General features: G+C 71.2%; 54 protein-coding genes and 1 tRNA gene. 38 read left to right on the top strand and 17 right to left on the bottom strand.

Annotation, left to right across the window (positions count from 1 at the left end):
• The first annotated feature begins 152 nt into the window (after positions 1-152).
• On the top strand, positions 153-1,436 hold the full coding sequence (locus AOM09_RS12000; RefSeq protein WP_062388783.1) for an ABC transporter substrate-binding protein: 1,284 nt from the start codon (positions 153-155) through the stop codon (positions 1,434-1,436).
• Positions 1,437-1,732: 296 nt separating this feature from the next.
• Here AOM09_RS12000 and AOM09_RS11995 read toward each other — a convergent pair whose 3' ends face one another.
• The 5 genes from AOM09_RS11995 to AOM09_RS11975 form a co-directional block, all read right to left on the bottom strand.
• Positions 1,733-2,461, bottom strand: coding sequence for an ABC transporter ATP-binding protein (locus AOM09_RS11995; RefSeq protein WP_062388780.1), 729 nt, complete (start codon positions 2,459-2,461; stop codon positions 1,733-1,735).
• Positions 2,458-3,300: an ABC transporter ATP-binding protein gene (locus tag AOM09_RS11990; RefSeq protein WP_062388777.1), complete on the bottom strand. Its 843-nt coding sequence runs from the start codon at positions 3,298-3,300 to the stop codon at positions 2,458-2,460. The genes AOM09_RS11995 and AOM09_RS11990 overlap by 4 nt, the downstream gene beginning before the upstream one ends.
• Positions 3,293-4,267: a branched-chain amino acid ABC transporter permease gene (locus tag AOM09_RS11985; RefSeq protein WP_062388775.1), complete on the bottom strand. Its 975-nt coding sequence runs from the start codon at positions 4,265-4,267 to the stop codon at positions 3,293-3,295. The genes AOM09_RS11990 and AOM09_RS11985 overlap by 8 nt, the downstream gene beginning before the upstream one ends.
• Positions 4,268-4,269: 2 nt before the next feature.
• A complete protein-coding gene (locus tag AOM09_RS11980) occupies positions 4,270-5,301 on the bottom strand; it encodes a branched-chain amino acid ABC transporter permease (protein WP_062388772.1) in 1,032 nt (343 codons plus the stop codon).
• 78 nt (positions 5,302-5,379) lie between these two features.
• Positions 5,380-5,799, bottom strand: coding sequence for a PaaI family thioesterase (locus tag AOM09_RS11975; protein WP_062388769.1), 420 nt, complete (start codon positions 5,797-5,799; stop codon positions 5,380-5,382).
• Between the two features lie 18 nt (positions 5,800-5,817).
• Between AOM09_RS11975 and polA the strand changes: the two genes are divergently transcribed.
• The 6 genes from polA to AOM09_RS11945 all read left to right on the top strand — a co-directional run bounded on the left by polA (position 5,818) and on the right by AOM09_RS11945 (position 15,007).
• On the top strand, positions 5,818-8,475 hold the full coding sequence (gene polA / locus AOM09_RS11970) for a DNA polymerase I (RefSeq protein WP_228375135.1): 2,658 nt from the start codon (positions 5,818-5,820) through the stop codon (positions 8,473-8,475).
• A 10-nt stretch (positions 8,476-8,485) separates the two neighbouring features.
• The gene (locus AOM09_RS11965) at positions 8,486-9,508 is read left to right on the top strand and encodes a 6-phosphofructokinase (RefSeq protein ID WP_062388765.1); all 1,023 of its coding nucleotides are present in this window, start codon (positions 8,486-8,488) and stop codon (positions 9,506-9,508) included.
• 132 nt (positions 9,509-9,640) lie between these two features.
• Complete coding sequence (gene rpsA, locus AOM09_RS11960; protein WP_062388761.1) at positions 9,641-11,128, top strand: 30S ribosomal protein S1; 1,488 nt, start codon at positions 9,641-9,643, stop codon at positions 11,126-11,128.
• A 97-nt stretch (positions 11,129-11,225) separates the two neighbouring features.
• Complete coding sequence (gene coaE, locus AOM09_RS11955) at positions 11,226-11,819, top strand: dephospho-CoA kinase (RefSeq protein WP_062388758.1); 594 nt, start codon at positions 11,226-11,228, stop codon at positions 11,817-11,819.
• Positions 11,820-11,880: 61 nt separating this feature from the next.
• Positions 11,881-13,944: an excinuclease ABC subunit UvrB gene (uvrB, locus tag AOM09_RS11950; RefSeq protein ID WP_062388756.1), complete on the top strand. Its 2,064-nt coding sequence runs from the start codon at positions 11,881-11,883 to the stop codon at positions 13,942-13,944.
• A 37-nt stretch (positions 13,945-13,981) separates the two neighbouring features.
• A complete protein-coding gene (locus tag AOM09_RS11945; protein WP_062388753.1) occupies positions 13,982-15,007 on the top strand; it encodes a TerC/Alx family metal homeostasis membrane protein in 1,026 nt (341 codons plus the stop codon).
• Between the two features lie 16 nt (positions 15,008-15,023).
• Here the strand turns inward: AOM09_RS11945 and AOM09_RS11940 are convergent, their stop codons facing one another.
• Positions 15,024-15,308 carry a YciI family protein gene (locus tag AOM09_RS11940; RefSeq protein WP_062388750.1) on the bottom strand — a complete coding sequence of 95 codons (285 nt, stop codon included), beginning with the start codon at positions 15,306-15,308 and terminating at the stop codon, positions 15,024-15,026.
• A 94-nt stretch (positions 15,309-15,402) separates the two neighbouring features.
• Here AOM09_RS11940 and uvrA point away from each other — a divergent pair, with 94 nt between their 5' ends.
• From uvrA to AOM09_RS11885, 11 genes are all read left to right on the top strand, one after another.
• Positions 15,403-18,243: an excinuclease ABC subunit UvrA gene (gene uvrA, locus AOM09_RS11935; RefSeq protein WP_062388747.1), complete on the top strand. Its 2,841-nt coding sequence runs from the start codon at positions 15,403-15,405 to the stop codon at positions 18,241-18,243.
• A 16-nt stretch (positions 18,244-18,259) separates the two neighbouring features.
• Positions 18,260-20,143 carry an excinuclease ABC subunit UvrC gene (gene uvrC, locus AOM09_RS11930; RefSeq protein ID WP_062388744.1) on the top strand — a complete coding sequence of 628 codons (1,884 nt, stop codon included), beginning with the start codon at positions 18,260-18,262 and terminating at the stop codon, positions 20,141-20,143.
• Complete coding sequence (gene rapZ, locus AOM09_RS11925) at positions 20,140-21,060, top strand: RNase adapter RapZ (protein WP_062388742.1); 921 nt, start codon at positions 20,140-20,142, stop codon at positions 21,058-21,060. The genes uvrC and rapZ overlap by 4 nt, the downstream gene beginning before the upstream one ends.
• Entirely contained in the window at positions 21,057-22,004 is a 948-nt protein-coding gene (locus AOM09_RS11920; protein WP_062388737.1) for a gluconeogenesis factor YvcK family protein, read from the top strand. Before rapZ ends, AOM09_RS11920 begins: the two co-directional genes overlap by 4 nt.
• 20 nt (positions 22,005-22,024) lie before the next feature.
• Positions 22,025-23,008, top strand: a complete 984-nt coding sequence (gene whiA / locus AOM09_RS11915; protein WP_062388734.1) for a DNA-binding protein WhiA — start codon at positions 22,025-22,027, stop codon at positions 23,006-23,008.
• A 172-nt stretch (positions 23,009-23,180) separates the two neighbouring features.
• A complete protein-coding gene (gene gap / locus AOM09_RS11910; RefSeq protein WP_062388731.1) occupies positions 23,181-24,185 on the top strand; it encodes a type I glyceraldehyde-3-phosphate dehydrogenase in 1,005 nt (334 codons plus the stop codon).
• 106 nt (positions 24,186-24,291) lie between these two features.
• Positions 24,292-25,482 carry a phosphoglycerate kinase gene (locus tag AOM09_RS11905; RefSeq protein WP_062388728.1) on the top strand — a complete coding sequence of 397 codons (1,191 nt, stop codon included), beginning with the start codon at positions 24,292-24,294 and terminating at the stop codon, positions 25,480-25,482.
• 5 nt (positions 25,483-25,487) lie between these two features.
• Positions 25,488-26,276 carry a triose-phosphate isomerase gene (gene tpiA, locus AOM09_RS11900; RefSeq protein ID WP_062388727.1) on the top strand — a complete coding sequence of 263 codons (789 nt, stop codon included), beginning with the start codon at positions 25,488-25,490 and terminating at the stop codon, positions 26,274-26,276.
• Positions 26,277-26,375: 99 nt separating this feature from the next.
• On the top strand, positions 26,376-26,621 hold the full coding sequence (secG, locus tag AOM09_RS11895) for a preprotein translocase subunit SecG (RefSeq protein WP_062388724.1): 246 nt from the start codon (positions 26,376-26,378) through the stop codon (positions 26,619-26,621).
• A gap of 18 nt (positions 26,622-26,639) precedes the next feature.
• Positions 26,640-27,002, top strand: a complete 363-nt coding sequence (locus AOM09_RS11890; protein ID WP_062388722.1) for an RNA polymerase-binding protein RbpA — start codon at positions 26,640-26,642, stop codon at positions 27,000-27,002.
• 128 nt (positions 27,003-27,130) lie between these two features.
• Positions 27,131-27,412 carry a SelT/SelW/SelH family protein gene (locus tag AOM09_RS11885; RefSeq protein ID WP_062388720.1) on the top strand — a complete coding sequence of 94 codons (282 nt, stop codon included), beginning with the start codon at positions 27,131-27,133 and terminating at the stop codon, positions 27,410-27,412.
• 127 nt (positions 27,413-27,539) lie between these two features.
• Here the strand turns inward: AOM09_RS11885 and pgl are convergent, their stop codons facing one another.
• The 4 genes from pgl to tkt form a co-directional block, all read right to left on the bottom strand.
• Positions 27,540-28,262 (bottom strand): 6-phosphogluconolactonase, encoded by a 723-nt coding sequence (gene pgl / locus AOM09_RS11880; RefSeq protein WP_062388717.1) that lies wholly within the window; start codon positions 28,260-28,262, stop codon positions 27,540-27,542.
• A complete protein-coding gene (locus tag AOM09_RS11875; RefSeq protein ID WP_062388716.1) occupies positions 28,259-29,179 on the bottom strand; it encodes a glucose-6-phosphate dehydrogenase assembly protein OpcA in 921 nt (306 codons plus the stop codon). The genes pgl and AOM09_RS11875 overlap by 4 nt, the downstream gene beginning before the upstream one ends.
• Positions 29,176-30,747 carry a glucose-6-phosphate dehydrogenase gene (zwf, locus tag AOM09_RS11870; protein WP_062388714.1) on the bottom strand — a complete coding sequence of 524 codons (1,572 nt, stop codon included), beginning with the start codon at positions 30,745-30,747 and terminating at the stop codon, positions 29,176-29,178. The genes AOM09_RS11875 and zwf overlap by 4 nt, the downstream gene beginning before the upstream one ends.
• 227 nt (positions 30,748-30,974) lie before the next feature.
• Positions 30,975-33,038 carry a transketolase gene (tkt, locus tag AOM09_RS11865; protein ID WP_062388711.1) on the bottom strand — a complete coding sequence of 688 codons (2,064 nt, stop codon included), beginning with the start codon at positions 33,036-33,038 and terminating at the stop codon, positions 30,975-30,977.
• Between the two features lie 174 nt (positions 33,039-33,212).
• Between tkt and AOM09_RS11860 the strand changes: the two genes are divergently transcribed.
• Genes AOM09_RS11860 through der form a run of 14 tightly spaced genes read left to right on the top strand, consistent with a single transcriptional unit; the run spans position 33,213 to position 45,274 of the window.
• A complete protein-coding gene (locus AOM09_RS11860) occupies positions 33,213-34,535 on the top strand; it encodes a glycosyltransferase family 2 protein (protein WP_062388709.1) in 1,323 nt (440 codons plus the stop codon).
• Positions 34,532-35,041, top strand: coding sequence for a hypothetical protein (locus AOM09_RS11855; RefSeq protein ID WP_228375134.1), 510 nt, complete (start codon positions 34,532-34,534; stop codon positions 35,039-35,041). The genes AOM09_RS11860 and AOM09_RS11855 overlap by 4 nt, the downstream gene beginning before the upstream one ends.
• Positions 35,041-35,982, top strand: coding sequence for a hypothetical protein (locus AOM09_RS11850; protein ID WP_062388707.1), 942 nt, complete (start codon positions 35,041-35,043; stop codon positions 35,980-35,982). The genes AOM09_RS11855 and AOM09_RS11850 overlap by 1 nt, the downstream gene beginning before the upstream one ends.
• A gap of 53 nt (positions 35,983-36,035) precedes the next feature.
• Positions 36,036-36,989 carry a heme o synthase gene (locus AOM09_RS11845; protein ID WP_082099110.1) on the top strand — a complete coding sequence of 318 codons (954 nt, stop codon included), beginning with the start codon at positions 36,036-36,038 and terminating at the stop codon, positions 36,987-36,989.
• A 2-nt stretch (positions 36,990-36,991) separates the two neighbouring features.
• Complete coding sequence (gene xerD / locus AOM09_RS11840; protein WP_062388704.1) at positions 36,992-37,909, top strand: site-specific tyrosine recombinase XerD; 918 nt, start codon at positions 36,992-36,994, stop codon at positions 37,907-37,909.
• 32 nt (positions 37,910-37,941) lie between these two features.
• On the top strand, positions 37,942-38,757 hold the full coding sequence (locus AOM09_RS11835; protein WP_062388701.1) for a ParA family protein: 816 nt from the start codon (positions 37,942-37,944) through the stop codon (positions 38,755-38,757).
• Position 38,758: 1 nt separating this feature from the next.
• Positions 38,759-39,616 carry a segregation and condensation protein A gene (locus tag AOM09_RS11830; protein ID WP_062388699.1) on the top strand — a complete coding sequence of 286 codons (858 nt, stop codon included), beginning with the start codon at positions 38,759-38,761 and terminating at the stop codon, positions 39,614-39,616.
• A complete protein-coding gene (scpB, locus tag AOM09_RS11825) occupies positions 39,613-40,158 on the top strand; it encodes an SMC-Scp complex subunit ScpB (protein WP_062388697.1) in 546 nt (181 codons plus the stop codon). The genes AOM09_RS11830 and scpB overlap by 4 nt, the downstream gene beginning before the upstream one ends.
• Entirely contained in the window at positions 40,158-40,907 is a 750-nt protein-coding gene (locus AOM09_RS11820) for a pseudouridine synthase (RefSeq protein ID WP_062388695.1), read from the top strand. Before scpB ends, AOM09_RS11820 begins: the two co-directional genes overlap by 1 nt.
• A gap of 49 nt (positions 40,908-40,956) precedes the next feature.
• Entirely contained in the window at positions 40,957-41,319 is a 363-nt protein-coding gene (gene aroH / locus AOM09_RS11815; protein WP_062389036.1) for a chorismate mutase, read from the top strand.
• Positions 41,320-41,326: 7 nt separating this feature from the next.
• The gene (locus AOM09_RS11810; protein ID WP_062388692.1) at positions 41,327-42,373 is read left to right on the top strand and encodes a prephenate dehydrogenase; all 1,047 of its coding nucleotides are present in this window, start codon (positions 41,327-41,329) and stop codon (positions 42,371-42,373) included.
• Positions 42,370-43,101 (top strand): (d)CMP kinase, encoded by a 732-nt coding sequence (cmk, locus tag AOM09_RS11805; protein WP_062388690.1) that lies wholly within the window; start codon positions 42,370-42,372, stop codon positions 43,099-43,101. Before AOM09_RS11810 ends, cmk begins: the two co-directional genes overlap by 4 nt.
• A complete protein-coding gene (locus AOM09_RS11800) occupies positions 43,098-43,796 on the top strand; it encodes a lysophospholipid acyltransferase family protein (RefSeq protein WP_082099108.1) in 699 nt (232 codons plus the stop codon). The genes cmk and AOM09_RS11800 overlap by 4 nt, the downstream gene beginning before the upstream one ends.
• Positions 43,793-45,274: a ribosome biogenesis GTPase Der gene (gene der / locus AOM09_RS11795; RefSeq protein WP_062388687.1), complete on the top strand. Its 1,482-nt coding sequence runs from the start codon at positions 43,793-43,795 to the stop codon at positions 45,272-45,274. Before AOM09_RS11800 ends, der begins: the two co-directional genes overlap by 4 nt.
• 146 nt (positions 45,275-45,420) lie before the next feature.
• Here der and AOM09_RS11790 read toward each other — a convergent pair whose 3' ends face one another.
• Genes AOM09_RS11790 through AOM09_RS11780 form a run of 3 tightly spaced genes read right to left on the bottom strand, consistent with a single transcriptional unit; the run spans position 45,421 to position 47,524 of the window.
• Positions 45,421-45,834, bottom strand: a complete 414-nt coding sequence (locus AOM09_RS11790; RefSeq protein WP_062389033.1) for a DUF1801 domain-containing protein — start codon at positions 45,832-45,834, stop codon at positions 45,421-45,423.
• Positions 45,831-46,601 carry a glycerophosphodiester phosphodiesterase family protein gene (locus AOM09_RS11785; RefSeq protein ID WP_062388684.1) on the bottom strand — a complete coding sequence of 257 codons (771 nt, stop codon included), beginning with the start codon at positions 46,599-46,601 and terminating at the stop codon, positions 45,831-45,833. Before AOM09_RS11785 ends, AOM09_RS11790 begins: the two co-directional genes overlap by 4 nt.
• A complete protein-coding gene (locus AOM09_RS11780) occupies positions 46,598-47,524 on the bottom strand; it encodes an alpha/beta hydrolase (protein WP_062388681.1) in 927 nt (308 codons plus the stop codon). Before AOM09_RS11780 ends, AOM09_RS11785 begins: the two co-directional genes overlap by 4 nt.
• A 91-nt stretch (positions 47,525-47,615) precedes the next feature.
• On the opposite strand from AOM09_RS11780, the gene AOM09_RS11775 reads away from it, so the two are divergent.
• A complete protein-coding gene (locus AOM09_RS11775; RefSeq protein ID WP_062388680.1) occupies positions 47,616-48,965 on the top strand; it encodes an MFS transporter in 1,350 nt (449 codons plus the stop codon).
• A gap of 9 nt (positions 48,966-48,974) precedes the next feature.
• Here the strand turns inward: AOM09_RS11775 and AOM09_RS11770 are convergent, their stop codons facing one another.
• Positions 48,975-49,583 carry a nucleoside deaminase gene (locus AOM09_RS11770; protein ID WP_062388677.1) on the bottom strand — a complete coding sequence of 203 codons (609 nt, stop codon included), beginning with the start codon at positions 49,581-49,583 and terminating at the stop codon, positions 48,975-48,977.
• Between the two features lie 19 nt (positions 49,584-49,602).
• On the bottom strand, positions 49,603-50,598 hold the full coding sequence (locus AOM09_RS11765; protein WP_062388675.1) for a pyroglutamyl-peptidase I family protein: 996 nt from the start codon (positions 50,596-50,598) through the stop codon (positions 49,603-49,605).
• 132 nt (positions 50,599-50,730) lie between these two features.
• Here AOM09_RS11765 and AOM09_RS11760 point away from each other — a divergent pair, with 132 nt between their 5' ends.
• Positions 50,731-51,927, top strand: coding sequence for a GGDEF domain-containing protein (locus AOM09_RS11760; protein WP_062388672.1), 1,197 nt, complete (start codon positions 50,731-50,733; stop codon positions 51,925-51,927).
• Positions 51,924-53,084: a GGDEF domain-containing protein gene (locus AOM09_RS11755; RefSeq protein ID WP_062388670.1), complete on the top strand. Its 1,161-nt coding sequence runs from the start codon at positions 51,924-51,926 to the stop codon at positions 53,082-53,084. Before AOM09_RS11760 ends, AOM09_RS11755 begins: the two co-directional genes overlap by 4 nt.
• 7 nt (positions 53,085-53,091) lie before the next feature.
• Here the strand turns inward: AOM09_RS11755 and AOM09_RS11750 are convergent, their stop codons facing one another.
• Positions 53,092-53,979: an SDR family NAD(P)-dependent oxidoreductase gene (locus tag AOM09_RS11750; protein WP_062388667.1), complete on the bottom strand. Its 888-nt coding sequence runs from the start codon at positions 53,977-53,979 to the stop codon at positions 53,092-53,094.
• Positions 53,976-55,256, bottom strand: a complete 1,281-nt coding sequence (locus AOM09_RS11745) for a flavin-containing monooxygenase (protein ID WP_228375133.1) — start codon at positions 55,254-55,256, stop codon at positions 53,976-53,978. The genes AOM09_RS11750 and AOM09_RS11745 overlap by 4 nt, the downstream gene beginning before the upstream one ends.
• A 178-nt stretch (positions 55,257-55,434) precedes the next feature.
• Here AOM09_RS11745 and AOM09_RS11740 point away from each other — a divergent pair.
• From AOM09_RS11740 to AOM09_RS11730, 3 genes are all read left to right on the top strand, one after another.
• Positions 55,435-55,508 (top strand) — tRNA-Pro (locus tag AOM09_RS11740).
• Positions 55,509-55,700: 192 nt separating this feature from the next.
• Positions 55,701-55,931 carry a helix-turn-helix domain-containing protein gene (locus AOM09_RS11735; RefSeq protein ID WP_062388664.1) on the top strand — a complete coding sequence of 77 codons (231 nt, stop codon included), beginning with the start codon at positions 55,701-55,703 and terminating at the stop codon, positions 55,929-55,931.
• Between the two features lie 4 nt (positions 55,932-55,935).
• Positions 55,936-56,979, top strand: a 1,044-nt coding sequence (locus AOM09_RS11730; protein ID WP_228375132.1) for a tyrosine-type recombinase/integrase, incomplete at its 3' end; no start/stop codon positions are given.

Below are 56,979 nucleotides of genomic sequence, written 5' to 3'. Positions count from 1 at the left end.
TTGTGCGCGCCGTGTTGTGTCACGAAATTGTGATGGACACGACGCGAACAAGAAATCTTCCTTCGCTAGCGTGACGGTTACCGCCGGAGGGATTCCCTCTCCGGTGCTGTGACCGAGGCGGGATCATCCCCGCCGAAGTGGGAGGAAGAAACATGGCACGATGGAACTCCATCGCCCGTGGTGCGGCTTTCGCGGCCGTCGCGACCCTGTCGCTCGCGGCCTGCGCGACCGACGGCGGCGACGAGGGCTCGAGCAGCGACGCGACGACGGGTGGCTCCGGCTCGGGTGACGGTCTCAAGATCGGTTCGCTCCTGCCGCTGACCGGCACGCTTGCATTCCTCGGCCCGCCCGAGGTCGCCGGTGTCGATCTGGCGATCCAGGAGATCAACGAGGCCGGCGGCGTGCTCGGCTCCGAGGTCACCGTCTCGCACACCGACTCGTCCGACACGGCGAACGCCAACATCGCGGCGGCGTCGATCGACCAGCTCATCGGCGAGGGCGTCTCCGTGGTCATCGGTGCCGCGTCCTCGTCCGTCAGCCTCAACGTGGTCGACGACCTCACGGCCGCCGGCATCGTGCAGATCTCCGGCGCGAACACCTCGACCGCGCTGTCCGGCTACTCGGACTTCTACTTCCGCACCGCTCCGCCGGACACCGTCCAGGGCAACGCGCTGGGCAACCTCATCCTCGCGGACGGCTACAAGAACGTCGGCGTCCTCGTCTTCAACGACGACTACGGCACCTCGCTCCGCGACGTGGTCCAGGGCACCCTGGAGGCCGAGGGCGGCTCGCTCACCTACGGCACCACCGGTCAGGAGTTCGACCCCGACGCCTCGAGCTTCGCCTCGGACGTCCAGGCGCTGCTCGCGACCGACCCCGAGGCCGTCGTCGTGATCGCGTTCGACCAGACCGTGGGCATCATCCCCGAGCTCGTCGGCGCCGGCTACGACGCGTCGAAGATCTACTTCGTCGACGGCAACCTGTCGGACTACTCGGCCGACTTCGACCCGGGCACCCTCGCGGGCGCCAAGGGCACCCTGCCGGGCGCCTTCCCGGACGAGGAGTTCCAGGGCCGTCTCGCCTCGGTCGCCGAGGGCGGCGAGCTGGACGACTTCTCGTACGGCGCCGAGTCCTACGACGCCGTGATCCTCGCGGCCCTCGCGGCCGTCAAGGGCGGCGCCGTCGACGGCACCACCATCTCCGAGAACCTCGCGGCGGTCTCCGGCGCGAACGGCGGCACCGAGTGCACCGGCTTCGCCGACTGCGTCGCGCTGCTCGAGGATGGCGAGGAGATCAACTACCAGGCGGTCTCCGGCGTCGGCCCGTTCAACGACAAGAACGACCCGTCGAGCGCGTACATCGGCGTCTACCAGTACGGTGACGACAACACGTACTCGCTCCTCGACACCGTCTTCGGCGAGGTCCCGGCCGAGTAAGGTCGCCTCTCTCACGAGGGACAATCCACAGAAGGACCCCGGCTGCGGCCGGGGTCCTTCTGCGTGTCGAGCCGCGGCTCGGCGCCCCGACGGCCCCCGCGCACCCCGGTGACCGTGCGCGATTCCCAAGGACGCAGGTGACGCGTGGGCCACCGCGCGACCGATGGGGCTGCCCCAAGCGACGCATCGTCCCCGCCTGTCCCACGCGTCATCGGGAATCGCCCACCTCCCCGAGACGCAGTTCGGCCCCGGCCCCCTCGAGGGGAGCCGGGGCCGAGAGCCGGAGAGCAGCGGCGCTACGCGCCGAGCGTGCCGAGGTACAGCTCGATGACCTTGGGGTCCTTGAGCAGCTCCTGGCCCGTCGCCGTGTAGGCGGACGTGCCCTGATCGAGGACGTAGCCGCGGTCGCAGATCTGCAGGCAGCGGCGGGCGTTCTGCTCGACCATGATGACCGTGACACCCGTGCGGTTGATCTCGCGGGTCCGGAGGAACGTCTCGTCCTGTCGGACGGGGGAGAGCCCGGCGCTCGGCTCGTCGAGCAGCAGCACCTTCGGATCCATCATGAGCGCGCGCGCCATCGCGACCATCTGCCGCTCGCCGCCGGAGAGCGAGCCCGCCCGCTGGGAGCGGCGGTCCATGAGCACCGGGAACAGGTCGCCGACCCGCTCGAGCTGCTTCTTGAACGCCTTGGGCGCGAGGTAGGCGCCCATCTCGAGGTTCTCCTCGATGGTGAGCGAGGGGAAGACGTTGTTGGTCTGCGGGACGAACCCCACGCCACGCTTCACCAGCTGGTCCGCGCGCATGTTGGTGATGTCCTCACCGGCCAGCGTGACGGTGCCGGCGCTGATGGGGACGAGCCCGAACAGCGCCTTGAGGAACGTGGACTTGCCGGCGCCGTTGGGGCCGATGATGCCGATGAGCTCGCCCTCCTTCACCTGCATCGTGCACCCGTTGAGGATGCTGATGCCGGGAAGGTAGCCGGCGATGAGGTCGTCGGCATCGACGATGACGGGCTTGTCGCTCACGCGTCACGCTCCTCGAACAGGTCGGTGTCGTGGTGCGAGCCCAGGTAGGCGTCCTGGACACGCGGGTTGGACATCACGGTGCCCGCGGGCCCCTCGGCGATGATCTGGCCCTCGGCCATCACCACCACCCAGTCGGAGATGCGGCGCACCATGTGCATGTCGTGCTCGACGAAGAGCACGGTCATGCCGTCCTCCTTGAGCTCGACGATGTGGTCGAGGAGCGACTCGGTGAGCGCCGGGTTGACGCCCGCCATCGGCTCGTCGAGCATCACCATCGTGGGCTTCGACATGAGCGCACGCGCCATCTCGAGCAGCTTCCGCTGGCCGCCCGAGAGGGAGCCCGCGTAGTCGTCGCGCTTCTCGTAGAGCTTGAACCGGTGGAGCAGATCGTGCGCCTGCTCCGTGATCTCGCGCTCCCGTGCGCGCCATAGCGGCGGCGCGAACGCCCGTGCGAGGTTCTCGCCGGGCTGCTCCTGGGCGCCGAGCCGCATGTTCTCGATCACCGTCATGCCGCTGAGCGCCTTGGTGAGCTGGAACGTGCGGACCATGCCCGCCCGCGCGACCTTCGCCGCCGGCATGCCGCGCAGCGGCTTGCCGTTGAACACGCCCGAGCCCTCCTGCGCCATGTCGAAGCCGGTGAGCAGGTTGAAGAACGTCGACTTGCCGGCGCCGTTGGGGCCGATGAGCGCCGTGATGGTGTTGCGCTGGACCTCGAAGTGGTCCACGTTGACGGCCGTGAGGCCGCCGAAGCGCCGTACCACGCCGTCCGCGACGAGGATCGCGTCGGGCTTCGCCGCGCCGGGTTCGTGCGCGACGGTCTCGAATGCCGTGTCAGCCATTGAACGCCAGCTCCTTCTTGTTGCCGAGGACGCCCTGCGGGCGGAACACCACGAGGAACATGAGCGCGACGCCGACGAGCACGAGCGAGAACGGCTCGAGCGACGTCGGGGCGAGCACGTCCGAGGGGATGAACGCCGAGGCGAGCGCCTTGATGAGCGTGAGGCCGGACCAGAACAGGATCGCACCGAGCACCGGCCCGAACACGGTCGCGGCGCCGCCGAGCAGCAGCAGCGTCCAGATCCAGAACGTGGTGGGGCGCCCCATCGCGTCCGGCTGGACGGAGTTGCCGATCGCCCACAGCATGCCGGCGAGGGCGCCGATGACGCCGCCGATGACCAGCGCCTGCATCTTGTACGAGTAGACGTTCTTGCCGAGCGAGCGGACGGCGTCCTCGTCCTCGCGGATGCCCTTGAGGACGCGACCCCACGGGGACTTCGACAGGCGCCAGAACACGAGGGCGAACACGCCCACCAGGCCCCAGGTGACGAGCGTGAGCCACCACGACGACGAGCGGGTGCCGTGCATCGCGAACGGTCCGATCTCGACCATCGAGTCCGCGAAGGGCGAGAGCTCCTCGAAGGGGGCCTTGAAGTCGGAGCCGCGGATGCCGGTGGACGCGCCCGTGAGCTCCGCAAGGCTCTGCGAGCGTCCGAGGAAGCGGACCATCTCCGCCGCGGCGATCGTCACGATCGCGAGGTAGTCGCCGCGCAGCTTGAGCGTCGGCCAGCCGAGCAGCAGCGCGAACAGCGCGGCCGCGGCGAGCCCGACGAGCACGGCGAGCCAGATCGGCCAGCCCTCGCGCAGCGAGATCGCGAAGCCGTACATGCCCAGGAGCATGAAGCCGGCGTGGCCCATGTTGAGCAGACCCGTGAGGCCGAAGTGGAAGTTGAGGCCGATCGCGGCGAGCGCGAAGGCGGCGGTCGACGGCGCGATCGCCGTCGTGAGCACCTGGATGAGGATGTCCATGGTCAGCCCACCCTTTCCGCGCGGCCGAGGATGCCCTGCGGGCGCACCAGCAGGACGATGATGAGGATGAAGAGCGCGGTCGCGAACTTGAGGTCGGGCGCGAGCCACACGGTGGAGACCTCGGCGACGATGCCGATGATCAGCGAGCCGACGAGCGCGCCGTACGGGTGGCCGAGGCCTCCCAGCGTCACGGCGGCGAACATCATCATGAGCAGCTTGGTGCCGTCGTCGAAGCCGATGCCCTGCTGGTACAGCGCGAGCAGGATGCCGCCGAGCGCCGCGAGGCCGGCCGCCATCATCCACACGATGCGGATGATGCTGTCGACCTTGATGCCGGAGGCGGAGGCGAGGGCGGGGTTGTCGGACACCGCGCGGGTCGCGCGGCCCAGGCGGGTGCGCTGCAGGAAGAACGCGACCCCGATGAGCGCGATGATCGCGATCGCCATGGAGATCAGCGTGACGTTGCCGACCGAGATGGGCCCGTACTGGTGGCGCGGGTCGATCGACGTGGTGAGGCGCACCGGGCGACCGCCCATCCACCATTGGATGAAGTTCACCAGGGCGAGCGAGAGCCCGATCGAGACGATCATCTGCTGCACCATGCCCACGCGGCGGCGGCGCAGCTGGCTCCAGATCATCTTGTCCTGGACCCAGCCGAAGAACACCGCGATCGCGATGCCGACGAGCACCGCGGGCAGGAACGGCATGTTGATCTTGAACTCGAACGGCAGCAGCGGGAAGGTCACCGCCTGCGGCGTCGCGAGGAAGTACGTGATCATCGCGCCGAACGTCACCATCTCGCCATGCGCGAAGTTGCTCAGCGCCGTGGTGCCGTAGATGAGCGACAGGCCCACCGACGCGAGCGCGAGCAGCAGGCCGAAGACGATGCCGTTGAAGAGGTTCTGCAGCAGGAGGCTGCTCCCGCCGCCGGAGGCGGCCGAGCCGGTCGCCGCATCGGCCGACCCTCCTGTGCTCAACGCCACGGTGATCGCCACCGCGACGACGAGGAAGACGGCGACCGCTCGAAGCAGCACCCGCCTGTCAAGTTTTCCCAACACGTAGCCCCTCCATCGTTTCTGGTTGGCGGTCAAACTACCCGAGCCATGTTTCGACTATGTGGCAGGCGCCACGCGCAAGGCGCAGGTCAGCCGGGCCTCCGCCAGGTTCTGTCCCTTTTGGTCGGCGATGACGATGCGGTAGCTCGCGACGGAGCGGCCGAGGTGGATCGCGGTCGCGGTGCCGGTGACGTGCCCGTCGCGGGTCCCCTTGACGTGCGTGATGTTGAGATCGACGCCCACGGCCACCCCGTCCGGGTCGAGCGTGAGCACGTGCGCCATGGCCGCGAGCGACCCCAGCGTCTCCGCCAGCACGGCGGACGCGCCGCCATGGAGGAGGCCGTAGGGTTGCGTGTTCCCGTGCACCGGCATCGTCCCTACGGCGATGTCAGGGGTGACCTTCACAATGGAGATGCCCATCCGGGCGATGAGCCCGTCGGTGGGCACGTGCGGGACCGGGACCTCGACGTCGGACATGGAAGTAGGTTGGCACCTGTGAGCGAATCCACCAAGGGAACACTCCTGCTCGTCGACGGATTGTCGATGGCCTTCCGGGCGTTCTTCGGGCTTCCGGTCGAGAACTTCGCCACGTCGACGGGCGTCCCCACCAACGCCGTGTACGGCTTCACCACGATGCTCGCGACGCTGATGAAGGACCATCAGCCCACGCACGTCGCGGTCGCGTTCGACCTGCCCGGCGGCACCTTCCGCACGGAGCGCCTGCCGTCGTACAAGGGCACGCGCGACGCGACGCCGCCCGAGTTCGAGCCGCAGGTGCCGCTCATCCGGGAGGTGCTCGGAGCGCTGCGCGTGACCGCGGTCGACAAGGCCAACTACGAGGCGGACGACCTGCTCGCGACGTACGCCCGGCTCGGCAGGGAGGCCGGGCTGCGCGTGCTGGTCGTGTCGGGCGACCGCGACACCATCCAGCTGGTCAACGACGACGTCACGCTGCTCTATCCGCGCAAGGGCGTGTCGGACCTCGTGCACTTCACGCCCGCGTCGGTGGAGGAGAAGTACGGGGTGAGGCCCGAGCAGTACCCCGACATGGCGGCGCTGGTCGGCGAGACCAGCGACAACCTCCCGGGTGTGCCGGGCGTCGGGCCCAAGACCGCCGCGAAGTGGATCGTCACCTACGGCGGCCTTCCGGGCATCCTCGACAGCGCGGACGACGTCCCGGGCAAGGCCGGCCAGAGCCTGCGGGTCCACGTGGACCAGGTCCGCCTCAATCGCGAGCTCAACCACCTCCTTCCCGACCTCGAGGTGGCCGTGCCCCTCGGCGATCTCGAGTACGCGGGCGCGGACGCCACCGCGATCCACGAGGTCTGCGACGCGCTCCAGTTCCGGACGCTGCGCGACAGGCTGCTCCCGTTCGTCGCCGATGCGGGGGCCGCGGACCCCGTCGACACCCCCGCGGTCGTCGTGCGCGTCGAGGGCGCGGTCGCCGCGATCACCGCGATGGCGGGTCCCGTCGCGCTCCACGTGGAGGGCAAGGGGGGAGCGGAGGCCGATGCGTGGGCGCTGGGCGTCGCCGCGGCCGCTGACGTCGCGTGGGGGGTCGACCTCGCGCAGCTGAGCGCCGTTGAGGAGCGCGCGCTCGCCGCCTGGCTCGCGGACCCGGACGTCCCCAAGGTGCTGCATGCGGCGAAGGACGGATGGCATGCGCTCCAGGCGCGGGGATGGGAGCTCGCGGGCATCGTCGGCGACACCCAGATCGCCGCATTCCTGGTCAACCCCGATCAGCGCGGCTTCGAGCTCGAGCAGATCCTCCAGCGTCACCTGGGGCTCTCGCTCGACGCGGGGGCGGCGGCGGACGAGCTCGACCTGGGCCTCGGCGGCTCGGCGGCGGAGGCGGCGGGTGAGCGCGCCGCGCACGTGCGCGCGCTGGCGGCGGTCCTCGACCCCATGGTCGACGAGCGCGGCATGACGCGCCTCTACGCCGAGCTCGAGATCCCGCTGCTGACCGTGCTCGCGCGCATGGAGCATGCGGGCATGGCGGTGGACGCCGCCCATCTCCGCACGCTCGCCGACGAGGCGCGCGGTCGTGCCGATCGCGCCGCGGAGGAGGCGTACGGCGCGCTGGGCGGCGACCGTGTCAACCTCGGCTCGCCCAAGCAGCTGCAGGAGGTGCTGTTCGACCGCCTCGGCATGCCCAAGACCAAGAAGATCAAGACGGGCTACTCGACCGACGCATCGTCCCTTCACGACCTCAACGAGAAGGCGCCGCACCCGTTCCTCACCGCGCTGCTCGCGCATCGGGACGCGACCAAGCTCTCGCAGATCATCGAGACGCTTGCGCAGTCGGTGCGCGCCGACGGCCGCATCCACACCACGTTCTCGCAGGTGGTCGCCGCGACGGGCCGTCTGAGCTCGAAGGACCCGAACCTGCAGAACATCCCGATCCGCACGCCCGAGGGGCACCGGATCAGGGAGGCCTTCGTGGTGGGCGAGGGGTTCGGGACGCTGGTCACGGCCGACTACTCGCAGATCGAGATGCGCATCATGGCGCACCTGTCAGGCGACGCGGGGCTCATCGAGGCGTTCGTGGCGGGGGAGGACCTTCACCGCTTCGTGGGCTCGCGGGTGTACGGCGTGGCGCCCGCGGACGTCACGCCCGAGATGCGGTCGCACGTCAAGGCGATGTCCTACGGGCTCGCGTACGGGCTGTCGACCTTCGGGCTGTCGCGCCAGCTCGGCATCTCCGTGAACGCGGCGCAGGCGCTCGTGGACGACTACTACGCGCGGTTCCGCGGGGTGCGCGAGTATCTCGACGCGGTGGTGGACCAGGCCCGGCAGGACGGGTACACCGAGACCATCTTCGGTCGCCGGCGCTACATCCCCGATCTCACCTCGACCAACCGCCAGCGGCGCGACATCGCCGAGCGGGTCGCGCTCAACGCCCCGATCCAGGGCTCCGCGGCGGACCTCATCAAGCGGGCGATGCTCGGGGTGGAGCGCCGCCTGAGGGACGAAGGTCTGGCATCCCGGCAGGTACTTCAGGTGCATGATGAGCTCGTGGTCGAGACAGCCCCCGAGGAGAGCGCGGCGGTCGAGGCCATTCTCAGGGAGGAGATGCACGCCGCAGGCGATCTCAGCGTTCCTCTCGATGTCAACGTCGGAACGGGCGGTGACTGGCGCACCGCCGGACACTAGGGTTGGTGCCATGCGAATCGGACTTCTCACGGGCGGCGGAGACTGCCCCGGCCTGAACGCTGCGATCAGGGCGGTGGTGAAGAGGGGGACCTCGGAGCTCGGCTGCTCGATCGTCGGGTTCAACAACGGCTGGCAGGGGGTGATCGACGGCGATGCGCGTCCCATGACGCGTGACGACGTCTCGGGCATCCTGGTGCACGGCGGCACGATGCTCGGCACGGCCCGCTGCCACCCCCACAAGGTCGAGGGCGGCATGGAGGCCGTCCAGGAGACGTTCGAGAACGAGAAGCTCGACGGCTTCATCTGCATCGGCGGCGACGGCACCCTCAAGGCGGCCGGCAAGGTGTCGAAGGCGCTGGGTGTGCCCGTGATCGGCATCCCCAAGACGATCGACAACGACGTGGTGGGCACGGACATGGCGATCGGCTTCGACACCGCGGTGTCGATCGCGACCGAGGCGATCGACCGCCTCCACTCGACCGCGGAGTCGCACAACCGCGTCATGGTGGTCGAGCTGATGGGCCGCCACAGCGGCTGGATCGCCGTGACGGCCGGCATCGCGGGCGGAGCGGACATCATCCTCGCGCCCGAGGAGCCGTTCGACATCGACGTCATCGCGAAGCGCATCAAGCACCGTCACCGCTACAAGAACTTCTCGATCGTGGCCGTCGCCGAGGGCGCCGTGCCTGCCGAGGGCTCGCACTGGACGGGCAAGCAGACGATCGACGAGAAGGGCAACCCGATCGCCGGCTCGATCGGCCACGAGGTCACCAAGGCGATCGAGGCCGCCACGGGCTTCACCACGCGCCTCACGGTGCTCGGCTACACCCAGCGCGGCGGCGTCCCGACCGCGGCCGACCGCCTGCTCGGCACCCGCATGGGCGTCGCGGCCATCGACGGCATCGTCGCGGGCGAGTCGCACAAGTTCACCGCGCTGCAGGGCGACCACATCGTGCTCGAGCCCTTCGACACCATGATGGGCAAGACCAAGTGGGTGCCCGAGGAGCTGCTCAGCGCCGCCCGCGGCCTCTGACCCGGCACGCCTCGCGGCGCGCCGCATTGCCTCGATCAGGGGCGACGAGGTAGCATGTTCGTTGGTCTGGCGCGCCCGCGTGCCCGGCCGCACATATCCATTCGATTCCCTGTCCACCGGAGCCATTCCTTAATGTCCGTTTCCACCCCCGAGTCCAGCATCGCCGTCAACGACATCGGAACCGCTGAGGACTTCCTCGCGGCCGTCGACGCGACCATCAAGAACTTCGACGACGGTGACCTTGTTGAGGGCACCATCGTCAAGGTCGACCGTGACGAGGTCCTCCTCGACATCGGTTACAAGACCGAGGGTGTGATCCCCTCGCGCGAGCTCTCCATCCGCCACGACGCCAACCCGGATGAGGTCGTCAACGTCGGCGACACCATCGAGGCGCTCGTCCTCACCAAGGAGGACAAGGAGGGTCGCCTGATCCTCTCGAAGAAGCGTGCGCAGTACGAGCGCGCGTGGGGCTCGATCGAGAAGATCAAGGAAGAGGACGGCGTCGTCTCCGGCACCGTCATCGAGGTCGTCAAGGGTGGCCTCATCGTGGACATCGGTCTGCGCGGCTTCCTTCCCGCCTCGCTCGTCGAGATGCGCCGTGTGCGCGACCTCGCGCCCTACATCGGCCAGTCGATCGAGGCGAAGATCATCGAGCTCGACAAGAACCGCAACAACGTGGTCCTGTCGCGCCGTGCGTTCCTCGAGCAGACCCAGTCCGAGGTGCGCTCGTCGTTCCTCACCGCTCTCGCCCCCGGCCAGCAGCGCAAGGGTGTCGTCTCGTCGATCGTCAACTTCGGTGCGTTCGTCGACCTCGGCGGCGTGGACGGCCTCGTGCACGTCTCCGAGCTGTCGTGGAAGCACATCGACCACCCGTCCGAGGTCGTCTCGGTCGGCCAGGAGGTCGAGGTCGAGGTCCTCACCGTCGAGATGGACCGCGAGCGCGTCTCGCTGTCGCTCAAGGCGACCCAGGAGGACCCGTGGGCGGTCTACGCCCGCACCCACGCGATCGGCCAGATCGTCCCGGGCAAGGTCACCAAGCTCGTCCCGTTCGGCGCGTTCGTGCGCGTCTTCGAGGGCATCGAGGGCCTCGTGCACATCTCGGAGCTGGCGACCCGCCACGTCGAGCTGCCCGAGCAGGTCGTGTCGGCCGACGAGGACGTCTTCGTCAAGATCATCGACATCGACCTCGAGCGTCGCCGCATCTCGCTGTCCATCAAGCAGGCCAACGAGGGTGTCGACCCGCAGGGCGAGGACTTCGACCCCGCGCTGTACGGCATGACCGCCGAGTACGACGCCAAGGGCAACTACGTCTACCCCGAGGGCTTCGACCCGGAGACGCAGGAGTGGCGCGAGGGCTTCGAGGAGAAGCGCGAGGCCTGGGAGGCCGAGTACGCCAAGGCGCACGAGCGCTGGGAGGCGCACAAGGCGTTCGTCGCCAAGCAGGACGCCGCGGCCGTCGAGGCCGAGACGGCCGCTCCGGCCGCGTCCGCGCCGCGCAAGGGCGGCCGCAAGGGCGACGCCCCCGCGTCGTACTCGTCGCACGACGAGTCGGCCGACATGGGCACGCTCGCCTCGGACGAGCGTCTCGCCGCGCTTCGCGAGAAGCTCACCGGCAACTAAGCGGTTCCCGTACGAAGGCCGTCACCCCTCGGGGTGGCGGCCTTCGTCGCGTCCGGGCTGGTTGGCGGCGCGCGCCCGGGCGTGTGAGACTTCACCCGTGCTACGCATCGGCCTCACGGGCGGCATCGCCTCGGGCAAATCCACCGCCTCCGCGCGCTTCGGCGCGCTCGGGGCCCACGTCATCGATCACGATGTGCTGGCACGCCGGGCGGTCGAGCCCGGGTCCGCGGCGCTGGTCGACATCGTCTCCGAGTTCGGCGACCGCGTGATCGCCGACGGCGCGCTGGACCGGCCCGCGCTCGCGCGCATCGTGTTCCAGGACCCTCACGCGCGGGAGCGTCTCAACGCGATCGTCCACCCGTACGTCATCGCGATGGGTGCCGCGGCCGACCGTCAGGCGCGACGCGACGGCGCGAGCGTGGTGGTGCACGACATCCCGCTGCTGGTCGAGAGCGGTCAGGGGCGGGACTTCGACCTCGTGGTGACCGTCGCGGCGCCCGAGGAGCTCCGGGTGCGGCGCATGGTGGAGTCGCGGGGCATGACGGCGGCCGATGCGGCGGCCCGGATCCGCGCGCAGGCGTCGGACCTCGAGCGCGAGGCCATCGCCGACGTGGTGCTCGACGGCTCGGGCCGCGTGGACGACCTGGACGCCCAGGTCGACGCGTTCTGGGCGTTGCACGTGCCGCGCTGACCCGCGCCGAGGGCGGCATCGCTCGCGACCCGCTGTCGGAGCCCCGGCGTACCGTAGTCGCATGAGCAGCCCCGACCTCCGCCGCAGCGAGGCACCGTTCCAGGTGATCTCCGAGTACCAGCCCTCGGGCGACCAGCCGAAGGCGATCGACGAGCTCGCGAGGCGGATCCAGGCGGGCGAGCAGGACGTGGTGCTGCTGGGCGCCACGGGCACGGGCAAGTCCGCCACCACGGCGTGGCTCGTCGAGCGTCTCCAGCGACCCACGCTCGTGATGGCGCACAACAAGACGCTCGCCGCGCAGCTGGCCAACGAGTTCCGCGACCTGCTGCCGAACAACGCCGTCGAGTACTTCGTCTCGTACTACGACTACTACCAGCCCGAGGCGTACGTGCCGCAGACGGACACCTTCATCGAGAAGGACTCGTCCATCAACGAGGAGGTCGAGCGCCTGCGCTACTCGGCCACCAACTCGCTGCTCACGCGACGCGACGTGATCGTGGTGTCGTCGGTCTCATGCATCTACGGCCTGGGCACCCCCGAGGAGTACATCCAGGGGATGGTCACGCTCGCGGTGGGCGACGTGGTGGACCGCGACTCGCTGCTGCGGGAGTTCGTGCAGATGCAGTACTCCCGCAACGACCTCGCCTTCACGCGCGGAACCTTCCGGGTCCGCGGCGACACCATCGAGATCATCCCGGTGTACGAGGAGCTGGCGATCCGCATCGAGATGTTCGGGGACGAGGTCGAGGCGCTCTACACCTTGCACCCCCTCACCGGGCAGGTGGTGGAGAAGCGCACCCAGGTGCATCTGTTCCCCGCGTCCCACTACGTCGCGAGCGAGCAGCGCATGAACGCCGCGGTCCGGACCATCGAGCTCGAGCTGGGGGAGCGGCTGCAGGAGCTCGAGAGGCAGAACAAGCTGCTCGAGGCGCAGCGGCTGAAGATGCGCACCACCTTCGACCTGGAGATGATGCGCTCGGTCGGCACGTGCTCGGGGATCGAGAACTACTCGCGGCACATCGAGCAGCGCGAGGCCGGCACGCCGCCGCACACGCTGCTCGACTACTTCCCGGACGACTTCCTGCTGGTGATCGACGAGTCGCACGTGACGGTGCCGCAGATCGGCGCGATGTTCGAGGGGGACACGTCGCGCAAGCGCACCCTGGTCGAGCACGGCTTCCGTCTGCCCTCGGCGATGGACAACCGCCCGCTCAAGTGGGGCGAGTTCCAGCAGCGCGTGGGTCAGACGGTGTATCTCTCGGCGACGCCGGGCAAGTACGAGCTCGAGCGGGCCGACGGCGTGGTGGAGCAGATCATCCGTCCCACGGGCCTCGTGGATCCGAAGGTGGTGGTGAAGCCCACGGAGGGTCAGATCGACGACCTCCTCGAGTGCATCCGGCAGCGCGTCGACAAGGACGAGCGCGTCCTGGTCACCACCCTCACCAAGAAGATGGCCGAGGACCTCACCGAGTACCTGGGCGATCGCGGCGTGCGGGTCGAGTACCTGCACTCGGACGTCGACACCCTGCGCCGCGTCGAGCTGCTCCGCGAGCTGCGCATGGGCCGCTACGACGTCCTCGTGGGCATCAACCTGCTGCGCGAGGGCCTCGACCTGCCCGAGGTGTCGCTCGTGTCGATCCTGGACGCCGACAAGGAGGGCTTCCTGCGCTCGGGGACGTCGCTCATCCAGACCATCGGCCGCGCCGCGCGCAACGTGTCGGGCGAGGTCCACATGTACGCGGACTCGATCACGGACTCGATGGCCTCCGCGATCGACGAGACCAACCGGCGTCGCGAGATGCAGGTCGCGTACAACGAGGCGAACGGGATCGATCCGCAGCCGCTGCGCAAGCGCATCGGCGACATCACCGAGATGCTGGCGCGCGAGGAGGCCGACACCGCCGATGCGCTCGAGCAGGCGAAGAAGGCTCCGACACCGGGCGGTAGCGGCAAGCACGCGCTGCTGGCCCAGCGCCCCGCGGAGGAGCTGTCGCAGCTGATCGAGGATCTGTCGGCCCAGATGAAGGAGGCGGCGGCCGAGCTCAAATTCGAGATCGCGGCGCGGCTGCGCGACGAGATCGGGGAGCTCAAGAAGGAGCTCCGGCAGATGATCAACGCCGGCTGAGGCGGGTGGCGCGCGCCCGCGCCACTACGATGATCCGGTGGAATCGACGACCGTCTGGCTGGTGACCATCCTTGGCGTCCTCGCGGTCGTCGCCTTCGACTTCCTCGTGGTGGTGCGCCGCCCGCACGAGCCTTCGTTCAAGGAGTCCGTGCGCTGGACCCTGTTCTACGTGGGCCTCGCGGTGGTGTTCGGCGTCACGATGATCGGGTGGGCCGGCGCGGACAAGGGCGTCGAGTTCTTCGCGGGCTACGTCACCGAGTGGTCGTTGTCCGTCGACAACCTCTTCGTGTTCCTGGTGATCCTCGCGCGCTTCCAGGTGCCGCCGCGATATCGCCAGCGCGTGCTCCTGTTCGGGGTGGTGCTCGCGCTCGTGCTGCGCGGCCTCTTCATCGCCGCGGGCGCCGCCGCGCTCCATGCGTTCTCGTGGGTCTTCTACCTGTTCGGCTTCTTCCTGCTGTGGACCGCCGTGAGCGTCGCGCGCGAGGGCGGTGCCGAGGAGGGCGAGGTCGAGTACAAGGAGACCGCACTCGTGGCCCTCGCGCGGCGGTTCCTGCCCGCGACCGATGGATACCGCGGCGGCGCCGTCGTGGTGAAGGAGCACGGCAGGCGTCTGGTGACGCCGCTGCTCATGGTGATGATCGCGATCGGCACCACCGACGTGCTCTTCGCGCTCGACTCGATCCCGGCGATCTTCGGCCTGACCGACGACCCGTACATCGTGTTCACCGCGAACGCCTTCGCCCTCATGGGCCTGCGCCAGCTGTTCTTCGTGGTCGAGGGGTTGCTGCGCCGGCTCGTCTACCTGTCCTACGGGCTCTCGGTGGTGCTCGCGTTCATCGGGATCAAGCTGGTGCTGAGCGCGCTGCACGAGAACTCGCTGCCGTTCATCAACGGCGGGGAGCCGGTCGCGTGGGCGCCGGAGATCCCCACGTGGATGTCGCTCGCCGTCATCGTCGTCGCCATCGGCGGTGCCGCGCTGGTGTCGGTCGTCGTGTCGGCGCGGACGGGCGAGGAGCTGCCGCGCGACCACCATCAGCGGCACGAGGACGCGCCCGAGCGCTGACGCGGCGGCGCGACGCTCAGGCGGTCCAGGGGCCGGCCGCGGGCCAGACGCGCACCGAGCAGCCGGTGACCAGCCCGGCGTCCTGGTAGGGGTCCTGCGCGAGCAGGCTCTCGACGGCCTCGGCGCTCTCGGCCTCGAACACGAGCAGGGCGCCCGGCTGGCCGGCGTCCTCATAGCGGCCGAACACCTTGGCGACGCCTTGCTCGGCGAGGCCGAGCAGCCAGGCGCGGTGCTCCGGGCGCAGCTCGTCGCGCTCGGCGGCGCGGTGGTCGTAGGCGTAGTGGATCGCGTAGAGGCTCATGCGGCCATCCTGCCCGATCGGGGCGGCGCGGGGCGCGAGCACGACACGCGGCTTCGAACGTGTGTTCGAAGCGATTTCCGCGTAGCATGGCCGGGTGAACGACCGTCTCCTCGTCCGCGGTGCGCGTGAGCACAACCTCAAGGGTGTCGACCTCGACCTCCCGCGCGACGCCCTCATCGTCTTCTCCGGGCTCTCCGGGTCCGGCAAGTCCTCGCTCGCGTTCGACACGATCTTCGCCGAGGGCCAGCGTCGCTACGTCGAATCGCTGAGCGCGTACGCGCGCCAGTTCCTGGGCCAGATGGACAAGCCCGACGTCGACTTCATCGAGGGCCTCAGCCCGGCGGTGTCGATCGATCAGAAGTCGACCAACCGCAACCCGCGCTCGACCGTGGGCACCATCACGGAGGTCTACGACTACCTCCGCCTGCTGTTCGCGCGCGTCGGCACGCCGCACTGCCCGGTGTGCGGCGAGGTCATCCAGGCGCAGACGCCGCAGCAGATCGTCGACTCGGTGCTCGCGCTGCCCGAGGGCACGCGCTACCAGGTGCTCGCGCCGGTGATCCGCGGACGCAAGGGCGAGTACCAGGACCTGTTCGAGGACCTGCAGCAGCAGGGTTTCGCGCGCGCCCGCGTCGACGGCGAGACGGTCCAGCTGACGGACCCGCCGCAGCTCGAGAAGAAGCTCAAGCACGACATCGAGGTGGTCGTGGACCGCCTGGTCGCGCGCGACGGCGTCCGCCAGCGCCTCACCGACTCGGTCGAGACGGCGCTGCGCATCGCGGACGGGCTCGTGGTCATCGACCCCGTCGACGGCGACATGGAGCCGCGCCGCTACTCCGAGAAGCGCGCGTGCCCCAACGATCACGTGCTCACGCTGGAGGAGATGGAGCCGCGCACCTTCTCGTTCAACGCGCCCTACGGCGCGTGCCCGCAGTGCACGGGCATCGGCATCAAGCTCGAGGTCGACCCCGACCTGGTGATCCCCGACCGCGACCTGTCGCTGCTCGAGGGCGCCGTCGCTCCGTGGGCGGCCACGTCCTCCGACTACTTCGGGCGGACGCTCACGGCGCTGGCGGACGACCTGGGCTTCTCGATGCACGCGCCCTGGAAGGACCTCCCGAAGGAGGCGCAGGCGGCGATCCTCACGGGCAAGGACTACAAGGTTCACGTGAAGTTCCGGAACCGCTACGGCCGCGAGCGGCAGTACACCACGGGCTTCGAGGGCGTGATCACGTGGATCGAGCGCCTGCACGGCCAGACGGAGTCGGAGTACTCGCGCGAGAAGTACGAGTCGTACATGCGCGAGGTCCCGTGCCCCGTGTGCCGCGGCGCCCGCCTCAAGCCCGAGGTACTCTCGGTGACCATCGGCGACAAGTCGATCGCCGAGGTCTGCGAGCTGTCGATCGCCGACGCGCGGGACTTCCTGCTGTCGGCCGAGCTCGACGAGCGCGGGCGGCACATCGCGGTGCAGGTGCTCAAGGAGATCGACGCGCGGCTGGGCTTCCTGCTCGACGTCGGGCTCGACTACCTCACGCTGGCACGCGCGGCGGGCACGCTCAGCGGCGGCGAGGCGCAGCGCATTCGGCTCGCCACGCAGATCGGCAGCGGGCTGGTCGGCGTGCTCTACGTGCTCGACGAGCCCAGCATCGGGCTCCACCAGCGCGACAACCGCCGCCTCATCGACACCCTGACGCGCCTGCGCGACCTGGGCAACACGCTCATCGTGGTCGAGCACGACGAGGACACCATCCGCACCGCCGACTGGTTGGTCGACATCGGCCCGGGCGCGGGCGAGCACGGCGGCGAGGTGGTCCACTCCGGCACGTACGAGGAGCTGCTGGTCAACGAGCGCTCGGTCACGGGCGCCTACGTGTCCGGCCGGCGCAGCATCGAGCTGCCCGAGTCCCGCCGGCCCGTCGACCCCCAGCGTCACGTGACCGTCGTGGGCGCACGCGAGCACAACCTGCGCGGCATCGACGTGCAGTTCCCGCTCGGGGTGCTGACCGCCGTCACCGGGGTGAGCGGCTCGGGCAAGTCGACGCTGGTGAACTCGATCCTCTACACGAGCCTCGCGAACACCCTCAACGGCGCCCGCCAGGTCGCGGGCCGCCACACGCGCATCACGGGCGTGGACCAGCTCGACAAGATCGTGCACGTGGACCAGGGGCCCATCGGCCGCACGCCGCGCTCGAACCCCGCGACCTACACCGGCGTGTGGGACAAGGTCCGCAAGCTCTTCGCGGACACGCAGGAGGCGAAGGTCCGCGGCTACGGCCCGGGGCGGTTCTCGTTCAACGTCAAGGGCGGACGATGCGAGGCGTGCTCGGGCGACGGCACGCTCAAGATCGAGATGAACTTCCTTCCCGACGTGTACGTCCCGTGCGAAGTGTGCAAGGGCGCCCGCTACAACCGCGAGACGCTCGAGGTGCGGTTCAAGGGCAAGAACGTGGCCGACGTGCTCGACATGCCGATCTCGGAGGCCGCGCACTTCTTCGAGGCGATCCCCGCGATCGCGCGGCACCTCACGACGCTCGTCGACGTGGGGCTCGGCTACGTGCGGCTCGGCCAGCCCGCGCCGACGCTCTCCGGCGGCGAGGCGCAGCGCGTCAAGCTCGCGTCCGAGCTCCAGCGGCGCTCGACGGGCCGCACCGTGTACGTGCTCGACGAGCCCACCACGGGTCTGCACTTCGAGGACGTGCGCAAGCTGCTCGGCGTCCTGCAGGGGCTGGTCGAGAAGGGCAACACGGTCATCGTCATCGAGCACAACCTCGACGTCATCAAGTCCTCGGACTGGGTGATCGACATGGGCCCGGAGGGCGGCTCGGGCGGCGGCATGGTGATCGCGGAGGGCACCCCGGAGCACGTGGCGGGCGTGGAGGAGTCCCACACCGGCACGTTCCTCGCGGAGATCCTCGGCACGCCCGCGCCCGTGTGATCCGTAGGCTGGCGACGTGACCGACCCCGCCTCGTACCGCCCGGCCGCGGGCACCATCCCGACCCAGCCGGGCGTGTACCGGTTCCGGGACCCGCACGGGCGGGTGGTGTACGTGGGCAAGGCGAAGAGCCTCCGGGCGCGGCTCGCGAACTACTTCCAGGACCCGGCGCAGCTCCACCCGCGCACGCGCGCCATGGTGACCACCGCATCGTCCGTCGAGTGGACGGTCGTGCGCAACGAGGTCGAGGCGCTCATCCTCGAGCACACGTGGATCAAGCAGTACGACCCACGCTTCAACGTGGTCTTCCGCGACGACAAGTCGTACCCGTACCTCGCGGTCACGCTCAACGAGACGTTCCCGCGGATCCAGGTGATGCGCGGCGAGCGCAAGAAGGGTGTGCGGTACTTCGGCCCGTACGCCAAGGCCTGGGCGATCCGCGAGACCGTCGACACGCTGCTCACCGCCCTGCCGGTCCGCACGTGCGCGCCTGGCGTGTTCCGCAAGGCGGAGCGCCAGGGGAGGCCGTGCCTCCTGGGCTACATCGACAAGTGCGCCGCGCCCTGCGTGGGCCGCATCTCCCCGGAGGACCATCGCGACCTCGCGGAGCGCGTGTGCCAGGTGCTCGCCGGCGACGCGAAGCCGCTGGTGCGCGACCTCACGGCGACGATGCGCGCGGCCGCCGAGCGCGAGGACTTCGAGGCGGCGGCGCGAGCGCGCGACCGCCTGCGCGCGCTCGACGCGGTGATGGCGCGCAACGCGATCGTGCTCGACCCCGGCGTCGACACGGACATCTTCTCCCTGGAGGACGACGAGCTCGAGGCGGCGGCGCACGTGTTCCACGTGCGCGACGGCCGCATCGCCGGCGAGCGCGGCTGGGTGGTCGACAAGCCCGAGCCGCTCGACGCGCCGGGCATGGTGAGCCGCCTGCTCGAGGAGGCGTACGGCGCCGCCGACGCGGAGGAGGTGCCGCCCGAGGTGCTCGTGCCGCACCTGCCGGAGGACGCCGCGAGCCTCACCGAGTGGCTCGGCGGGCTGCGCGGGTCCAAGGTGACGATGCGCGTGCCGGCGCGCGGCAAGAAGGCCGAGCTGGCGACCACCGGGCACGGCAACGCGGTCCAGGTGCTCGAGCAGCATCGGCTCAAGCGCGCCTCGGACCTCACGACGCGCTCGGCCGCGCTTCAGGAGCTGCAGGAGGCGCTCGGGCTCTCCGAGGCGCCGCTGCGCATCGAGTGCTACGACATCTCCCACACGCAGGGCACCAACCAGGTCGGCTCGATGGTGGTCTTCGAGGACGCGATCGCGCGCAAGCCCGAGTACCGCCAGTTCTCGATCGCCGATGCGGTGGACGACACGGCGGCGATGCACGAGGTCCTGTCGCGGCGCTTCCGGCGCTACCTCGAGGAATCGCAGCTGCCTCCGGAGGAGCGCGAGAGCGCGCGGTTCGCGTATCCGCCCCAGCTCGTGGTGGTCGACGGCGGCCTGCCGCAGGTCAACGCTGCACGTCGCACGCTTGACGAGGTCGGGGTGCCCGACATCGCGGTGGTCGGCCTCGCGAAGCGCCTCGAGGAGGTGTGGGTCCCGGGCGACGACTTCCCGGTCATCCTTCCGCGCGGCTCCGAGGCGCTGTACCTCCTCCAGCGGGTGCGCGACGAGGCGCACCGGTTCGCGATCAAGCACCACCGCGCCAAGCGGACCAAGGCGATGAAGGTGTCGCAGCTCGACGAGGTGCCGGGGGTCGGCCCGGGCCGGGCGAAGGCCCTGCTCACCCACTTCGGCTCCCTCGCGCGCCTGAAGGAGGCGTCGATCGAGCAGATCGCGCTGGTGCCCGGGGTCGGCGACGGCACGGCGCGGACTGTCTACCAGGCCCTCCACGGACAGGCTGGCATGCTGGAGTCATGATGGAAGAGGTCCCTCCGGTCACGTACCCCTCGGGCATCGCCCGGCCCATCTTCGATGTCACGGGCATCGACGCCGAGGTGATGGTGCTCACCGGGATGTCGGGCGCCGGGCGCACGCGCGCCGCGGCGGCGCTGGCCGACCTCGGCTGGTACGTGGTGGACAACCTCCCGCCGCAGCTGCTCGCCGGCCTGGTCGAGATGGTGGGCCGGGGCCGCTACGAGCGGTTGGCCGCGGTGGTCGACGTCCGGGGCGGCCACTTCTTCCAGGACGTCGAGGCGGTGCTGGACGATCTGGAGGCGCGCGGGATCGCGGTGCGGCTGGTGTTCCTCGACGCGTCGGACGCGACCCTGGTGCGCCGCTTCGAGGAGGCGCGCCGACCCCATCCGCTGCAGGGCGACGGCACCATCCTCGAGGGGATCGCGCGCGAGCGCACCGCGCTGGCGGCCGTGCGCGAGCGCGCGACCGAGGTGGTCGACACGTCGCGGCTCAACGTGCATCAGCTCCGCGACGTCATGACCGAGGTCGCGGGGGAGGGGGAGCGTCCCCTCCAGGTCAACGTGCAGTCGTTCGGCTTCAAGAACGGCGCGCCGCACGACGCCGACTTCGTCGCCGACGTCCGCTTCCTCGAGAACCCGCACTGGCAGCCCGAGCTGCGCCCCCTCACCGGGCTCGACGCGCCCGTGCGCGACTTCGTGCTCGCGTCGGACGGCGCCGCCGAGTTCGTCGACGGCTACGCCGCGGTCATCGCCGGGGTGCTGGACCGCTACCGTGCCCACGACAAGCACTCGGTCACCATCGGCGTCGGCTGCACCGGAGGCAAGCATCGTTCCGTCGCGATCGCCGAGGAGCTCGCGCGCGTCCTCCAGGAGCGCGGCTACCAGGTGCGCGTCACCCATCGGGACCGGGAGCGGCGATGACGGGCCCGCAGGTGGCCGCGCTCGGCGGCGGCCACGGGCTCTACGCGTCGCTCACGGCGCTGCGAGGCGCGTGCGAGGTGTTGACGGCGGTGGTGACGGTCGCCGACGACGGCGGCTCGTCCGGCCGCATCCGCGCCGAGATGCCCGTGCCTCCGCCCGGCGACCTGCGCATGGCGCTGTCGGCGCTGTGCGAGGACACCGAGTGGGGACGCACGTGGCGCGACGTTCTCCAGTGGCGCTTCGCCACCGGCGGCCCGCTCGACGGCCACGCGGTCGGCAACCTTCTGATCGCGGGGATCTGGGACCGTACCGGCGGCATCGTCGAGGGGCTCGACTGGGTCGCCCGGCTGCTGCGGTGCGAGGGCCGCGTGCTGCCCGTGTCGACCGAGCCGATCACGGTGAGCGCCGAGGTCGACTGCGAGGACGGCGCGATCCGCGTGGTCGGGCAGGTCGCCGTCGCCACCGCGCCGGGTCGGGTGCGGTCGCTCGCGATCGAGCCGCCGGATCCGGCAGTGCCCGCCGCCACGCTCGAGGCGATCGCGGAGGCCGACGCCGTGATCCTGGGGCCCGGCAGCTGGTACACGTCGGTCCTCACGCACTTCCTGGTGCCGCGCGTCGCGGCGGCGCTCGTCGAGGCGGGTCCGCGCACGATCCTCACCCTCAACATCGCGGACGAGGACGAGGAGACCGCGGGCACGGACCGGGCGGACGACATCGCGGCTCTGCGCGCCGCGGCGCCCGGGTTCTGCCCGGCGGTGGTGCTCGTGGACGCGTCGGAGGACGATACGGCGCTCCGGGTGTGCGTCGAGGAGTGGGGCGCACGGTACGTGGCCGCGCCGATGCGCGAGCGGGGGACGCTGGACCGGCACGACGTCGAGCGGCTCCGCGAGCAGTACGAGGCGCTCATCGCATGGGTGAGGAGCGGCGGCGCGCGGGTCCGGTGAGTGATGCCATGATTGTCGCCATGGCTTTGACGGCACAGGTGAAGGACGAGCTCGCACGGGTCCCGCTCGAGAAGGTCTCCGCACGCAAGGCGGAGATCGCGGCGACCCTCCGATTCGCGGGCGGTCTGCACATCGTCTCCGGACGGATCGTCATCGAGGCCGAGCTCGACACGGCCGCCGCCGCGCGCCGCCTGCGCGGGTTCATCCACGAGGCCTACGGGCTCGGGTCGGAGATCATCGTCGTGTCGGGGGGCGGGCTCAAGAAGGGCAACCGCTACGTGGTCCGCGTGGTCAAGGAGGGCGAGTCGCTCGCGCGCCAGACCGGTCTGCTCGACCACCGCGGGCGGCCGGTCCGCGGCCTCCCGCCGCATGTGGTCGGCGGCGCGATCGAGGACACCGTCGCCGCGTGGCGCGGCGCGTTCCTCGCGCACGGCTCGCTCACGGAGCCGGGCCGCTCGTCCGCGCTCGAGGTGACGTCGCCCGGCCCCGAGGCGGCCCTTGCGCTCGTCGGCGCCGCCCGCCGGCTCGGCATCGGCGCGAAGTCGCGCGAGGTGCGCGGCGTGGACCGCGTGGTGATCCGCGACGGCGACGCGATCGCCGCGCTGCTCACGCGTCTCGGCGCGCACGAGTCGGTGCTGGCGTGGGAGGAGAAGCGCACCCGGCGCGAGGTACGCGGCACCGCGAACCGGCTCGCGAACTTCGACGACGCGAACCTGCGCAGGAGCGCGCGGGCCGCGGTCGCGGCGGGCGCGCGGGTCGCGCGGGCCTTCGAGATCCTCGGCGACGATCTCCCGGAGCACCTGCGCGAGGCGGGCGAGCTGCGCCTCGCCAACCGCGAGGCCTCGCTCGAGGAGCTGGGCAAGCTGGCCGACCCGCCGCTCACCAAGGACGCCGTGGCGGGACGCATCCGGCGTCTGCTCGCCACCGCCGACAAGCGCGCGGAGGAGCTGGGGATCCCGGACACGGAGGCCGGCATCAACCAGGAGCTCCTGGACGACGAATAGCGGCCTGTGAACGGTCTCACCTGGGACTTCTGTCCGCTGGGACGGTCCCGAGAATCGTTGTAGGCTCATCAGCAGTGGCCCGCTCCCGAGCGGCGTCCGGCGCACGTAGCGGTGCGCACCTCACAACATCCACAACCGCGTCGCCCCGGCGGCGCACCGGAGGAGACACACTGTGACCATCAAGGTCGGTATCAACGGCTTCGGCCGCATCGGACGTAACTTCTTCCGCGCCGCGCGCGAGCTCGGCTTCGACTTCGAGGTCGTCGGTGTGAACGACCTCACCGACAACCACACCCTCGCGCACCTCCTCAAGTACGACACCGTCCTGGGCAAGTTCCCGGGCGAGGTGACCTACGACGACGAGAACCTCTACGTGGACGGCAAGGCGATCAAGGCGCTGGCCGAGCGTGACCCCGCCAACCTCCCCTGGGGCGAGCTGGGCGCCGACATCGTCATCGAGTCGACCGGCTTCTTCACCGACGCCGAGAAGGCCAAGGCGCACATCGCCGCCGGTGCGAAGAAGGTCATCATCTCCGCCCCCGCGAAGAACGAGGACGCCACGTTCGTCATCGGTGTGAACCACACCGACTACGACCCGGCCGCGCACCACGTCATCTCGAACGCCTCGTGCACCACCAACTGCCTCGCGCCGTTCGCCAAGGCGCTCAACGACGCGATCGGCATCGAGCGTGGCCTCATGACCACGATCCACGCCTACACGGGTGACCAGAACCTCCAGGACGGCCCGCACAAGGACCTCCGCCGTGCGCGTGCCGCCGCCCAGAACATCGTCCCCACCTCGACCGGTGCGGCGAAGGCCGTGGCGCTCGTGCTCCCCGAGCTCAAGGGCAAGCTGGACGGCTTCGCGATGCGCGTCCCCACGATCACCGGCTCCGCCACCGACCTCACCTTCGAGGCGTCGCGCGAGACCACCATCGAGGAGGTCAACGCCGCGATCAAGGCTGCCGCCGAGGGTCCGATGGCCGGCACGCTGTCCTACGTCGAGGACGACATCGTCTCCTCGGACATCATCGGCGACTCGCACCAGTCGATCTTCGACGCCAAGCTCACCAAGGTGAACGGCTCGACGGTCAAGGTCGTCTCCTGGTACGACAACGAGTGGGGCTACTCCGCGTCGCTCGCCAAGCTGACGAACTACGTCGGCGAGCGCCTCTAAGCACTCCCGATGTGAACGCAACGACGGCCGCGCACGCTCTGACGTGTGCGGCCGTCGTCGCGTCACCCTCGCTTCTCCCTTCCGCTCATCTAGGACAGGAACACTGATGAAGACCATCGACTCGCTGGGTGACCTCAGCGGCAAGAAGGTGCTGGTCCGCTCGGACCTCAACGTCCCGCTCGACGGCACCACCATCACCGACGACGGCCGCGTGCGCGCCTCGGTGCCCACCATCCAGAAGCTGCTCGACGCCGGCGCCGCGGTCATCGTCACCGCGCACCTCGGCCGCCCCAAGGGCGAGCCGGAGGCCAAGTACTCGCTCGCGCCCGCCGCGGCCCGCCTCGCGGAGCTGCTCGGCAAGCCCGTGACGCTCGCCGAGGACCTGGTCGGTCCGTCGGCCAAGGCCGTCACCGACGCGCTCGAGCCCGGCCAGGTGGCCATGCTCGAGAACGTGCGCTTCGACGCGCGCGAGACCTCGAAGGTCGACGAGGAGCGCCAGGCGCTCGCCGCGGAGCTCGCCGCGTTCGCCGACGCGTTCGTCTCGGACGGCTTCGGCGTGGTCCACCGCAAGCAGGCGTCGGTCTACGACGTCGCTCAGGTGCTTCCCGCCGCCGCCGGCACGCTGGTCGAGAAGGAGGTCGTGTCGCTGGGCAAGGCCGTGACCGACCCCGCGCGTCCCTATGCCGTGGTGCTCGGCGGCTCGAAGGTCTCCGACAAGCTCGGCGTCATCGCGAACCTGCTGACCAAGGCGGACCGCCTGCTCATCGGCGGCGGCATGGTCTTCACCTTCCTCGCGGCCAAGGGCTACGAGGTCGGCACCTCGCTCCTCGAGGCCGACCAGATCGACACCGTCAAGGGCTACCTCACGACGGCGGAGGAGAACGGCGTCGAGATCGTGCTCCCGACCGACATCGTCGCCGCGGACAAGTTCGCCGCGGACGCCGATGCGCTCGTGGTCGCCGCGGACGCCATCCCGGCGGACCGCATGGGCCTGGACATCGGCCCCGACTCGGCCGCGCTGTTCGCGTCCAAGCTCGCCGACGCCAAGACCATCGTCTGGAACGGCCCCATGGGCGTGTTCGAGATGGAGGCCTTCGCGGCCGGCACCAAGGCCGTCGCTCAGGCGATGATCGACTCCGACGGCTTCTCTGTCGTCGGCGGCGGCGACTCGGCCGCGGCCGTGCGCCTGCTCGGCTTCGACGAGGCCGGCTTCGGCCACATCTCGACGGGCGGCGGCGCGTCGCTCGAGCTGCTCGAGGGCAAGGTCCTGCCGGGCCTCGCCGTTCTGGAGGACTGATACCCATGGCACGTACCCCCCTGATCGCGGGCAACTGGAAGCTCAACCTCGACCACCTCGAGGCGACGCACACCGTCCAGAAGCTCGCGTGGCTGCTCCGCGACGCCAAGCACGACTTCTCCGAGGTCGAGGTCGCCGTGCTGCCGTCGTTCACGTCGCTGCGCTCGGTGCAGACGCTCGTCGACGCCGACCAGCTCGAGCTCAAGTACGGCGCGCAGGACATCTCCGCGCACGTCTCGGGCGCCTACACCGGCGAGGTGTCGGGCACCCAGCTGTCGAAGCTGGGCGTCTCCTACGTGGCCGTGGGCCACTCGGAGCGCCGCCAGTACCACGGCGAGACCGATGAGGTCGTGGCGACCAAGACCAAGGCGGCGTTCGAGCACGGCATCGTGCCGATCGTGTGCGTGGGCGAGGGCCTCGACATCCGCAAGGAGGGCACGCACGTCGAGTACACGCTCGCGCAGGTCGACGGCGCGCTCGAGGGCCTGCCCGCCGACAAGGCCAAGGACGTCGTCATCGCGTACGAGCCCGTCTGGGCCATCGGCACCGGCGAGGTCGCGACCCCGGCGGACGCGCAGGAGGTCTGCGCGGCCATCCGTGGCCGCATCGCGGAGCTCTACGACGCCGAGCTCGCGGACGGCGTCCGCGTCCTCTACGGCGGCTCGGTGAAGTCCTCGTCGATCGCGCAGCTCATGGCCGAGCCCGACGTCGACGGCGGGCTCGTCGGCGGTGCGTCGCTCGACCCGGAGGAGTTCTCCAAGATCGCGCGCTTCAAGCAGCACAACGTCGCGTAAGCGACATTCGCGACAACGGCGGGGCCGGTCCGGAATCGGGCCGGTCCCGCCGTGTTCGTCGCGTATCCTTGTGAGCGCAATCCATCATCTGGGAGAACCGTGGACATCCTCGAGACCATCCTGTGGGTCATGCTCGTCGTGACCTCGCTGCTGATCATCGCCCTGGTGCTCGTGCACCGTGGCCGTGGCGGCGGCATCACCGACATGTTCGGCGGCGGCCTCGCGTCAGGCGTGCAGTCGTCTGCCGTGGGTGAGCGGAACCTCACGCGCATCACGTGGGGCCTCGCCATCGCCTGGGGTGCGGTCGTGGTCCTGCTGGGCCTCGTGTCCCGGTTCTCGATCTAAGCAACGGAGGTCGCACCCATGGCAGGGGGCAACGCCATCCGAGGCTCGCGCGTCGGCGCTGGGCCTATGGGAGAGGACGAGCGCGGCGAGTCCGCGCCTCGTCAGGTCGTCTCGTACTACTGCGCGAGGGGTCACATCACCTCGCCGAGCTTCGCGGTCGGTGACGACCAGGAGATCCCCGTCGAGTGGGACTGCCCGCGCTGCGGGCTCCCCGGCGGGCTGGACCCGGAGAACCCTCCGGAGCCGATCCGCAACGAGCCGTACAAGACGCACCTCGCGTACGTGAAGGAGCGTCGCTCCGACGACGAGGGCAAGGAGCTCCTCGACGAGGCGCTCGCCGCGTTGCGGGCGCGTCGCGGCGACCTCGCGGTCGCGGAGTAGAGAACGCCTCGCCAGGGCCGGTCTCCCACATGGGGGCCGGCCCTGTCGCGTCGCTGGGCGGGGAATGCGCGAGGACGCCCGTGCGTAGGAGAGAGTGGGACCCGGGTCCCCGAGCTGAAGGAGAGAAGATGCAGATCGAGATCGAGTACTGCGTGCCGTGCGGCTACCTGCCGAAGGCGACCGCCGCCCAGACGCGCCTGCTGGAGGAGTTCGGCAACGCGCTCGCCGGCGTGACCCTGAAGACGGGCCGCAAGGGCGTGTTCACGTTCCGTGCGGACGGCGAGGAGATCTACGCGAAGCCCGCGGAGTTCGACATCGAGGGCATCGTCGCGACGGTGCGGGAGAAGCTGCCGGTGCGCGAGGGCGTGGACGCCGAGGGCCGCGACCTGCTCATGGGCAAGCGCCACTGACCCCACCCCCCGCTGACACCGGCAACGGATCTCAGCGCGACACGCCGGTGACGGGCCCCGAAACGGGCCGGTGGCCGGCGTGTCGCCTTCGATTCCGTTGGCAGTGTCGCGCGCGGGGGAGGGCGGGTCAGACGGTTGCGACCGCCTCCGCGTCGACCAGCCACAGCGTCTCAGAGGTCCCGCGGACCGCGGCGGCGGGCAGCGTGAGGTCGCCATGGAGCGACCGGGCGACCACCTCGGCCTTCGCGGCGCCCGCCGCGACCACCCACACGCGCTTCGCGCGGACGATGCTGTCGAGGGTGAGGGACACGCGCGTGGGCGGCGGCTTGGGGGAGTCGTGCACCGCGATCGCCTCCCCGCCCCGCGCCTCGTAGCCGGCGTGCCCGGGGAACAGCGAGGCGACGTGGCCGTCGGGACCCATGCCGAGCATGAGCACGTCCCATGCGGGCGTGCCAGCGTCGGCGATATCCGCGGCGTAGGCGGCGGCGGCGTCCTCGGCGGTCGGGAAGGCGGAGGACGCTCCCATCCGGTGGATGTTTTCCTCGGGCAGCGGCAGGCCCGCGAGCAGCGCGGCCTGCGCCTGGCCCTCGTTGCGGTCGGAGTCGCCGGCGGGGACGAAGCGCTCGTCGCCCCACCACACGTGGACGCTGGTCCAGTCGATCGAGGCGGCCAACGGCGAGCGCGACGCCGCCGCGAGCGTCGCGATGCCGACCGTGCCGCCCGTGAGGACCACATCCGCGCGCGCCTGCGTCGACAGCGTGTCGACGAGGGCGAGCAGCAGCCGCGCTGCCGTCGCCTCCGAAAGCGCGGCGGCGTCCGCGTGGACCACCACGCGTGCGTTCCCGGTCACAGCGGGACCGCGGTGTCGGTCGCGAAGGCCGCGAGCACCTCGCCGTAGACGGCGTCCGCGTCGAGGCGGCGCAGCTCCTCGGCCAGCGCCTCCTCGAGCGAGCGCGCGGGCAGCGCGATCTGGTGGTCGGGCTGCCCGGGCTGGCGGATGGTCGCGTTGTGGCCGTCGGGACGGGAGATCTCGATCGGGCCGGACGGCGTCTCGAGGACCACGTTCTCGAGCGCGGCGACCGAGTCGTCGTACGTCGCCTCGATCTCGCAGCCGAGCGTGTGGCGCAACCACGCGCCGAGCAGCAGGATCGACGGGCTGTTGGTGTCTCCGTGCAGGCGAGCGAGCGTGACCTCGGGCACCTTGACCTGGTCGAGCGCCGCGGCCATGAGCGCGCGCCACCGCGTGAGGCGCGTCCACGCGAGATCCGTGTCGCCCGGGCGGTAGCAGTGGGACAGGCCCAGCAGCACGCCGGCGGGGTCCGCCTCGCCCTTGGTGTCGGTGATCCGGCGCTGCGCCATGCGGCCGAGCGCGCGCTGACCGAGGTCCGAGGGCACTCCCGCGGGCCACCACACCACGATGGGCGCGTCGGGCAGCAGCAGCGGCGTCACGAGCGTGTCGTCGTGGCCGATCTGGTCGCCGGACGGTCGCAGGACCACCACCTCGGACGCGCCGGCGTCGCCGCCGACGCGGATCTCCGCGTCGAGGCGCGCCTCGGGGGCGCTCCCCGGGGAGATGACGATGATGCGGCACGGGTGCTCGCGTGAGGCGACGTTCGCGGTCGCGATCGCCTGCTCCGCATCGGCGTCGGTCGCGTCGATGACGAGCGTCATGACGCGCGCGAGCGTGATGACGCCGCCGTCCTTGCGCGAGTCGACCAGGCGCTTGTTGATCGCGCCGGTGGTGGTGTCGGGCAGCTCGATGATCATGGGCGCCTCCAGACGCGTCCGTCGCGGGCCATCATCTCGTCGGACCCGGGCGGGCCCCAGGTGCCCGAGCGGTACGGCTCGGGCTGGCCTTGGGTCTCCCAGAACTCGGTGATGGGGTCGAGGATCTTCCAGGACAGCGCCACCTCCTCCTGACGGGGGAACAGCGGCGGGTCGCCCAGGAGGACGTCGAGGATGAGTCGCTCGTACGCCTCGGGCGAGCTCTCGGTGAACGCGTTGCCGTACGCGAAGTCCATCGTCACGTCGCGGACCTCCATGGCCGTGCCCGGCACCTTGGAGCCGAAGCGCAGCGTCACGCCCTCGTCGGGCTGGACACGGATCACGAGCGCGTTGGTGCCCACGTCGGAGCCGCTGATCTCCTGGAAGTACGGCGAAGGCGCCTTCTTGAACACCAGCGCGATCTCGGTGACGCGGCGGCCCAGACGCTTGCCCGCGCGCAGGTAGAACGGGGTGCCGGCCCAGCGTCGGTTGGGCACGTCGAGGCGGATCGCGGCGTAGGTCTCGGTGATCGAGTCGGGGGAGATGCCGTCCTCGTCGAGGAAGCCGCCCACCTGCTCGCCGCCGCGCCAGCCCGCGGCGTACTGGCCGCGCGCCGTGCCCTCGCCCAGGTCGTCAGGGAGGACCACGGAGCGGAGCACCTTCTCCTTCTCCATGCGGAGGTCGTCGGCCTCGAAGGACGCGGGCTCCTCCATCGCGGTGAGCGCGAAGAGCTGGAGCAGGTGGTTCTGGATGACGTCGCGTGCGGTGCCGATGCCGTCGAAGTAGCCCGCGCGCGAGCCGATGCCGATGTCCTCGGCCATGGTGATCTGCACGTGGTCGACGTACTGCGAGTTCCACACGGGCTCGAACAGCTGGTTCGCGAAGCGGATCGCCAGCAGGTTCTGGACGGTCTCCTTGCCCAGGTAGTGGTCGATGCGGAACACCGAGTCGGGCGGGAACACCTCGGACACGACGGCGTCCAGCTGCTCCGCGGACTCGAGGTTGTGCCCGAAGGGCTTCTCGATGACCACGCGGCGCCACGTGTCCTCCCGCGGCGCGGACAGGCCCGACTCGCGCAGCTGCGTGATGACCTGGGGGAACGCCGACGGCGGGATCGAGAGGTAGAAGGCGTGGTTGCCACCCGTGCCGCGCTCCCGGTCGAGCGTCTCCACGGTCTCGCGCAGCCGTGCGAACGCCTCCGGGTCGTCGAACGTGCCCTGGACGAAGCGGATGCCCTCGGACAGCTGGCGCCACGTCTCCTCGCGGAACGGCGTGCGCGCGTACTTCTTGACCGAGTCGTGCACCACCTGCGCGAAGTCCTGCTCGTCCCAGTCGCGCCGGGCGAAGCCGGTCAGCGCGAAGGCCGGGGGCAGGAGGCCGCGGTTCGCGAGGTCGTACACGGCCGGCATGAGCTTCTTGCGGGCGAGGTCGCCCGTCACACCGAACATGACGAGGCCGCAGGAGCCGGCGATGCGGGGCAGGCGACGGTCGCGCGGGTCGCGCAAGGGATTGTTCACTCGAGAGACCTTCCAGGGGGGACATCGAAGGGGCGGCAGCGATGCTCCGGCCATCCTATGGCGACGGCACGATGCGCGGGCGCCACCTGGTGAGACGCCCACCCTCCCTGACAGCCACAACGGAATCCGGCCCGACACGCCGGCGTGACCGGCGCATCGTGCCCGAGTCCACGGCGTGTCGCCTCGAACTCCGTTGTCAGTGTCGGGCGGCGGGGGGAGGGGTGGGACGCGGAAGGGGGCCTCGGCCGCAGCCGAGACCCCCTTCCGGTAGGGACGATGCGTCAGCCAGCGGCCGCGATCGACTCGCGGGCGACCGCGGCGACGTTCTCCGCGTTGAAGCCGTACTTCTTGAGCAGCAGCGCGCCGTCCGCGGACTCGCCGAAGTGGTCGACCGACACGGTGCGACCCGCGTCGCCGACGACCTCGCGCCAGCCGAGGGCCGAGCCGGCCTCGACGGACACGCGCGCCTTGAGGGCGGCGGGAAGCACGCTCTCGCGGTACTCGGCGTCCTGGCGGGCGAAGCGCTCACGCGACGGCATGGAGACCACGCGGGCCTTGACGCCGTCGGCCGCAAGGAGCTCGCGCGCCTCGACGGCCACCGAGACCTCCGAGCCGGTGGCGATGATGACCACGTCGGCGTCCTCGTCGGCGCCCGCGAGCACGTACGCGCCCTTGAGGACGCCCTCGGTCGAGGTGCCCTCGAGGACCGGGAGGTTCTGACGCGACAGGATGATCGCCGAGGGGCGGTCCGTGGTCTCGAGGATCGCCTTCCACGCCGCCGCCGTCTCGTTCGCGTCCGCGGGGCGGATCACGTCGAGGCCGGGGATCGCGCGGAGCGTCGCGACGTGCTCGATGGGCTGGTGCGTCGGGCCGTCCTCGCCCAGGCCCACCGAGTCGTGCGTCCACACGAACGTGGTGGGGATCTGCATGAGCGCGGCGAGACGGACCGAGGCGCGCATGTAGTCGGAGAACACCAGGAAGGTGCCGCCGTACACGCGGGTCAGGCCGTGCAGCGTGATGCCGTTCATGATCGCGCCCATGCCGAACTCGCGGATGCCGAAGTGCAGCGTGCGGCCGTACCACTGGCCGTCGGGGTACGAGTGGGTCGAGCGGCGCGGCGGGAGGAACGAGGGCTCGCCGTCCATCGTGGTGTTGTTCGAGCCGGCCAGGTCGGCCGAGCCGCCCCACAGCTCGGGCAGCACGGGCGCGAGCGCCGTGAGCACCTTGCCGGACGCGGCGCGCGTCGCGACCTTGGCGCCGGGCTCGAAGGTGGGCAGCGCATCGTCCCAGCCCTCGGGGAGGGAGCGGGTGACCAGGCGCGACAGCAGCGCGGCGCGCTCGGGGTTCTCGGCCTCCCAGCGCGAGAACTGGGCGTTCCACTCGGAGTGGGCGGCCTGGCCGCGCTCCTTGACCTGGTGCATGTGGGCGAGGACCTCGGGCTCGACCGCGAAGGACTGCTCGGGGTCGAAGCCGAGCACCTCCTTGAGGCCCGCGACCTCGGCGGCGCCGAGCGCCGAGCCGTGCACGCCGCCCGAGTTCTGCTTGGTGGGCGACGGCCAGCCGATGATGGTCGACAGCGCGATGATCGAGGGCTTGCCGGTCTCGGCCTTCGCGGCCTCGATCGCGTCGAAGAGGGCCTGCGGGTCCTCCTCGTAGCCGCCGTCCTTGACCCACGAGACGGACTGGGTGTGCCAGCCGTAGGCCTCGTAGCGGCCGAGCACGTCCTCGGTGAACGAGATGTCGGTCTCGTGCTCGATCGAGATCTTGTTGTCGTCCCAGATGACGATGAGGTTGCCCAGCTCCTGCGTGCCGGCGAGGGCCGAGGCCTCGTGCGCCACGCCCTCCTGGAGGCAGCCGTCGCCGGCGATGACGTAGACGAAGTGGTCGAACGGCGAGGTGCCGGGGGCCGCGTCGGGGTCGAGCAGGCCGCGCTCGCGGCGGGCCGCCATAGCCATGCCCACGGAGGAGGCGATGCCGGTGCCCAGCGGGCCGGTGGTGATCTCGACGCCGTCGGTGTGGCCGTACTCGGGGTGGCCCGGGGTGAGCGAGCCCTCGGTGCGCAGCGCCTTGAGGTCGTCGAGGCCCAGGTTGTAGCCCGAGGCGAAGAGCTGGAGGTAGAGCGTCAGCGACGAGTGGCCGGCGGACAGCACGAACCGGTCGCGACCCAGCCAGTGCGAGTCGGACGGGTCGTGGCGCATGACGTTCTGGAAGAGCAGGTACGCGGCGGGCGCCAGCGAGATCGCGGTGCCGGGATGGCCGTTGCCGACCTTCTCGACGGCGTCGGCGGCGAGGACGCGAAGCGTGTCGACTGCGCGACGGTCCGTGTCGGTCCAGTTGATGGTCACAGGTGTCTCCCTCGACTGTTGGCGGGTACGCGGGCCAGCCTACCTGTGCGTCATAGCTTTGTAGGACGTTCACATTGCGTTGATCCGCCCTGGGACCGAGGTCGCGGTGTGGCGGCGCCGATGCGGGGTTACCGTCGAACGGAGGGGACAAGGACACCGATCGGGGAGGCCCGCATGCCGGAGACGCCCGGCGGATGGTTCGAGCTGCTGCTCATCTTCATCCTCGTGTCGTACCCGATCGTCGGCGGCCTCGGCTTCCTGGTGTCGAGCTTCTACTACCGCGTGCTGTCGGAGAGGCGTGACAGGCCCCGGCCCCTCGAGCACGGCGAGCCGTTCGTCACGATCCTGATCCCGGCGCACAACGAGGAGGCGTCGATCGAGGGCACCATCCGCTACCTCGTGGGGACCCTCAACTATCCGCCGGACAGGTACGAGATCATGGTGGTCGACGACGCCTCGACCGACCGGACGGCGGAGATCCTCGTCGCGCTTCAGGAGGAGTTCGACAACCTGCGGACCGTCACCATCGTCAACAACCGCGGCAAGGCCCACGGCCTCAACTGCGCGCTCGCGTACGCCAAGGGCGACTTCCTGCTCTGCAACGACGCCGACACCAAGCCCAACCCGGACGCGATCTGGCAGTACCTCAGCTACTTCGAGCGCGAGGGCGGGCACAACCTGGGGGCCGTGACGGGCAACATGCTCGCGGCCAACCGCACCACGCTGACCGCCGAGGCGCAGCAGAACGAGCTCAACTCCATCATCGGCCTCATCAAGCGCGGCCAGCTCGCCTACGGCGCGCTGTTCGCCTTCTCCGGCGCCAACACGATGTACCGCCGGCAGGCGGTGCTCGACATCGGCGGGTGGCATGCCGAGCAGCCCACGGAGGACATCGCGATCGCGTGGGACATGCAGACCGCCGGGTGGCGGGCGACGTTCGCGCCCCACATCAGGTTCTTCCTCGACGTCCCCGAGCAGCTGCGCTCGCTGGTGAAGCAGCGGCATCGGTGGTCGGCGGGCGGCGTCCGCGTGCTCGCGAGCAAGGGGCCCAAGCTTCTCAAGCATCCGCTGCGGAACTTCCGCATGATGCCGGTGGTCGCGGACTACACGATCTCGGTGGTGTGGAGCCTGATCTACTGGATCACCCTCGCGATCTTCCTCCTCACCCAGGGTTTCTTCGCCGTCTCCGGCGACTGGGAGAGGTTCTGGCACACCTGGTACATGGCCGGCATCTTCGTCTCCCTGCAGATGGTGATCGGGCTGGCCCAGCTCACGCTCGCCTCGCTCTACAACGATCGGGGGAGGACCCTCAAGTACGTGGCGTTCGGTCCGCTCTACCTGCTCGGCTACTGGATGGTGAACACCTGGACCGTCGCCTGGGAGCTCATCCCGTCGCTCGCGAAGACGTGGTCCCAGCGCGACGGCGGGACGTGGAAGTCCCCGGAGCGATCGTCCAGCCTCCAACAACCTCACGAGACGCCGGGAGGGACGTCATGACCGAGGGTCGCGACTACAGGTTGCACACGGTCGACGAGAGAGAGGTGACCGTCGACTGGTTCTTCACCCGCTGGCGCAGCCTGCGACCCGTCGGGCAGCTGCTCGCGGTGGTGGCGACCTGGATCCTCGCGCTGCTGCCGATCGTCATCACCGCGTCCTCGCTCTACTACCGCGACGATCCGGACCGGGGGTGGTGGGGCTACCACGAGGGCTTCGTCATCTGGGAGGTCGCGCTGAGCTTCCTCGCGCTGATCCTCGTGTTCTACCTGGTCTTTTTCCTCGTCCTGCACATCGTCGACCGCGTGCAGGCGAAGCGCCGCGCGCGCATCACCACGTACGACGAGGAGCGCCTGGCGCTCCGGCTCGAGCTCGCGGGCGACTGGTACGCCGAGAAGTTCGGCCCCGAGGAGCTGCGCCACGCGCAGCGGGCGATCCGCGTCGAGGGCCACAGCGACATCGAGACCTACGAGCTGCGCAGCCGCTACCGCACCTACGGGGTGGACTGATGGCGCTGTCTCGGGAGGACCAGGCCGTCGTCGCGGAGATGGAGCAGCGCCAGCTCCATCTCAAGCGACGCCAGCGCGCGACATCCTCGATGCAGTTCGAGCTCAAGCGCTACGAGACGCTCGTCGTCGCGGCCGTGGTCGCGGCGGTGGTGGTGCTCGACGTCGCGCTCTACGCGGCGGCGGTGTCGACCTTCCCCACGCGTCCCGCGTGGTGGCTGCTGGGGCTCGTGAGCGTGGCCGTCGCCGGCGCGCTCGGGGTGACGGCGGGCCGCGAGCTGCTGCGACGCCCGTGGGGCCGGCGGCTGGTGGCGCGCAAGGCGCAGCGGCTCCGCGACAAGTACAGCGGCGACCTGCACGCGGGGCGCCGGTGGCTCGAGTTCTACTACCGTGACGAGGACGTCGCGGCGTACGTCCCTCAGATCCTCTCCTTCATCGAGACGGGCCGCTTCGACTCGGTGGGCGAGGCGCTCGCGTACGCCAAGGAGACGAGCCGTCGCAAGGGCGACATCTTCGCGGACCGGGCGGCGGCGCTCTTCGCGGACGTCGCGAGCCGTGCGTCGGTCCTGGTGCTCTCGAGCGTGGACGACGACGGCCAGCCCGTGAGCCGGCTCATGCGCTTCGTCACCACCGACCGTCCCGGCACCTGGTACGTGACGCGCTCGCCGCAGGGGACCAAGGAGGGTGAGCTCGACACGGGCCGCATCGCCGTGGTGACGGTCCCGACGGACGCCGGCGCGACCATCACGAGCACGCGGGCGAGCATCCGGCGCGCCGAGGTCGCGTTCGCAGACGTGGCCGCGCTCTTCGACGCGCGCGTGCCCGGCTTCAGCGACGGCATGACCGAGGAGGAGGCGGCCCTCGAGGCGGTCTACGAGCTGACGATCGAGGACGCCACGGTCGACACCTGGAGCGAGCGGGTCGGGCTTCATCCGACCGGGTGAGCGTCCCCGCGCCACGGACCCTGGTCCCGGTCCGCGCGGCTACACTTGTCCGCATGCCGATCGCCACCACCGAGGCCCATGCCGCCGCGCCCGCCGCGGCCTCCCGCTCGGTGGCGTCGGTGGTGCGCGCGTACGTCGCGCTGACCAAGCCGCGGATCATCGAGCTGCTGCTCGTCACCACCATCCCGACCATGGTGCTCGCCGCCGACGGCTGGCCGTCGCTGGGGCTCCTGGTGGGCACCCTCGTGGGCGGTGCGCTCTCGGCGGGCGGCGCGCAGGTGTTCAACAGCTACCTCGACCGCGACATCGACGCGGTGATGAAGCGCACGCGCCGGCGCCCGCTCGTCACCGGCGCGGCGTCGCCGCGCGGCGCGCTCATCTTCGCGTGGGTGCTGTCCGTGGTCTCGACCCTGTGGTTCTGGCTCGTGGTCGGCTCGCCGCTCGCCGCCGTCCTCAACGTGGTCGCGATCTTCGGCTACGCCGTGGTCTACACGATGATCCTCAAGCGCCGCACCGCGCAGAACATCGTGTGGGGCGGCATGGCGGGCTGCATGCCGGTGCTGATCGGCTGGGCGGCCGTCACGCAGGAGCTGTCCTGGACGCCGTTCCTGCTGTTCCTCATCATCTTCTTCTGGACGCCGCCGCACTACTGGCCGCTGTCGATGAAGTTCAAGGGCGACTACGAGCAGGCCCGCGTGCCGATGCTCCCCGTGGTCGCGCCCGTGCGCAAGGTCGCGATCGAGATGGTCGGCTACGCCGCCGCGATGGTCGCGACGAGCCTCGCGCTCGCGTGGGTCGCGGGCATGACGTGGGTCTACGTCGCCGCGGCTGCCGCCGCCGGCGCGTGGTTCCTGTGGGGCTGCGTGTCGCTCTACCTGCGCTCCAGCCGCGGCGAGGAGCGGCTCAAGGAGATGCGCCTGTTCCACGCGTCGATCACGTACCTGTCGATCGTGTTCGCCGCGATCATGGTCGATCCCTTCCTCACCGACGTCCTCGCGGTCCGCTGAGGATGCTGACGCGGCAGCGTGACGCCTATCTGGCGCACGTCGCCGTGGAGCGCGGGCTGAGCCCGAACACCGTCGCCGCGTACCGCCGCGACCTCGACCGCTACGTCTCCTTCCTGGGCTCGCGCGGTCTCGACGATCTCGCCGAGGTCGCGAGGGAGGACGTCGCCGCGTTCGCCCAGGCCGTCAGCTCGGGCGAGGACGGGGGCCGGGCCCTGGCCCCCGCATCGGCTTCCCGCACCGTGGTCGCGGTGCGCGGCTGGCATCGGTTCGCGGTGCTCGAGGGCTGGACCCAGGCCGATCCGTCGGCCCAGGTCAAGCCGCGCGCGATCCCCAAGCGCCTGCCCAAGGCGATCAGCACCGACGAGGTCGCCCGCATCCTGGGCCAGGCCGGCGCTGGCGACGGGCTCGCCCCGCTGAGGGACCGCGCGCTGCTCGAGCTCGTCTACGCCACGGGCGCCCGCATCTCGGAGGCCGTCGGCCTCGACGTCGACGACGTCGAGCTCGCGGCGGGGGAGGAGGCCGTGCTGCTCCGCGGCAAGGGACGCAAGGAGCGCATCGTCCCGGTCGGCGGCTACGCCGTCGAGGCGCTCGAGGCCTACCTGGTGCGTGCCCGCGCGCCGTACGCGCAGGCGGGCGCTGGCACCGCGGCGCTGTTCCTCAACACGCGCGGCGGCCGGCTGTCGCGACAGTCCGCGTGGGCGATCCTCCGCTCGGCGGCCGAGCGCGCGGGGGTCGACGACGTCTCGCCGCACACCCTCCGTCACTCGTTCGCGACGCACCTGCTCAACGGCGGCGCGGACGTCCGCGTGGTGCAGGAGCTGCTGGGCCATGCGTCCGTCACGACCACCCAGATCTACACGCTCGTGACCCGCGACACGCTGCGCGAGGTGTATGCCGCCACGCACCCGCGCGCCCGCTGAGGACCGTCCTCGCCGGGCGGTAAGGTTGGCGCGTGACCGAGTTCCCTGCACCCGAGCCCCTTCCCAGCCACGGTCCCGCGCGCGTCGTCGCGCTGTGCAACCAGAAGGGCGGCGTGGGAAAGACGACCACGTCGGTCAACCTCGCCGCGGCCCTCGCGGAGTACGGGCGCAAGGTCCTCCTCATCGACTTCGACCCCCAGGGCGCGGCCTCCGCGGGCCTCGGGATCAACGCCGACGCGCTCGACCGCACGGTCTACGACCTCCTCATGGAGACGGGCGTCTCGACGCGCGAGGTCATCCTCGAGACCAAGGTGCCGGGGCTCGACCTCCTGCCCGCGAACATCGACCTCTCGGCGGCCGAGGTCCAGCTGGTCGGCGAGGTGGCGCGCGAGAGCGCCCTCGCGCGTGCGCTGCGCCCGGTCCTCGACGACTACGACGCGATCCTCATCGACTGCCAGCCGTCGCTCGGCCTGCTCACTGTCAACGCGCTCGTCGCGGCGCACGGCGTGGTGATCCCGCTCGCGTCCGAGTACTTCGCGATGCGCGGCGTCAAGCTCCTGGTCGACACCATCAACAAGGTGCAGGACCGTCTCAACACGCGCCTCACCATCGACGCGATCGTCCCCACGCTGTACGACGGCCGCACCCTGCACGCGCAGGAGGTGGTCGAGCGCGTGCGCGACGCGTTCGGCGACCGGGTCACCGACACGATGATCCACCGCACCGTGAAGTTCCCCGATGCCACCGTCGCGGCCGAGCCCATCACGTCGTTCGCCCCCGCGCACGCCGGCGCCGAGGCCTACCGTCAGCTCGCGCGCGAGCTCGTGGCGCGCGGGGTCGCCGCGTAGCGTGACCGAGCAGGCGGTCGAGGGCGCCCCGCGGGGCTTCGAGGTCCACCTCGACAACTTCGAGGGCCCGTTCGACCTGCTGCTGAGCCTGATCTCCAAGCATCAGCTCGAGATCACCGAGGTCTCGCTCGCGCGCGTCACGGACGAGTTCCTCGCCACCATCGCGTCGCGCGAGGGCGACTGGGACCTCTCGCAGGCCTCCGAGTTCCTGGTGGTCGCGGCGACGCTGCTCGACCTCAAGGCGGCGCGCCTGCTTCCGCAGGGCGAGGTCGACGACGTCGAGGACCTCGAGCTGCTCGAGGCCCGCGACCTCCTCTTCGCCCGGCTGCTCCAGTACCGCGCGTTCAAGCAGGCGGCGGCGGCCTTCGAGACGATGCTCGCCGCGCCCCGTCGCGTCCCGCGCGACGTTCCGCTGGAGCCGCAGTTCGCGATGCTGCTGCCCGAGCTCGTGTGGACCGTGACGCCGGAGATGCTCGCGCAGCTCGCGGCGCACGCGCTCCAGCCCAAGGCCGTGCCCACCGTGAGCATCGCCCACCTCCACAACCCCGCCGTGAGCGTGCGCGAGCAGGCCGTGGTCATCACCACGCGCCTCCAGCGCGAGGGCGCGGTGTCGTTCCGCTCGCTCACGCGCGACGCGGGCAGCACCGCCGTGGTGGTCGCACGCTTCCTCGCGCTGCTCGAGCTGTTCCGGGAGGCCGTGGTCGCCTTCGACCAGGTACGCTCCCTCGGCGAGCTGACGGTCCGTTGGACCGGCGGCGACTCCGCGGTCGAGGTGTCCGCGGAGTTCGATGAGGACGATGCGCTGGGCGTCGCCTCGCAGGCCGCGGGCCTGGCGGCGGAGGACGGGGAGACGACGTGAACGAGGTGACGCTCCGAGGGGCGCTCGAGGCGGTGCTCATGGTGGTCGACGAGCCGGTGCCCGCCGCCGAGCTCGCGGCGGCGCTCGAGGTCCCGCTCGGCGAGGTCGAGGGCGCGCTGCTCGCGCTGCGCGACGAGTACGCGGACCCCGAGGCGCCGCGCGGCTTCGAGCTGCGCGAGGTCGACGGCGGCTGGCGCATCTACTCGTCGCGGCTGTTCGCCGACGTGGTGGGCCGGTTCATCGTTGACGGGCAGTCCGCGCGCCTGTCCCAGGCCGCGCTCGAGACCCTCGCGGTGGTCGCGTACCGCCAGCCCGTCACCCGTGGCCAGGTCTCCCAGGTGCGCGGCGTCAACGTCGACTCGGTGATGAAGACGCTCGCCGCGCGCGGGCTCGTCACCGAGGTCGGGGAGCTGGGCGGCGCCGTCCTGTACGGCACGTCCACCGAGTTCCTCGAGCGCATGGGGATGTCGACCTTGGACGACCTCCCGCCGCTCGCCCCGTACCTGCCCGATCTTGCCGACATCGATGGGGAGGGCCGCTGATGGCCGATCTCGAGATCCACCGCCCCGAGGGCATCCGCCTCCAGAAGGTGCTGGCGTCCGCCGGCGTCGGCTCGCGACGCAAGTGCGAGGAGCTCATCGAGCGCGGCCGCGTCACGGTCGACGGCGAGGTGGTCGACCAGCTGGGCGTGCGCGTCGATCCCGACGAGGTGGTGATCGCCGTCGACGGCGAGCGCATCTCGGTCGCGGCGGGCCACGTCACGGTGGTGCTCAACAAGCCGTTCGGCGTCGTGTCGACCATGAGCGACCCGCAGGGGCGCCCGGCGCTCGACCAGTTCGTGAAGCAGTACGACGAGCGGCTGTTCCACGTGGGCCGCCTGGATGCCGAGACCACCGGCCTGCTGCTGCTCACCAACGACGGCGAGCTCGCGAACCGCCTCGCGCACCCCACGCACGGCGTCTCCAAGGTCTACGTCGCGAAGGTGAGGGGGCGGGTGTCCAAGCACATCCCCACCCAGCTCAAGCAGGGCGTGGACCTCGACGACGGCCCGGTGCGCGCCACCGCGTGCACCGTGCTGGACGTCGCCAAGGATTCGTCCCTGGTCCAGGTCGAGCTGCACGAGGGCCGCAACCGCATCGTCCGCCGCATGTTCGACAAGGTCGGGCATCCCGTGCTCGAGCTGGTGCGCACGCAGTTCGGCCCCATCCGCCTGGGCACCATGGCGCCGGGCGAGCTGCGCGAGCTGTCCCCGGGCGAGGTCGGTCGCCTCATGGACATCGCGGGCATGTAGCAGGGGCCGGCGCCCGGCGGGTGGTCCCGCGACCGATACGATGGTCGCCATGACAATCCGTGCGATCCGTGGCGCCATCACCCTGGACCGTGACGAGAAGGACCACCTGCACGAGCGCACCACCGAGCTGGTCGAGGCGCTCATGCGGGAGAACTCCCTCACCACCGACGACCTGATCTCGGTGATCTTCACGTGCACGCCCGACATCGTCAGCGATTTCCCGGCCGCCGCCGCGCGCCGCATGGGCTTCGGCGCCGTGCCGCTCATGTGCGCGCAGGAGATGGCGGTCCCGGGCGCGCTCCCGCTGGTGGTGCGCGTCATGATGCACGCGCAGCTCGAGCGCCCGCGCGAGGAGATCTCGCACGTGTACCTGCGCGGCGCGGTGAGCCTGCGTCGCGACCTCGCGCAGTAGGAGCGCCATGTCACCCCGCACGCACATCATCGGCGCCGGCCTCATCGGCGCGAGCGTCGGCATCGGCCTGAGCACCGAGGGCTGGGACGTCACCATCGAGGACAACGACGCCGAGGCGCAGGCGCTCGCGCGCTCGATCGGCGCCGGCGGCGCGCCCGGCGACGATGCGCCCGCCCTGGTCATCGTCGCGGTCCCGCCGTCGGCGGCGCCGGCCGTCGTGGCCGCCGCCCTCGGCCGCTACGCGGACGCCGTGGTGACGGACGTCGCGAGCGTGAAGGCGCCCATCGCCGCCGCCGCGGAGGCGACCGGCGCATCGTCCCGCTACGTCGGCTCGCATCCGATGGCGGGCCGCGAGGTCTCCGGCGGCCTGGGCGCCCAGGGCGACCTGTTCAAGGCGCGCCCGTGGGTGCTGTGCCCCAACGGCGCCACGGCGGAGGCCGTCGCGCTCGTCACGCAGGTGCCCGCCGCGCTGCAGTGCGACGTGGTGACGATGGACGCGGCGGCGCACGATGCGGCGGTCGCCCGGGTCTCGCACGCGCCCCAGGTCGCGGCGTCGGCCGTCGCCGCGGCGCTGGGCATCCTCGACGCGGACGATGTGGCCCTCGCGGGTCAGGGGCTGCGCGACGTCACGCGCATCGCCGCCTCGCTGCCCGGCATGTGGGCCGACATCGCGCGGATGAACCGCTCGCACCTGGTCGAGACGCTCGGCCACATCATCGACGACCTCGAGGAGGTGAGGGAGGCCGACGACATCGGCGAGGCCCTCACCGACCTCATCGACCGCGGCCGCTTCGAGGTCGCGCGCATCCCCGGCAAGCACGGCGGGGCGACGCGCGACTGGGCGCCGGTCACCGTCATCGTCCCCGACACCCCCGGTCAGCTGCTGCGTCTCCTGTCGCACACGGCCGAGGTGGACGTCAACGTCGAGGACATCGCCATCGAGCACTCGCCGCGGCAGCCGGTGGGCCTGACGACGCTCTACGTGCTGCCCTCGCGCGCCGGCGACCTGGTCGCCGCGCTCGAGCGTCAGGGTTGGGAGATCGCCGCCTCATGACCGGAGTGTCCATCGCCATCGACGGTCCCGCGGGGACCGGCAAGTCCACCGTCGCGAGGGAGGTCGCGCGCCGCCTGGGCCTCGCGTACTTCGACACGGGCGCCACGTACCGCGTGGCGACCCTGTGGTGCATGCGGGAGGGCGTCGACCTCGCCCAGGAGTCCGACGTCGCCGCCGTGGTCGAGACCATGAACGTCACGCTCGTGCTCGACCCGCGCAACCCGCGCGTGGTGCTCGAGGACGAGGACGTGAGCGCGCTCATCCGCACCGACTCCGTCGCGCTCACCGTGTCCAAGGTCGCCACCAACCTCGAGGCGCGCGCCGCGCTGGGGCAGTGGCAGCGCGACATCATCGCCGGGGAGCTCGAGGGCGGGTACTCCGAGGGGCGCGGCATCGTCGCCGAGGGGCGCGACATCACCACCGTGATCGCGCCCGACGCTGACGTGCGCATCCTCATGACGGCCGACGAGGAGATCCGCGTCGCGCGTCGCGCGGGCGAGGGCGCCGACCTCGCCACGGTCCGCGAGGCCGTGCTGGGCCGCGACAAGAAGGACTCCACCGTGGTGCAGTTCCACACCGCGGCGGACGGGGTCCACACGCTGGACACCTCCGAGCTCACCATCGAGGAGGCCGTCCAGGCCGTGCTCGACCTGGTCGCCGAGGTGCGTGGGGACGATGCGGACGAGGCCACCGAGGCATCGTCCGCCGAGACCGCGGGGAACGAGTGACCGCATCCGTCCCGAGCCGGTGGGGGCCGCGCTGGTCCCGCTGGGTCGGCCGGTTCCTTGCGCGCGTGCTGTGGCGCACCGAGGTGCGCGGGCGCGGGCACGTCCCGAGCGCCGGCGCGGCGATCGTGGTGTGCAACCACGTGGGCCTCATCGACGGCCCCGTGGTCCACGGCGTGATCCCGCGCGGCTCGCACTTCCTCATCCGCGCGGGCATGATGACCGGTGCGCTCGGTGCCATCCTCCGGGCCGCGCAGCAGATCACCGTCGAGGGCTCCGGGCGTGAGGCGCTCGCGCAGGGCCTCGCGGTCCTGCGCCGCGGCGACGTCATCGGCGTGTTCCCCGAGGGCACGCGCGGCGTCGGCACCGCGGAGGCCGTCCACGGCGGCGCGGCGTGGCTCGCGATCCAGTCGGGCGCCCCGGTGGTGCCCACCGCCATCATCGGCTCGCGCCGCACGGGGGAGTCCGTGAACATCTGGCCCCGCCCCGGCCGCAGGCTCCTCGTGGCCTTCGGGGAGCCGCGGGTGCTCACGCCTCCGGACGATGTCCGGGGAGGCCGTGCGAAGCAGGCGTGGGCTGCCGAGCGGCTCGCGGAGGCGCTTCGCGACCAGGTGACCCGTACCCTTGACACGACAGACCTCGAGCTTCCGCTCGACGACCCGCGCCGTGAGGCGCGCCAACAGAAGGACCTTGCATGACGGACGAGCAGCCGCTTCCGGCGCCCCACGAGTCGGACGCGCCCGAGTCGCTCGACGAGATCCGCGAGGCCGCGCTGCGCGCGGGCCTCGACGAGTACGACCTCACCCCCGAGGACCTCGCCGAGCTCACGGGCGAGCCGCTGCCCGAGACCGAGGAGGCGCTGCCGGTCCTCGCGATCATCGGCCGCCCGAACGTGGGCAAGTCGACGCTGGTGAACCGCATCATCGGCAAGCGCCTCGCGGTGGTCGAGGACAAGCCCGGCGTGACGCGCGACCGCGTGGCCTACAAGGCGGAGTGGGCGGGTCGCGACTTCACGCTGCTCGACACGGGCGGCTGGGAGAAGAACGTCACCGGCATCGACCTCTCGGTGGCGCAGGCCGCCGAGGCCGGGATCGAGATGGCCGACGCCGTGCTCTTCGTCGTCGACGCCATGGTGGGCGCGACCGCGACCGACGAGCAGGTGGTCAAGCTGCTGCGCCAGTCGGGCAAGCCCGTGGTGCTCGCCGCGAACAAGGTGGACGGCCCGCAGGGCGAGCTCGAGGCCGCCGCGCTGTGGAACCTGGGGCTAGGCGAGCCGTACCCGGTGTCCGCGCTGCACGGCCGCGGCACGGGCGACCTGCTCGACGCCGCGATGGCGATCCTGCCGACCGAGATGCACCAGGTCGAGGTCGACCAGGACGCGCCGCGGCGGATCGCCCTCATCGGCCGCCCGAACGTGGGCAAGTCCTCGCTGCTCAACAAGCTCGCCGGGTCCGAGCGCGTCGTGGTGAACGAGCTCGCGGGCACCACCCGCGACCCCGTCGACGAGCTGGTCGAGATCGGCGGCCGCACGTGGATGCTCGTGGACACCGCCGGCATCCGCCGCCGCGTCCACATGTCCAAGGGCGCCGACTTCTACGCGTCGCTGCGCACGCAGACCGCGATCGAGCGTGCCGAGGTCGCCCTCGTGCTGCTCGACGGCTCGGTGCCGCTGACCGACCAGGACCTGCGCGTCATCTCCCAGGCGACCGACGCCGGCCGTGCCGTGATCTTCGTGTTCAACAAGTGGGACCTCGTGGGCGAGGACGAGCGCTTCCTGCTTGAGCGGTCCATCGAGAAGGACATGGTGCAGCACCAGTGGGTGCCGCGCGTGAACCTGTCCGCGAAGACCGGCTGGCACACCAACCGGCTGCTCCCCGCGATCGACCTCGCGCTGTCCAGCTGGGACCAGCGCATCTCGACTGGACGGCTCAACTCGTTCCTCGGCGAGCTGGTCGCGGAGCACCCGCACCCGGTCCGCGGCGGCAAGCAGCCCAAGATCCTGTTCGCGACGCAGGCCGCGACGCGTCCGCCGCGGTTCGTCATCTTCACCTCGGGCTTCCTGGACCCTCAGTACCGCCGCTTCATCGAGCGCCGCCTGCGCGAGAACTTCGGCTTCGAGGGCACCCCGATCCAGATCTCGGTGCGCGTGCGCGAGAAGCGAGGCCGCAAGAAGTAGGCGGACGGCTGGCGACCGCCGGCCCGTATGTCGGTCCGATCGCGCATCGGACCGTCACACGGGCCGGCACCGGCACACAGCTCGGAGCCGCGCGTCGGCGGTCCGACATACGGGCCGTCCGCGGAGTCGCGCCGACGTGGGACGCGTCAGGCGAGGGCGTCGTAGTCGCCGCGGGTGAAGGCGATCTCCACCAGGTCCTCGAGCACCTCGAGATCGATCGCGTCGAGGCGCTTGACGTACACGCAGCCAGCGCCCGTGGTGTGCGGGCCGAGACCTGACAGCAGGCCCTCGCCCTCCGGGGTGTCCTTGAGCCCGTAGAACGTGAGCTGCGCCTTGCGCGGTGAGAAGCCGACCGCCATCCAGTCGCCCTCCCGTCCAGTCGCGTAGCGGTAGTGCATCGTGCCCCAGCCGATGATCGACGGCCCCCACATCACGGGCTCGACGCCGGTGACCGCGGTGACGAGCGCGACCACGCGCTCGGCCTCCTCGCGGCGGCGGTCGGGCTGGACGGCCGTGACGAAGGCCTCGACGGGCACGTCCGTGGGCTGCGTCTTGCTCATCGCCACATGCCCCGTGCCTCGAGGACCTTGCGCAGCAGGTCGGCGCGGTCGGACACGATGCCGTCGACCCCGGCGTCGATCAGCGATTCCATCTCCTCGCGCCGGTTGACGGTCCACACGTGGACCACCTTGCCGGCCTGGTGGGCGAGGCGGATGTGGCGCTGCGCGAGGACCGGGACCACGCCGACCCGCCAGGGGATCTGCAGGCCGTCGACGCCGCGCAGGGAGCGCAGGGTCCCGAGCCCCAGCAGGCCGCCGACAAAGAAGCGCGCCGCCTCGCTGGTGCCCGCCGACGTCGCGACGGGGCGGCTCAGGCGCGCCACCGTCGCCTCGCGACGCTGCGCGGAGAACGATGCCACGCACACGCGGTCGTGAGCGCCCGTGCGCTCGATCGCCTCGGCGATGGGCACGATGCCGGACTCGGCCTTGACGTCGATGTTCACCCGGACGTCGGGCCAGGTGCCGAGGACGTCCTCGAGCAGGGGCACCGGCTCGACGCCGCCGATGCGGGCACGCCTCACGGTCTCCCACGGCAGCTCCGCCACCTCGCCCTCGGCGTCCGTGGTCCGGTCCAGCGACGCATCGTGCAGCGCGACCGCGACCCCGTCGGCGGTGCCGTGACCGTCGGTCTCCAGGTAGCGGAAGCCCAGGTCCACGGCCGCCTGGAAGGCCGCCATCGAGTTCTCGAGCCCGTCGCGCGAGAAGCCGCGATGGGCGAGCGCGGTGAAGGGCACGTCGAAGTAGGGGTGGGTGGGGCGTGCGGTCATGCGAGCACCTCCTCGAGCCAGGATGCGACGGCACGCAGGTAGGCCGCGCGGGGAACGGGTGATGAGAGCGACAGGTCATGGACCCCGCCGGTGATGACGGCCTCCGTCACGCGGGCACCGAGTCGAGGCGCGAGGCGCGCGATGGCCGCCACGTCGACCACCGTGTCCTGGAGGCCCAGCAGGGGGTTGTCGGGGGAGTCCGGGCCGGAGGAGTGGGCGCGTGCGAGGAGCACCGGCACGCGGATGTCCAGCCCGCGCGCGACGCGGGACTGCGCGGCGAGCGCGGCGGCGAGCCACGCGGCGCGCACGGGGACGCCGGCGGGGTTCTTCAAGGCGACATCGAACCCCCAGGCCCCTCCCGCGTCGGTGAGCAGGTGAGCGGCGTAGTGCGAGGGGGCGTCGTGCACCACCATGTGCGGACGCGCCCGCGCGAGCAGCGGGACGGCGCGCAGGCCGATGCGCTGGCTGCGCGTACCCCGGCGGGCGAAGTACGGGCTGTCGAGCGCCAGCCCTGCGAGGGCGGGGTGGAGAGCGTCCGACGCCCACACCGCCGCCGCGAGCCCGCCGGTCGAGTGGGCGTGGACCACCAGGGGGAGGCCGGGGTGGGCGCCGGCGATCGCGTCGGCCGCGGCGGTGAGGTCCTCGCCCAGCTCGGCGATGTCGTCGATGAGGTGCGGGACGTCGCCCTCGCGCAGCGAGCGTCCCGCGCGGCGCAGGTCGACCGCGTGGAAGAGCAGCCCGCGGTCGGTGAAGAAGCGGGCCAGGTGGGACTGGAAGAAGTAGTCGTTGTACCCGTGCACGTGCAGCGCCACGCCCACGGGCGAGGCGGGCGCGTCGCTCGCCCGCACGAGCGTCGCGGCGCCGACGGGACGGCGCTCGAAGCCGGCGAGCGCATCGTCCTCCCAGGTCTCATGCCGGTCCATAGCCTCGATCGTGCCACCTTCACGCGCATCGTTCACGCCGCGTTCGCGTGTTGGTCGCGCATCATTCATCGGGGGCGGGCACTCTTGGCCCATGACTTCCGAGACGACGACGTCGACGGGGCCCGCCGCCTCCGAGCGCAGCATCCCCCGGGGCCGCGTGTTCGCGTGGGCGCTGTGGGACTGGGCGACCCAGCCCTACAACTCCGTCATCATCACGTTCGTGTTCGCCGCCGTCTACCTGGTGTCCGACTCGTTCATGGACCCGGCCGTCGTGGCGCTCGGGGAGGATGACCCGGCGTACGAGGCCGCGAAGGCGGACCTCTCGGGCAGCTTCGGGCTCGCGATGACGCTCGCCGCGGTGGTGATCGCGCTGCTCGCCCCCGTCATCGGCCAGCGCGCCGACACGTCGGGGCGCCGCAAGCGGTCGCTCGCGTGGTGCACGGGGCTGCTGGTGCTGTGCATGGCCGCGCTGTACTTCGTCGAGGCGGCGCCCGCGTACTTCGTGCTCGGCGCCGGGCTGATCGCGGTGGGCTCGATCTTCTCCGAGATCGGCGGCGTCCACTACAACGCGCTCATCACACAGGTCACCACGCCACGCACGATGGGTCGCGTCTCGGGCCTCGGATGGGGCTTCGGCTACACGGGCGGCATCGTCGCGCTCGTCGTGGTGGTGCTGCTGAGCGAGGCCGACTGGTTCGGGATGGACACCTCCAACGGCATGGCGTACCGCCTCATCGCGGTCGGCTGTGCGCTGTGGACGGTCGCGTTCGCGTGGCCGCTGTTCCGCTACGTCCCGGAGGCGCCCGGCACGGGCCGGGCGGCGGTGTCGCTGCTCGGCGGCTACGCACGGCTGTGGCGCGACCTGGTGCGGCTGTGGCGCGAGGAGCGGCACACGCTCTGGTTCCTGCTGTCGAGCGCGATCTACCGCGACGGCCTCGCGGGCGTGTTCACATTCGGCGCGATCATCGCGTCCGCCGCGTACGGATTCTCGACCGCGCAGGTGATGTACTTCGGCGTCGCCGCGAACCTGGTGGCCGGCGTGGCGACGATGGCGTCGGGGCTGCTCGACGACCGCTTCGGCGCGCGCCGCCTGATCCTGTGGTCGCTCGGCGGCATGGTGGTGGCCGGACTCGCCGTCGCGTTCCTCGAGCCGTACGGCACGGTGGTGTTCTGGGTCGCGGGGCTGGTGCTGTGCCTCTTCGTGGGCCCCGTGCAGTCCGCGTCGCGCTCGCTCCTGGCGCGGATCAGCCCCGCCGGCAAGCAGGGCGAGATCTTCGGCCTGTACGCGACCACCGGCCGCGCCGTCTCGTTCCTCGCGCCGGCGATGTGGTGGCTAGCGATCCAGATCACCCACGACACGATCTGGGGGGTGCTCGGCATCATCTCCGTGATCCTCGCCGGGTTCGTGAGCATGCTGTTCGTCAAGCTCCCGGTGCGCTGAGCGCGCGGGCTACGGCGTGTGCTCGATGGGGCCCGCGCCCCGCGCGTTGTAGACCGTCGCCGCGGACTGCCCGTACGCGCGGTACACCGCCAGCGCCTCCTCGCGCAGCACGTCGGAGGTGACGGCGATGCCGCGCGCCTCGAACTGCTGCGCCCAGTCCGCGACCACGGGGCCCTCGTCGAAGCGCGTAAGGCGCTCGAGCTCGGGTCCCTCGCCGGCGACCACCAGGTGGCGCACGCCGGACCACAGCGTGGCGCCGTAGCACTGGACGCATGGCCGCCAGTTGACCACGAGCGCGAGGTCGCGCTCGGCGCCCAGGTCCCACACCCCGAGCCGCTGCTGCGCGAGCGTGAGCGCCATCACCTCGGCGTGGCCGGCGCTCACGCCGGTGCCCAGGACCACGTTGACGCCCACCGACACGAGCTCGCCGGTCACCGCGTCGACGACGATCGCCGCGAACGGCCCGCCGCCGCCCTCGCGCCAGTTGCGATCGGCGAGACGATGCACGAGCGCCATCTGCGACTCGTGCGTGGGAAGCGCCTCGGGCAACCCGGGGATCGACTCGACGAGCCATGCGGGCAGGGACAGGGTGACGCTCGTCGCGAGCCCGTGGGCCATCGAACCTCCTGGTAGCGGGTCAGCCGGAGTGCTTGCCGGAGATGATCTCATCCCACGTGGGGTGGCGCGGGGCGCTTTTGTCGGGTGCCTTCGCGGGGTCCTTGGCCGTCGGCTCCTGCGCCGCGGGCGCCGGACGCTCGGGTGCGGCCACCTGCGGCTGATAGGCCGGCACCTCGCCGGACGTAGGCTCCCACGGCGGCACGAGCGCGGGGGCGGGCGGCGCCTCGGGGCGTCCGGCCGCGGGAGGGAGGGAGGCCGGCTCGCGAGGGGCGAGAGTCGGCGCGACGGTGAGGGGCGCCGCGGCGGGTGCGCGCTCCGGCACCGGCTCGGCGATGGGCTCCTGGATCGGCATGAGGAACGGCTGGGTCGCCTCGGGGTCGAACGCGGGCTCGGCGGCGACGGGCTGCGCCGGCGCCGGCTGCTCGCCCATGACGGTCTCGACCACCGTGCGGAGCGCCTCGGCGAGCACCTCGACCGGAAGCGTGAGGGCGCCCGAGGCGCTTGCGACGGTGGGCGGGAGCCGCACCAGTCCGCTCGGGACGCCCCATTCGGCGAGCTCGCGCTGGAGGACGTAGAACACGTGGTTCGCGAGGCCGCTCCCGGCGTTGACCGACAGCGTCGCCGGCAGGCTGCGCGCCTCGAGCGCCTCGAGGATCTCGCGGGCGGGAAGCGTGGTCCACAGCCCCGCCGGCGCGCCGGCGACCACCGGTGCGTCGACAGGCTGGGAGCCGTGCGCATCGGCCACCCGAGCATCGTCCAGGTTGACCGCGAGACGCTCGATCGCGACGCCGCTCGCGCCCTCGTGAGTCGCCACGAGGATCACCGCGTCGGGCAGGTGCTTGGCGACGGAGGCGCGCAGGCGCCGCGACGCCTCGGTGTACGCCGGGGCCAGGTCCCGCGCGACGATCTCTGCGGAGCCCTGCCACGTCTCGGCGAGGATCCGGGCGGCGTCGGCGGAGCCGTCGCCGACGGTGCCCGGCAGCGGTTCGAGGGCGGTGATGAGAACGCGAGCCATGCTCATAGAGTAGGCGTTCGGACGTCCGTCGCCGGGGACGTGCCCATCGACGGATCGAGCGTCGGGTTGAGCCCGTGTGGGGTTCCCCACAGTGCGGTTCGCGCGCGTGAGGACACCCCCTAGGGTGTCGCCATGATCGATCCCACGAGCGTGCGGGTCGCGCTCGCCGTGGTGGTCGCGCTGTCGCTCTTCCACGTCGTCGGCACCGTCGCGCGCGTATGGACCTCGTCCGCGCCGCGCTGGTGGGGCGCCGCGCTGGGGCTCACCGTGGCGAGCCTCGCGTTCGACCTCGGCAACGGCACCCCGGTGCAGTGGCTCACCGTGCCCGTGGGCAACGCGATCGGGGTGGCCTCGGTGCTGTGCGTGCTGTACGCGGTGCGCGCCATCCGCGGACGGACGCCGCCGTGGGTCGCGAGCGCATTCGCGCTCGTCGGCACCGTGGCGAGCGCGGCCGTCGAGCGCCCGATGGACGATGCGTGGGCGGGTTCGACGTTCATGTTCGCGGTGCTCGCGGGCGCCTACGGGCTGATCGCCGCCGAGACGTGGTCGGCGCTGCGCGCGCTCGGCCCGGACCGCCTCACCACGAGGCGCGTCGAGGCGCGAGCGTTCACGGCGTTCACGCTCGCGGCCGAGGTCCTCGCCGCGCTCTACCTCGCGCGCTGGGTCTCGGTGCTGCTCGAGGGGCGCGACGACTCGGTCTTCGGCACGTCGGCGGGCATGGCCCTCACCGGGCTCGTGCAGATCGGCGGGGTCGCCGCCGTCACGTTCTCGCTGGGCTCGCTCGGCGAGCTGCGGCGGCGGGACCGGCTCGAGCGCCGGGCGACCACCGATCACCTCACGGGGGTGCTCTCGCGCGGCGAGCTCATGAGCCGGCTCGAGTCGCGGCTGGCGGCGGAGCCCGTGGCGGGCGACGTGATCGTGATGTGCGACCTCGACGGCTTCAAGGAGATCAACGACAGGTGGGGGCACGGCGCGGGCGACCGGGCCCTGGTCGCCTTCACCGAGGCGTGGGGCGGGCTGCTCGGACCGGCGGACGTCTTCGGGCGCCTGGGCGGCGACGAGTTCGTGCTCCTGCTGTCCGCGGTCGGGCTCGACGGCGCGCGGGCACGGGTGGGCGCGGTGCCGCCGCTGCTCGATGCGGCCGCGGCGGATCACGTCACGCTCGTGCCGGCCGCGAGCTACGGGCTGGCGGCCGTCGAGCCGCGGACGAGCCCCGAGGTGCTCCTCGGGCGTGCCGACATGGCGCTGTACGAGGCCAAGGCCGCCGGCGGCGGCACGATGCGCGTGTACGGGCGCCCGCTCGCGCAGGCGGCGGGAGAGGCGCTGTGATCGACGCGCTGAGCATGCGCGTCGCGCTCGCCGTGCTCGTGCTCCTGGCGATGATCTACACCGGCTTCGTGGCGCGCCGCGACGGCGCGGGCTCGGTCGCGGCCGCATGGCTCGGCGCGCTCGTCGCCTTCACGCTCGGCACGCTGCTGTTCCTGGGCGACGGGACGCCGGCGCAGCGGTACACCGCGCCGCTCGCGAACATGGCCGCGGTGCTGGGCGGCACCCTCATGATCGCGACTGCGCGGCGGGTGCGTGGCGCGCGCGTGCCGTGGTGGCTGCTGGCGACGGTGGTCGCCGGTGGCGGCGTCTCCACGCTCCTCGAGGATCCCGCGGTCAACGCCTGGGCGGGTGGCGGCTACATGCTCATCGCGTTGGGTGCCTGCTCCGGGGCGGCGGCCGACGAGCTCTGGCATCATCGCGAGCGGGCGGGAAGCACCGAGGTGCGGACCATCGCCATCACGGCGACGGTGCTCACCGTGTTCTACACGCTGCGGTGGGTCCTCTACTTCCTCCAGGGACCCGAGGGGGCGGCGTTCACGTCGATGACCGGCAGCGGGGTGACCGCGCTCATCCAGATGGCGAGCACCGCGACCGTGACGCTGGCGGTCGCGCAGCTGGGCGACGCGCGATCCAGGGTCGAGCTCGAGCGCCGCGCGACCACGGACCACCTCACGGGGGTGCTCAACCGGGGCGAGCTGCTGGTGCGCGCGGAGCGCGCCCTCGCCGACGGTGCCGAGGGCTCCGTGGTGATCGCGGACCTCGATCACTTCAAGCGGGTGAACGACACCCGCGGTCACGCCGAGGGGGACCGCGCGCTGGTGGAGTTCGCGCGTGCCTGGCGCGTCGCGCTCGGCCCGGACGACGTGCTGGGCCGGATCGGCGGGGATGAGTTCGTCATGGTGCTCGTCGGCACCTCGCCCGAGGACGCCGCCGCGATCGCGCGCGAGGTCACCCGGGACTACGTCGCGTCGATGACGTGCGAGCGCTTCGCCGCGCCGACGGCCAGCCACGGCGTCGCGGGCGCCACGCGTGGGCTGAGCCTGTCCCTGCTGCTCGCGCGCGCCGACGACGCCCTCTACCAGGCGAAGCGTGCCGGGCGGGACGCCGCGATCGTGTACCGCGCCCCTGAGCCCTCGACAGGCGCCGCGTCGCGCTGAGCCCGCGTCAGTCGTCGACCGCGATCTCGATCCCGTCGACGGTCCGCACCAGGCCGCGCTCGCGCAGCCCTCGGATGTAGCGGGCCTGCCCGCGCTCGCCCTTGCCGCGGAACAGCGGCATGAGGCGCGGGAGCGCCCCGGGCACGAGCATCGCGGCGCGGACCAGCCAGGACTCGCTCGGACGCGGGTAGGCCTCGAGGCGGGGGCGGTCGAGCAGGCCGATCATGGTCGCGGCCACGTGCGCCGGGGACTGCGGCGGGTCCTGGAACTGCAGGGAGTTGCCGCCGTCGAGCGCCTCCTGGCGCAGCATGCGCGTGTCCGTCGCCGAGGGCAGCACCGAGCTCACGGTGATGCCCTTGTCGCGCAGGTCGAGCGCGATCGACAGCATCGCGCCGCGGAGCCCGAACTTGCTCGCGGTGTAGATGGGCGTCTCGCCGAGCGGGAAGATGCCGCCGAGCGACACGGTCGTGATCACCCGTGGGTCGTCGGAGGCGCGCAGCAGCGGCACCGCGAGGCGCGTGAGCACCAGGGGAGCCGTGAGGTTGACCGCGAGCTCGCGCTCGATGCTCTCGACGCTGCGCGTGTCGAAGCGGTCGGCGCTGGTCATGCCGGCGTTGTTGACCAGCACGTCGATGCGGCCATGGCGATCGCCGATCCGCGCGACGATCGCCTCCGCCGTCTCACGTTCGGCGAGGTCGCCCACCTCGGCGCTGTGGCGAGCGGCGCCGCCGGGGAGGCGGTCGACGGCCGCGAGGGCCGCATCGTCCCGCAGGTCCACGACGACGATGCGCGCGCCGCGCGCGGCGGCAAGCGCGCTGAAGGCGCGCCCGATGCCGCCGGCGCCGCCGGTGACCACCACGACGCGGTCCGCGAGGTCGAAGGGGGCGCGGCTCACGGGATGGTCCAGCCCATGCGCTTGGCCGTCTTGTGGAGGTAGCGGGTGATCGCGACGCCGTCGACGTAGCCCGCGTGGCGGGGCGAGTCGACGAAGCGGATCCCGCGGGTGAGGTCAGGCTGGTCGGTCGCGATGAGGTTTTCGAACTCGAGCCACCGGTCGGGGCGTGCGCCGCGGTCCTCGATGTGCTGCGCGATCATCTGGGCGAGCTGCTCCATCAGCACGTAGGCGGCGCCGTTCGTCTCGACGAAGCCCAGGCCGTACAGGCCCGCGTGGCGGGAGAAGGCCGTGAGGTAGAAGTCGGGGTGCGGGCCGTCGCCGACCAGGTCCTGCGCGTAGGGGACGGCGTGGTGGTAGCCGGTCGCGAGCAGGATGAGGTCCACGTCCTCGGTGGTGCCGTCGGTGAAGGCGACCGTGGTGCCGCTCGTGGTGGCGATCCCGGGCCGCGCGGTGATGTCGCCGTGGCCCAGGTGGTGGAGCAGCTGGGTGTTCATGAGCGGGTGCGTCTCGAAGACCTTGTGGTCCGGCTTCTGCAGGCCCAGCCGAGTGAGGTCGCCGTTGAGGACGCGGAGCAGGACACCGAAGACACGCTGCTCGAGCCACATCGGCATGGTCGGGCCCTCGTCCGCGAACACGTCCGAGGGCTTCCCGAACACGTGCTTGGGGATGAAGTGGTAGCCGCGGCGCAGGCTGATGGCGGCGTGCTCGGCGCTGCGCGCGGCGTCGCACGCGATGTCGGCGCCGGAGTTGCCCGCGCCGACCACCAGGACCCTTCTGCCTTCGAGTTCCTTGGCGCTGCGGTAGGTCACGGTGTGGCGGACCTCGCCGGCGTACGTGCCCGGGAGGTCGATCACGTTGGGGATCCACTGGACGCCGGACGCGATGACGATGTGCGCGTGCTCGGTGGTGCGGCCGTCCTGCCTCGTGAGCCGGTAGCCGTCCTCGAGGCGCTCGACGCGCTCAACCTCGGTGCCGTACTCGATCTGCTGGTCGAGGTGGTTGTCCCGCGCGAAGCCCTGGAGGTAGGCGAGGATCTGGCGGTGGTCGGGGTAGTCGGGGTAGTCGTCCGGCATGGGGTAGGACGGGAACCCCGACATGGTCCGCGAGGAGATGAAGTGTGCGGACTCGTACATGGGGCTGCCGGGGGCGTCGATGTTCCACAGCCCGCCGGGCGCCGTGTAGCGCTCGAGGTGGGTGTAGGGCAGCCCGCGCTGCTTGAGGGCGTGGGCGGCGGCGAGGCCCGCAGGGCCGGCGCCGATGATGGCGGTGTCGAGCACGTCTCTCCTCGTCATTGAGCAGTCGGTCAGAGACTAGGGGAGAGCAGGGACGATGCGCGAGCACCTTCGCGCGTGGCGCGTGCCAGGCGTCACCACGTTATCCGGGCGGATCTTGGGCTCGGGAGGCCGAAAGTGGTCTTGGAGGCTCCCGGAGTCCGATATAGTTATCGGGCTGTCACGGGCTGTGGCGCAGCTTGGTAGCGCACCTGACTGGGGGTCAGGGGGTCGCAGGTTCAAATCCTGTCAGCCCGACGTGTAGCAAGCGGAAAGTCCTGGTAACTCACGGGTTGCCAGGACTTTTTGCATGGAGTGACATGACCCGGTCATCACATACTCATCACTTTGGGTTCGCTGAGGCGCCCTCCGCTGGATGCTCTCCGGCAGGGACGCGTTGGTGCCGGTCGGTCCCGGACGCCTGGGGTGCGCGCTCCGCACCTATGCGGCATGAGCGCCGAACACCGCACTGTGGACAACGCCTGGGGCCTCGAGCCTCTGCTCGACGTGAGCGAGCTGGCCGCATACCTGGGCGTGCCGGTCTCCACCGTGTACGACTGGCGCACTCGAGGTGTCGGACCGCGCGGGTACCGCTTCGGCAAGCACCTGAAGTTCTCCGTCTCCGATGTGCGGACCTGGGTCGAGCAGCAGCGCGATGCCTCTCCTGCGGAGGGGAGGTGACACCGTGGCACGCGCGCGACTGACCATCGGCACGTTTGGCGACATCGCCTACCTCGAGGCGCCCCGCGGGCGCGTGGTCGCGCGGACGCGCTACCGCGACTGGGATGGCAAGAGCCGGCTGGTGCAGGCCACCGCCAACACGCGTAGCCAGGCCGAGCAGGCATTGAAGGCCAAGCTCGCCATTCGGAGCCTGTTCCAGCCCGCCAGCTCGGTCCTGTCGCCCGACAGCCCCTTCCCGGACTTGGTCGCGTATTGGCTCGAGGACCTCGAGCTCGAGGGGCGGATCTCGAAGCGCACATTGGAGCTGTACGAGCGAGACATGCGCACGCTCGTGCTGCCGGTGTTCGAGGGCCTCACGCTGAGAGAGATCGGGGTTGCTCGTTGCGACCAGTACCTCAAAGTCCTTGCGAGGCAGAGCTACAGCCGCGCCAAGCACGCACGGGCGGTGCTCCGGCTCGCGCTCGAGCTGGCGGTGCGACACGAGGTGCTGCCGCGCAATCCCATGGCTCACGTCTCCCCGCTGCGCCGCCCCGCGTCGCGACCGAACGCGTTGACGGCCACCGAGGTCAACGCGGTGCGCGCGGCGATCGCCTCCTGGGAGATGGGCGGCTCGTACTCCGGCCCGCGGCCGGACGGGCAGCTCGGCGCGATCGTCGAGGTCATGCTCGGCACCTCCGCCCGCATCGGCGAGGTGCTGGCCATCCGTCGCCGCGATGTCGACGTGACGAGCGCGACGCCATCGATCCGCATCGCCGGGACCATCGTCAGCCTCCATGGTGAGCCGACGAAGCGGCAGGACCACCCGAAGACGGCGAGGTCCGTGAGGACTGTGGCGATCCCGTCGTTCACCGCCGAGGCCGTACGGCGTCGGCTGGCGCGGTTGGAGGACCACTCGCTCGACGCGCTGCTGTTCTGCACGCGCGACGGGACGCCGCTGACCACGAACAACGTGCGCCGTCAGTTCCGGATGGTGCTCGAGCGTGCCGGCATCACCGGGGTCACGCCGCACATGTTCCGACGGACCGTCGCGACCGCGATCAACGACGAG

Source organism: Demequina iriomotensis (assembly GCF_000971395.1).
GTDB lineage: Bacteria > Actinomycetota > Actinomycetes > Actinomycetales > Demequinaceae > Demequina > Demequina iriomotensis.
The sequence above is the reverse complement of the archived record's forward strand: the minus strand, read 5'-3'. Positions and strand labels throughout refer to the sequence as shown.

Bases quoted from the DNA above. Each gene is read 5' to 3' on its own strand.
- whiA (WP_062388734.1), top strand. From the start codon at position 22,025: ATGGCTTTGACGGCACAGGTGAAGGACGAGCTCGCACGGGTCCCGCTC.
- xerD (WP_062388704.1), top strand. From the start codon at position 36,992: ATGCTGACGCGGCAGCGTGACGCCTATCTGGCGCACGTCGCCGTGGAG.
- AOM09_RS11780 (WP_062388681.1), bottom strand. From the start codon at position 47,524: ATGGACCGGCATGAGACCTGGGAGGACGATGCGCTCGCCGGCTTCGAG.
- cmk (WP_062388690.1), top strand. From the start codon at position 42,370: ATGACCGGAGTGTCCATCGCCATCGACGGTCCCGCGGGGACCGGCAAG.
- AOM09_RS11735 (WP_062388664.1), top strand. From the start codon at position 55,701: ATGAGCGCCGAACACCGCACTGTGGACAACGCCTGGGGCCTCGAGCCT.
- AOM09_RS11860 (WP_062388709.1), top strand. From the start codon at position 33,213: ATGCCGGAGACGCCCGGCGGATGGTTCGAGCTGCTGCTCATCTTCATC.
- tpiA (WP_062388727.1), top strand. From the start codon at position 25,488: ATGGCACGTACCCCCCTGATCGCGGGCAACTGGAAGCTCAACCTCGAC.
- AOM09_RS11770 (WP_062388677.1), bottom strand. From the start codon at position 49,583: ATGGCCCACGGGCTCGCGACGAGCGTCACCCTGTCCCTGCCCGCATGG.
- rpsA (WP_062388761.1), top strand. From the start codon at position 9,641: ATGTCCGTTTCCACCCCCGAGTCCAGCATCGCCGTCAACGACATCGGA.
- AOM09_RS11965 (WP_062388765.1), top strand. From the start codon at position 8,486: ATGCGAATCGGACTTCTCACGGGCGGCGGAGACTGCCCCGGCCTGAAC.
- aroH (WP_062389036.1), top strand. From the start codon at position 40,957: ATGACAATCCGTGCGATCCGTGGCGCCATCACCCTGGACCGTGACGAG.
- rapZ (WP_062388742.1), top strand. From the start codon at position 20,140: ATGATGGAAGAGGTCCCTCCGGTCACGTACCCCTCGGGCATCGCCCGG.
- AOM09_RS11760 (WP_062388672.1), top strand. From the start codon at position 50,731: ATGATCGATCCCACGAGCGTGCGGGTCGCGCTCGCCGTGGTGGTCGCG.
- AOM09_RS11820 (WP_062388695.1), top strand. From the start codon at position 40,158: ATGGCCGATCTCGAGATCCACCGCCCCGAGGGCATCCGCCTCCAGAAG.
- AOM09_RS11850 (WP_062388707.1), top strand. From the start codon at position 35,041: ATGGCGCTGTCTCGGGAGGACCAGGCCGTCGTCGCGGAGATGGAGCAG.
- AOM09_RS11885 (WP_062388720.1), top strand. From the start codon at position 27,131: ATGCAGATCGAGATCGAGTACTGCGTGCCGTGCGGCTACCTGCCGAAG.
- AOM09_RS11875 (WP_062388716.1), bottom strand. From the start codon at position 29,179: ATGATCATCGAGCTGCCCGACACCACCACCGGCGCGATCAACAAGCGC.
- AOM09_RS12000 (WP_062388783.1), top strand. From the start codon at position 153: ATGGCACGATGGAACTCCATCGCCCGTGGTGCGGCTTTCGCGGCCGTC.
- AOM09_RS11890 (WP_062388722.1), top strand. From the start codon at position 26,640: ATGGCAGGGGGCAACGCCATCCGAGGCTCGCGCGTCGGCGCTGGGCCT.
- uvrB (WP_062388756.1), top strand. From the start codon at position 11,881: ATGAGCAGCCCCGACCTCCGCCGCAGCGAGGCACCGTTCCAGGTGATC.
- AOM09_RS11990 (WP_062388777.1), bottom strand. From the start codon at position 3,300: ATGGCTGACACGGCATTCGAGACCGTCGCGCACGAACCCGGCGCGGCG.
- AOM09_RS11920 (WP_062388737.1), top strand. From the start codon at position 21,057: ATGACGGGCCCGCAGGTGGCCGCGCTCGGCGGCGGCCACGGGCTCTAC.
- AOM09_RS11790 (WP_062389033.1), bottom strand. From the start codon at position 45,834: ATGAGCAAGACGCAGCCCACGGACGTGCCCGTCGAGGCCTTCGTCACG.
- AOM09_RS11940 (WP_062388750.1), bottom strand. From the start codon at position 15,308: ATGAGCCTCTACGCGATCCACTACGCCTACGACCACCGCGCCGCCGAG.
- AOM09_RS11765 (WP_062388675.1), bottom strand. From the start codon at position 50,598: ATGGCTCGCGTTCTCATCACCGCCCTCGAACCGCTGCCGGGCACCGTC.
- der (WP_062388687.1), top strand. From the start codon at position 43,793: ATGACGGACGAGCAGCCGCTTCCGGCGCCCCACGAGTCGGACGCGCCC.
- AOM09_RS11785 (WP_062388684.1), bottom strand. From the start codon at position 46,601: ATGACCGCACGCCCCACCCACCCCTACTTCGACGTGCCCTTCACCGCG.
- AOM09_RS11985 (WP_062388775.1), bottom strand. From the start codon at position 4,267: ATGGACATCCTCATCCAGGTGCTCACGACGGCGATCGCGCCGTCGACC.
- AOM09_RS11855 (WP_228375134.1), top strand. From the start codon at position 34,532: ATGACCGAGGGTCGCGACTACAGGTTGCACACGGTCGACGAGAGAGAG.
- zwf (WP_062388714.1), bottom strand. From the start codon at position 30,747: ATGGCCGGAGCATCGCTGCCGCCCCTTCGATGTCCCCCCTGGAAGGTC.
- AOM09_RS11905 (WP_062388728.1), top strand. From the start codon at position 24,292: ATGAAGACCATCGACTCGCTGGGTGACCTCAGCGGCAAGAAGGTGCTG.
- AOM09_RS11975 (WP_062388769.1), bottom strand. From the start codon at position 5,799: ATGTCCGACGTCGAGGTCCCGGTCCCGCACGTGCCCACCGACGGGCTC.
- AOM09_RS11775 (WP_062388680.1), top strand. From the start codon at position 47,616: ATGACTTCCGAGACGACGACGTCGACGGGGCCCGCCGCCTCCGAGCGC.
- AOM09_RS11845 (WP_082099110.1), top strand. From the start codon at position 36,036: ATGCCGATCGCCACCACCGAGGCCCATGCCGCCGCGCCCGCCGCGGCC.
- AOM09_RS11810 (WP_062388692.1), top strand. From the start codon at position 41,327: ATGTCACCCCGCACGCACATCATCGGCGCCGGCCTCATCGGCGCGAGC.